We start from the raw sequence: 55,508 nt of genomic DNA, 5'->3' as shown, positions 1-55,508 counted from the left end.
CTCGGCGAGGAACAGGGCGGCTTCGGCGTCCACGAAGGCGGCGGCGCTGCGGTGGCTGACGGCGACGCCCTTGGGCTTGCCGGTGGAGCCGGAGGTGAAGATGATCCACGCGTCGTGTTCGGGGCCGGGGCGGGAGGCGGGGGCGCGGGCGCCGGACTCCGGGGCGCTGCCGGAGTGGATGCGCTGTCCGCCGCCGAGGACGGCGCGGACCCGGGCCTCGCCGAAGACGAGGTCGGCGCGTTCGTCCGGGTCCTCGGCGTCGACGGGTACGTAGGCGGCGCCGGCGGCGAGGACGGCGAGGACGGCCACGTACAGCTCGTTGGTCCCGGACGGCACGCGGACGCCGACCCGGTCGCCGAGTCCTACCCCGGCGGCAGCGAGGGCCCGGCGCCGGCGCTCGACCTCGACGGCCAGTGCCCGGTAGGTCAACCGGGTGGTTCCGTCGTCGAGGGCGAGCTCGTCGGGGTGGGCCCGTACGGTCGCCTCGAAGATGTCGACGAGGGTGCGGGTGGGGGCGGCGGGCCCGGCGGTGAAGCGGGCGGACTTGCCGGACTCCTCCAGCGTCTCCCCGTCGTCGAGCAGAGTGAGTTCACCGTGCTCAGGTGTGACTGCCATCGGCCCTCGCGTCTCGTTCCCGGCAGCATCCGGGTCGCCGGCGGAGCCCGGGTCTGCCCAGGTTGTTCCGGCCCAGCGCCAAACAACCCACCAGTCTAGTGCGCCATCAAGGATTTTCTTGTTGAAGGCTTGCGCGTGGCCGGGAAGAGACGGTAATGGCGTCGCGAAATGTGGGTGAATTCCGACGGTCGGGCCGCTCCGGGAGGCGGCACGTGGGGCGAGGGGCAGGGGCAGGGCTGGACCGTATCGGCGGCCGCGCTACGCGCAGTCCCGGCACAGGCCCCGGTAGGTGACCTCGACACCGGACACCGCGAAGCCGAAACGCTCGTCCACCGGGAGGCCTGCGAGCGGGTCGTCCGTCGGGTGGACGTCGCGGATGAGTCCGCAGGCGGAGCACACCAGATGCTGGTGCGGGTGGTGCGCGTTGGGGTCGTAGCGCTTGGCCCGGCCGTCGGTCGTCACCTCCGCGACCTCGCCGAGGGCCACCAGCTCGCCCAAGGCGTTGTAGACGGTCGCCCGGGAGATCTCCGGCAACCGCTGCGCCGCGCGGGCGTGCACCTCGTCCGCCGTGAGGTGCACGTGGTCACCGTCGAGGACCTCCGCGACCACGCGCCGCTGCGACGTCATCCGCCAACCACGCCCGCGCAAACGCTCCAGCAGGTCACTCATATCGGCCCACCTATTCAGTTTCGACGGGGTGCCCCGAAGTTTATCGGCGGACATCCGGGATCCGATCGAATGTGGACCTGGTGTCCTTCTTGACTTGGATTCCGTCCATCGTAGGATCGGTTTCGTAGATAGCCAAGAGACAGGAAGACTCCAGAGCGGCAGGTGACACATACGTGACGGATCACCGCCGAGGAGCTGCCCGGTGCCGGCACGCGCGCACCGGCCGCCGGCGTCCCGCTTCTCGCAACCGTCCGGGACGGTGACCCCTCGGCCGTCGAGGCGATCGACGAGGCCGAGCCCATGCACGTGGGGCCCCGCGCCCCGGCTGTTCCATCGCATTCAGTCGCATTCAGTTCCTGAACACCGTGATCCGCCTGGTACGGAAGGATTCCCATGTCTGAGAACCATGATGCAATCGTCACGGACGCCAAGTCGGAGGGTGGGGAGGGCTGTCCGGTAGCCCATGGACGAGCCCCGCACCCGACTCAAGGCGGCGGAAACCGCCAGTGGTGGCCCGAACGGCTCAACCTGAAGATCCTCGCCAAGAACCCCGCCGTCGCGAACCCCCTCGGCGAGGAGTTCGACTACGCCGCGGCGTTCAAGACCCTCGATCTTCCCGCGGTCAAGCGGGACATCGCGGACGTGCTGACCACCTCCCAGGACTGGTGGCCCGCCGACTTCGGCCACTACGGCCCGTTCATGATCCGTATGGCTTGGCACAGTGCGGGCACCTACCGGATCAGCGACGGCCGCGGCGGTGCCGGGGCCGGCCAGCAGCGCTTCGCGCCCCTCAACAGCTGGCCGGACAACGGCAACCTGGACAAGGCCCGCCGTCTGCTGTGGCCGGTCAAGCAGAAGTACGGCCGGAGCCTCTCGTGGGCCGACCTCATGATCCTCACCGGCAACGTGGCCCTGGAGTCGATGGGCTTCGAGACCTTCGGCTTCGGCGGAGGCCGTCCCGACGTGTGGGAGCCCGACGAGGACGTCTACTGGGGCCCCGAGACCACCTGGCTCGACGACGAGCGCTACTCCGGCGACCGCGAGTTGGAGAACCCGCTCGGCGCGGTCCAGATGGGCCTCATCTACGTCAATCCCGAGGGCCCGAACGGCAACCCCGACCCGATCGCCGCGGCGCGCGACATCCGAGAAACGTTCCGCCGGATGGCGATGAACGACGAGGAGACGGTGGCCCTGATCGCGGGCGGCCACACCTTCGGCAAGACCCACGGCGCGGGCCCGGCGGAGAGCGTCGGCGCCGACCCCGAGGCCGCCCCGCTGGAGGCGCAGGGGCTGGGCTGGAGCAATTCCTTCGGCACCGGCAAGGGTGGCGACGCGATCACCAGCGGTCTCGAGGGCATCTGGACCAACACCCCGATCACCTGGGACAACACCTTCTTCGAGATCCTGTTCGGCTATGAGTGGGAGCTGTTCAGGAGCCCCGCCGGCGCGCACCAGTGGCGGCCGAAGGACGGCGCCGGCGCGGGTACCGTGCCCGACGCCCACGACCCGTCCAGGACGCACGCCCCGACGATGCTGACGACCGACCTCTCGCTGCGGTTCGACCCGGCCTACGAGCAGATCTCCCGACGCTTCCTCGCGCACCCCGCCGAGTTCGCCGACGCGTTCGCGCGCGCGTGGTTCAAGCTGACCCACCGCGACATGGGCCCGGTCGTGCGCTACCTCGGACCGGAGGTCCCGACCGAGACGCTGCTGTGGCAGGACCCGCTCCCCGCGGTGACCCACGAGCTCGTCGACGCCGCCGATGTCGCCGCGCTCAAGCAGCAGGTCCTCGCCTCGGACCTGACGGTGTCCCAGCTCGTCTCCGTCGCGTGGGCCTCGGCCTCGTCCTTCCGTGGCAGCGACAAGCGGGGCGGCGCCAACGGCGGCCGGATCCGCCTCCAGCCGCAGAGCGGGTGGGAGGTCAACGACCCGGACCAGCTGGCCGCGGTGCTGCGTACCCTGACCGGGATCCAGGAATCCTTCAACTCCGCCCAGAGCGGCGGCAAGCGGATCTCGCTCGCGGACCTGATCGTGCTGGCCGGCACGGCCGCCGTCGAACAGGCCGCCGAGGACGGCGGGTTCGCCGTCCAGGTCCCCTTCACCGCGGGCCGCGCGGACGCGACGCAGGAACAGACGGACGTGGAGTCGTTCGCCGCGCTGGAGCCGGTCGCCGACGGGTTCCGCAACTACCTCGGGAAGGGCAACCGGTTGCCGGCCGAGTACCTGCTGCTCGACCGGGCGAACCTGCTGACCCTCAGCGCCCCCGAGATGACGGTCCTGGTCGGTGGCCTGCGCGTGCTGGGCGCGAACCACCAGCAGACCGCGCTCGGTGTCTTCACCGCGACCCCCGGGTCCCTCACCAACGACTTCTTCGTCAACCTGCTCGACCTGGGTACGACGTGGTCGGCGACGTCCGAGGACGCGAACGCGTTCGAGGGCCGCGACGCCTCCACCGGCCGGGTCAAGTGGACGGGCACCCGTGCCGACCTCGTCTTCGGGTCGAACTCGGAGCTGCGCGCGCTCGCGGAGGTCTACGCGAGCGACGACGCGAAGGAGAAGTTCGTGAAGGACTTCGTCGCGGCGTGGGACAAGGTGATGAACCTGGACCGGTTCGACCTCGCCTGATCGTGAGGTCCGGGCCGACCCCACCGGCCGGCCCGGACCTCCCCGACGTCCCGCACCACGCCTACGGCTCGGCGCGGACGCGGCCCACGACGAGCCGGACCGCGCTGATCGTCAGGTCGGGATCGTGCACCTGGACGTAGTGGTCGCTCCCGGTGGCCAGGAACTGCGGGGTCTGGGTCCCCAGCTCGACCAGCTTCTGCTGGACCTGGGGCCAGGCCCGCTCCAGGGTGTCCAGGAGGTCCTTCGAGGTTCCGGACGGAGCGGCGAACGGTTCCGTCTTGCTGAGTACGGCCATGGGGACCGCGGGCAGGGGCGGCGCGGCGCTGACGGCGTCGATCGCGCCGTCGATGTCCACCCTCTCGAAGTCGGGTCGCGCGTCGAAGGGCGTGCCGGGCCTGTCGAGCAGCGTGCGGTACGCGGCCCAGCGGGTGCCGAAGAGGGCTCGGATGTCCGTACCGAAGGCGTCGACGAAGACCAGCCCCGCCGTCTTACGGGGGTGCCGTTGGGCGTACAGCCGGGTGATCATCCCGCCGAAGGAGTGGCCGACCAGCACGTACGGGCCCGGCAGGCGGGCGGATGTCAGCAACGTGTCGAGATCGTCGGCCATCGCGGTGAGGGCGCGGGTGCCGTCGACCGGCGTGCTGCGGGTGGTGAGCGTGGGCGGGTCGACGTACCGGACGGTACCGGGCCGGTCGTAGCGGCAGACCCGGGTGAACGCCGCGACGCCGGGGAACACCGCCGGGGCTTTCGGTACGGGCGGCCGGGTGTCGGTGATGGTCCAGGTGTCGGAGGAGTCGTGCAGTCCTGACTCCAGGATGACGGTGGGGCTGCCGCTGCCCTTGCAGCTCAGATAGATCTTCCGGCCGCCGCCCACCTCGACCTGGCCGGAGAAGTCGCCGGTCGCCGGTACGGAGGAGGGCGCGGGCGGTGCGCCGCGCGGGGCCGAGGGGCCGCCGCACCCGGGAACGGCGGCCAGGAGCGCCGCCGCCAGGAGGACGGGCAGCAGCGGAATTCGGTGTCGCATCGGCTCTCCGGGTCCCTCGTCGGCGCCCCTCCCCCGATCATCCGGCACGAGGGGCCGCGGGCCCGGCATTGCCGGGCCGGGAGTCGCGGCCCCTCGGCTCCCGGGTCGCTACATGCCGGCACCGGAGGCGACCTGGGCCATCTCCCGCTCCACCGCCGCGATTTCCTCCTGACGGTCCATGAGCACCAGCTGCTCCCGGTAGCGGTTCAGGGCCTTGACGAGCAGGAGGCCCCTGGCCGGCTCCATGGCGTGCATGCGGCGTGCGGCGGCGACGGCCTCGGCCCGCAGGGCCAGGGCGGTCTCGGGCAGATGGGCGAAGTCCTGGCGGCTGTATTCGTACAACGCCTCGGCCAGCAGCGGCAGATACGCCAGTGGACTCACCTGGACGAGCACGCGGTAGGCGGCGACCTCCTGCCGGGCGGGCAGGGTCTGGGATCCCAGGAGGGCAACTCGGGCTCGGAGTACCGCGTCGTGGCTGGCGTGCGCTGAGTAGGTCATGACGGTGATTCTGAAAGCCGCACACGGGCCCGAACAAGGGCAATCCGCTGTGCCCTTGGTCCTACGAAAACGGCCTCTGACCTGTCATGATTGATACGTGTTCACCCCTGTGACCCGGGGAGCGGGTCAGCAGCCGAAGAACGACAGGCGGACCTGACGTCGGGGGTTGTCCCGGTTGGTGTCCACGAGGGTGACGGACTGCCAGGTTCCGAGTTCCAGGAGTCCGTCGATCACGGGCAGTGTCGCGTGGGGTGGGACGATCGCGGGCAGTACGTGATCCCGGCCGTGGCCGGGGGAACCGTGGCGGTGTCGCCATCGGTCGTCGGCCGGCAGCAGGGACGCCAGGGCCTTCAGAAGGTCGTCGTCGCTGCCCGCACCCGTCTCGATGACGGCGAGCCCGGCGGTCGCGTGCGGTGTGAAGATGTTGAGCAGTCCACTCCGGCCCCGCGCCACCTCCCCGAGGAACGAAGCGCAGGCGTCGGTCAGGTCATGGACGGTCTCCCGGTCCCCGGTCGTCACGTCGATGGTGCGTGAAACAAAGATGTCGGCCATGACCGCATCCTTGCGCCCGGGCCCCCCGTGGGCACGCACCCTCGGCCGGTGTCGGCCGACGCGGACCGCCGCCTCGCCCTGGCCCGCCCGACACCGACACCGGTACCGGCGCCTGATGAGCCGGTCAGTCGACACCCAGCAGACGGCGGCGGTCCTCTGGGGCGGCGGCGAACTCGGCTCGGGTCGCCCGGTGGACGATGCTCCCCTTCCGCATGACGGCGACGTGCTCGGCCACGGAGAGGGCGAGCCCGAGGTTCTGTTCCACCAGGACGACCGTCATGCCCTCCGCGCTCACCTCCCGGACCGCCTCCCCCACCTGGGACACGATCGCGGGGGCCAGGCCGTCGGACGGCTCGTCCAGGAGCAGCAGGCGCGGATTGCCCAGCAGGGCCCGGGCGATCGCGAGCATCTGTTGTTCCCCTCCGGAGAGCTCGTCGCCGCGGTGCCCGAGCCGCTCCCCCAGTCTGGGCAGCAGCTCGAGGATCCGCGCCCGGGTCCACGGCCCCCGCGCGGGGCGGCGCCGTGCGGCGATCGCGAGGTGCTCCGCCACGGTGAGCGGGGCGAACACGCGGCGTCCCTGGGGTACGACGCCCACTCCGGCCCGGGCGATGACGTCGACGCGGGCCCCGGCGATCTCCCGGCCGTCGAGGGTGACGCTGCCCTCGTAGGGCCGTACGAATCCCATGACGGTCGAGATGAGGGTGGTCTTCCCGACCCCGTTGCGCCCGAGGACGGCGATGATCCCGCCCTCCTCCGCGTCGAGGTCGACGCCGCTGAGGACCATGCCCCCGGCGTAGCCGGAGCGCAGGCCGCGCACGTGGAGGAACGGTTTCACGAGGCGACCTCCGTGGTGCCCAGGTAGGCCCGCTGGACCTCGGCGGAGGCTCGCACGTGGTCCGGGGTGCCGGTGATGAGGTGTCGGCCGAGGTGCAGGACGGTGACGGTGTCGGCGAGTTCGAAGACCATGTCGAGGTCGTGTTCGACGAGGAGTACGGTCACCTCCGCCGGCAGGGCGGCGATGAGCTCCGTGAGCCGCGCGGTCTCCGCCGGCGACATGCCGGCCGCGGGTTCGTCCAGGAGCAGCAGGCGGGGTTCGGTGGCCAGTGCGACGGCGACCTCCAGTTGCCGCCGTTCGCCGTGCGAGAGGGCGCCCGCCATCAGGTCGTGCCGGTCGGGCAGGCCCACTCGGTCCAGCAGCGAACGTGCCCGGTCGATCTCCGCGGCCCGGGCGCTCACCTTGCGCCATCCGCCGAGCCCCGTACCGGTCCGCAGCAGTGCGGCGAGCAGGACGTTCTCCAGCACGGTCTCCCGGAGGAAGAGGCTGGAGTGCTGGAAGGTCGCGGCCGTTCCGAGTCCGACCCGGCGGTGTACGGGCAGCCGGGTCACGTCCTGCCCGTCCAGGAGGATGGTTCCGCCGCTGACGGGCCGGGTTCCGGAGATGAGGCCGAACAGCGTGGATTTTCCGGCGCCGTTGGGCCCGATGATCGCGTGTCGCGCGCCGGGGCGCACGGTGAGGGACACCTCGTCGACGGCGGTGAAGGACCCGAAGCGCCGTGACACCGAGCGGAGTTCCAGTAGGTCGAGATCGTTCACGCCGTCCTCTTCCGGTTCGGCCGGTGCGGGAGCCGTACGCCGGCCAGTCCGCGGGGCAGGGTGTACACGGCGACGACGAAGAGCAGCCCGAGCAGCAACGGCCCGCGTCCGGCGACGGCTTCGAGGTTCCCGAGGTAGTCGCGGGTCAGCCAGATGAGCGCGGCCGCGACGCAGGCCCCCCACATCGAGCCCGCGCCGCCGATGACGACGGCCAGCAGGGCGAGGGCGGCGATCTCGAATCCGGCGTCGCCGGGTGAGACGAAGCGCTGCACCGAGACCCACAGCGACCCGGCGGCGCCGGCCAGTGCGGCGGCGCCGCAGTAGACGGTGAGGGCGTACCGCCGGGTGGGGTAGCCGATCGCCTTCATGCGGGGTTCGTTGTCGCGGATTCCGCGCAGGGCGAGGGCGAAGGGGGTCGAGCCCAGGCGGGTGACGACCACGAGGAGCAGCAGGAAGACGGCCAGTACGTAGAAGTGGACCAGCCCGTCGAGTTCCAGGGCGGGCAGGCCGGGCAGCGGTACGACGGGCGGGATCCCGGACAGCCCGTCGGTGCCGCCCGTCACCGGTTTCCAGTTGACGGCGGCGCTGTGGACGATCTCGCCGATGGCCAGCGTCAGCATGAGGAACACCACGCCGCGGGCCCGGACGGCGAGCCACCCGGTGGGTACGGCCACCAGCGCGGAGGCGCCCGCGGCGAGGAGGAGTTGGAGCGGTCCGACATCGGTGAGGTGCCGCGCGACGATCGCCGCGGTGTAGGCGCCGACGCCGAAGTACGCGGACTGGCCGAGGGTGGGCAGCCCGGTCAATCCGGTGAGCAGGTTCACGCTCAGCGCGAGCAGGGCGAACACCAGGATCCGCGACAGGGTGGCGACGGCGTACGAGCCGAGCAGGAAGGGGGCCAGGGCGAGCCCGAGGAGTACGAGGGCCCCCACCGCCCGGGGTGTGCCGGGTGTGCTCATGCGCGCACCGCCGAGGGGATGAGGCCCTGCGGGCGGACCACGAGCACGAGCAGCATGGTGCCGAAGAGGAGGAAGGGCGCGTACTGCGGGAGCAGCGCCACCCCGAGGGTCTGGACCTGGCCGACGAGCAGGGCCCCGGCGAGGGCGCCGCGCACGGATCCGAGGCCGCCGACGACCACGACGACGAGGGAGAGGACGAGGACGCTCTCGTCGACGCCCGGCCCGGGGCCCAGGATCGGCGCGCCCAGGACACCCCCGACCGTGGCCAGGGCGGCGCCGAGCGCGAAGACTCCGTAGAGGACCTTGCGGATGTCGACGCCCTGGGCGCGGACCATGTCCCGGTCGGCGACGGTGGCCCGGACGAGTGCTCCGAGCGAGCTGCGCTCGAAGAGGAGGTGGACGAGGACCGCGAGGCAGGCCGCGACGGCGATGAACACGAGCCGGTACACCGGATAGGTGTGGCCGAGCAGGTCCACCGTCCCGCGCAGCGGGTTCGGCGGGTCCGTGGGCAGTACCTCCCCGCCGAAGGCCGCCGCGAGGAGGTCGGCCACGATGAAGGTGATGCCCAGGGTGAGCACGGCCTGGTCCAGGTGCCCGCGCCGGGCCAGCGGCTGGGTGAGCAGGGTCAGTACCGCTCCCCCGAGGGCGCCCACCAGAGCGCCGGCCGCGAGGGCCAGGAGCAGGCCCGGGAGGGTTCCGTCGGAGAGGGTGTAGGCGGTGTAGGCCCCGGCGAGGTAGAGCGTGCCGTGTGCCAGGTTGAGGACGTCCATCATGCCGAAGACCAGGGAGAGGCCGACGGCGATCGTGAACAGCAGCAGTCCGAAGGCGATCCCGTCGACGACGCCGACGAGGTTGCCGTCCAGCCAACCGGCCATGTCAGCCGCCCAGTCGGCCGAGGTCGCCGGCGACGGTGTTGGCGCCCTGCTTCACCTCGCGCAGGTACCAGGGCTGGATCGGTGTGCCGCCGCTGTTGAACCGCCAGGTGCCGCGCGGGCTGTCGATGTCCCCCACCGTGGCGAGGGCGGCGTTCACCGTCTCCGAGGTGACGCTGCCGCCGGCCGCCCCGATCGCCTTGTCGAGTACCTGCGCCGCGTCCCATGAGGCCATCGCGTAGGTGGTCGGGTCCGTGCCGTGGGCGGCCCGGTAGGCGGGTGCGAACTGCCGGTTGGCGGGGTTGTCCAGGTCGGCGCTGTAGTTGAGGGAGGTGAGGATGCCGTCGGCAGCGTCCCCCTGCCCCTTGAGCACGCCGCCCTCGGTGAGGAAGCCGGGTGCGTAGAGCGGGATCTTTCCTGCCAGTCCGAAGTCGCGGTACTGCTTCACGAAGTCGACGGCCGCGCCGCCGGCGTAGAAGCAGAAGACCGCCTTCGCACCGGAGTTCTGGATCTGGGAGAGGTAGGGCTGGAAGTTCTTGGTGCCCGGGAAGGGGGTGTAGACCTCCTCCCCCGCGATCGTGCCGCCGGCGGGCAGGAAGGTGGACTTGAAGCCTTCGATCTCGTCCTTGCCCGCCTGGTAGCCCGCGGCGATGAGGAAGACCGGGCCCCCGGCCCGCTCGGCGACGTGTTCGCCGGCCGCCTTGCCCGGTTCGTCGTTGACGTACGAGGTGCGCCAGATGTACTTGGTGCCGGTCAGGGTCGTGGGCGAGGCGTTCGAGCCGACGAGCGGGATCCGACTGCTCTCGAACAGGTCCTTGACCCCGTTGACGGTGGCCGAGCTCACCACTCCGCTGACCGCCAGGACCCGGTCCTGTTTGACGAGCTTCTCCGCCGCCGCCTTCCCCGAGTCCGCCGTCTCGCCCTCGTCCGCGACCACGATCTGCACCTCGCGGCCGCCGAGCCTGCCGCCGTGCTGTCGGACGTAGAGCTCGAAGCCCTGCTTCATGTCGTCGCCGAGTGCCTTGTAGGTCCCGGACCGTGGGACGAGGAGCCCGATCTTCACGGGCCCGCTCCGCTTGTTGTCGTCACCCGTGCCGAGGCTCGCTCCGCCGCATCCCGTGGCCAGCAAGAGGCCTGTGGTGACGGTGATCAGAGCCAGGGGGCGAAACCGACCTGCCATGGAGACTCCGTACGTTGTCAACCGGTCCTCTCGGACCGGATGTTGCTCCTGAGGTGACACGTGTCTATCGCGTAATTGCGACGCTCGTCAAGACTTCGCAAGATACCTGCCGGAGAGCCGTCGAGTCTCTTGACCCGCCCGTCACGTATGCCGTAGCACTAGCCCTCGTCAATTTCACGCCATACTGCCTCGGTGGGCGAAGCCACGATCCGTCAGGGAGTGAAGCACCATGACCGACGATCCATCACGGCGCAGAATCCTCAGGAACACCGGGGTGCTGACCGGCGCCGCACTGCTCTCCGGCGTCCCCGGCGGACCGGCCGGCACGGCGCACGCCGCGCCCTCGGCGGGCGGGTCCTCACCCGTCGTCGAGCTGCCCGCGGGCCGGTTGCGCGGGGCCGTCGAGGGCGGGCTCACCGTGTTCAAGGGCGTGCCCTACGCGGCGCCCCCGGTCGGCCCCCTGCGGTGGCGCCCCGCCCAGCCGCATCCCGGCTGGGCGGGAACGCGCGACGCGACCGCCTTCGGGCCGAGCGCCCCGCAGCTCTACCGGGAGGGCGGCGACCCGGTGCTGGGCAACCACGGCGCTCCCCCGTTCAGCGAGGACTGTCTCACGCTCAACGTATGGACGCCCGGGGCCGACGACGCCGGGCGACCGGTGCTGGTCTGGATCCACGGCGGCGGCTTCATCTCGGGATCGGGCTCCCTGCCCCAGTACTCCGGCGAGACCTTCGCCCGGGACGGCGACCTGGTCGTGGTGACCCTCAACTACCGCCTCGGACCACTGGGTTACCTCTACTTCGGTGAGGAAGGAGCCGACGGGAACTTCTGGTTCACCGACCAGCTCGCCGCGCTGCGCTGGGTACGGGACAACATCGCCGCGTTCGGCGGCGACCCGGACCGGATCACCCTCGCCGGACAGTCCGGCGGGGCGCTGTCGGTCGCGGCCCTCGCCGGGGCCCGCCCCACCGGCCGCCCGCTGTTCCGGCGCGCCATCCTGCAGAGCCCGCCGCTCGGCCTGCATATCCCCACCCGCGCGGAGTCACTGGAGCGCAGCGCCACCTACCTCGACATCCTCGGCGCCAAGAACGTGGCGGAACTACGGGCGCTCCCCTGGCCCCAGCTGATCGGCGCCACGATCGAGATGTTCCGGCGGACCGGACGCTGGGGATACTGGTCGACCCCGTTCCTGCCGGTGCTCGACGGGGTGACGCTGACCCGCGGCCCGGCCGACCTGCTCCTGACCGGCCCAGGGGCGGACATCGACCTGCTGATCGGGTGGACCAGGGAGGAGGCCGCCTTCGCCTTCGCCCTGAGCGAGCCGTACGCCGCCGCCACGAAGGAGCAGGTGCTCGCCCGAGCGCGGGACACCTTCGGGGCCCGGGCGGCGGAGGCCTACACGGCGTACGAGGAAGCCCGGCCGGTCGACGTACTCATGGACCTGATCGGCGACGATCTGTTCCGCATGCCCGGCATCGACCTGGCCGAGCGGCGGGCGGCCCGCGGTCGGCCGGCCTGGGCCTACCAGTTCGACCTGCCGACGCCCGCGTACGGCGGCCAACTGGGGGCGGCGCACTGTCTGGAGCTGCCGTTCGTGTTCCACAACTTCGACAAGTGGGCGCAGGCGCCGTTCCTGGCGGGGCTGAACCCCCGGATCCGTGACGGGCTCGCCGGAGCCGTGCACGCGTCCTGGATCTCCTTCGTCCGCAGCGGCGACCCCAACCACGGCCCGATGCCCGACTGGCCCCGCTACGAACGCGGTTCCCGGACCACGATGCGCCTGGACTCGGTCACCGCCGCCGTCGACGACCTCGCCGGGTACTGGCGGCGCCTGCGCCGTCCGACGGCGAACCGGGCCGTCTCCTAGGGAACTCGTGCGACCTCAGGCCTCGGCCAGGCCTGTGACCTCCCGCACGTGGCGCAGGCTGGGCGGGGCGAGCACCTCGTTCAGCTGCTGGAAGATCTGCCGCGCGGCGACCGCGTTCCAGTCCGCGGGGAGCAGTTCGGCGGGCAGTCCGGGGTCGAGGTAGGGGAGGCGGCGCCACTGGGTGAGCATCGGGACGTAGTGGCGGAAGGCCTCGGCGCCGTCGATGGCGGGCTGCTCGGCCAGGCTCGCGGCGACGGGGCCGTAGGCCTCGGTGAAGCCCGCGTACTGCTCCTCGATCGCCGGGAAGTCCCACCAGGAGCTGACCGTGGCGGGCAGGTCGCTGAAGGCCGCGTACTCGGCGGCGAACAGGTGCACGTACTCGCTGAGCCCGAGCCGGACGAGCATGTCGCGGGCGTCCGGGAGGAGGCGGCCGGGCGCCAGCCACACGCCCGGGGCGATGTTCCCGAAGCCCAGCCAGGTCAGCCGGGTGCGCAGCTGGTAGCGGTAGGAGCGCTCGGACTCCGGTACGGAGAAGACGGCCATGGCCCAGCCGTCGCTCAGCTTCGCCGGTTCCAGGCTGCCGAAGATGCGCCGGTCGCCCTCGTCGAAGACGGGCTGCGCCCCCGGGCTGAGTCGGTAGCCGGTGGCGCCGCGGCGTTCAGGTTCGAGGACGCCCTTCTTCTTGAGCCGGGAGATCGCCGAGCGCGCCGCCGGGCCGTCCACGTCCAGTTCGGACATCAGGGTGATCAGGTCGGCGACCGAGATCCAGCCGCCGAGGCGTCGCAGGAACGCCCCGTAGACCGTGTTGATCAACGAGCTGGGCCTGAGGGGACTGTCCGCCATGATCGCCTTCCGTCGTATGCGGTGGCGATCCTATCGACCTGGGCGAACGCGCCGCCGCCCAGGTCACGGTCCCCGGCGGCGGGCTCAGAGACGGGCGGCCCGCTTCAGGAGCCCGAGGTCGACGAACTTGAAGTCGGTGTCGGTACGGGCCTCGCCGTCGGCTCCGGTGGTCGCCGGGGTGTTGTGGCCGTCCTGGACGACCAGCAGGCCGTTCGGGAACCTCTTGCCCAGCGGTGCGGTCGTGACGGCGGCGCCGTCGCACTCCTGCGAGCCGTCCGGCGAGCCGGGCTTCGTACCGTCACCGATGCGGAAGCCGCCGACGTACGCGTTGCCGTGCTCGCGGTCGAAGACGGCGAAGGTGTCGTCGCCCTGGCTGGACGCGAGCAGGTAGCCGCGGCGGCCGGGCTGCTTCGGGTCGCGCCAGATGGTGAGGCCCTCGACGTCGGCGGAGACGTGCCGGCCGCCGAAGCCGGGGTCGGCGCCCGCGTCGCACTCCTCCGTCTCGGGGTTCCAGGTGCCGGGCACGCCGAACGAGCGGACCTTCTCGACGAGGCGGGCGGGGGACCGCAGGTCGGCGTCGAGCTTCCAGATGCCGACGTCTTCCTGACCGGCGTAGAGGTCACCGGTGTCGGGATCGACGACCATGCCCTCGACCTGGGGCCGCTCGCCCGGTTCGCCGCACGGCGTCCAGGTCGTGCCGTTCGGCAGGGTGAAGGAGGCGGGCAGCGAGGTGGTGCGGACGGTGCGGTAGCCGACCTTGCCCCGGGCGTTCGGCAGCAGTTCGGCCAGCGCGAGGTCGGTGGCGTGGCGCTGGCTGGTGACCGCGTACGAGCGGCCGCTGCGGCGGTCGGTGTAGGCGGCCAGGCCGTAGGCGGTCCGCTGGTCGTTGACCTCGTCCTGACCGGTGGAGAAGACCTGCGGGGCGGCCGTCTCGTCGGTGACGTCGACCAGCGGGGCGGTGGGCCGCTTCGGGTCGATGCGGTAGACGCGCAGCTGGTCGCGGCCGCGGTCGGAGACGACGGCCACGTCGTGCCGGCCGTCCGGGAAGCGGAGTCCGGAGATCAGGTCGACGTTGTTGAAGCGTCCGGGCTTGTCGCCCTCCCTCGGCGGCGCGGGCGCGGGCAGGGACTGCACCTGGCGTCCGTCCAGGTCGTAGACGCGCAGGCCGCCCTCCTTGGCGGTGGCGATGACCAGGCTGGCGTCGGGGTTCCGGGCGTTGCGCCAGATCGCCGGGTCGTCGGCGTTCGCGTTGCCGCCGGCCTCGTCGTCGAAGAGGGAGGGCGTCTCGACGGAGGCCGTCACCTGCGGCAGCGACGGTGTCGTGCCGCCGTGGTCCGCGTGGGCGTGCGCCGGTCCGGCGATCGCCCCCAGGGCCACCATGGCGGCCGCGGCCACGACCGGGGTCCGCCTGCTCGGGATCACGCGCATCTTGCCTCCTGTGGGGTGTACGGGGTGCGGCCGGCCGGGTGGTGCGCCGGGGGCCTCCGGCGTCCCGCGACGGGCCGCCCCCACCGTGGGCCACGTTCGGGTGACGACCATGGAGCAGGCATGACGTGCGCATGACTGAATGGTGAAATCCGGCGGCCCCGGGGCCTTCCCAGGGGCTTTCTTAGCGGAACGTTAGATCTGCGTGGCGGACCTTGTCCGGGTACAACGGTCGCCGCATGCTCTGGACACTCCCCCATCGCCGGGGCAGTTCTGCCGTCCCTCATCAGGGACTTCCCTCTGGAGCCGCCATGTCCTCGTCCGCCGTCATGCCCGCGTCGCCGCCCGGGGACGAGCGCAGGAAGCGCCGTCTGGCCCTGGTCGGCGGCTCGCTCGGCAATCTCGTCGAGTGGTACGACTGGTTCGTCTACGCCAGCTTCGCGATCTACTTCGCCGATTCCTTCTTCCCCGGCGACAACCCGACCACCCAGCTGATGAACACGGCCGGGATCTTCGCCGTCGGCTTCCTGATGCGTCCCGTCGGCGGGTGGATCCTGGGGCGCGCCGCCGACCGGCACGGGCGCAAGAGCGCGCTCACCCTGACCGTCACCATGATGTCGGTGGCCGCCCTGCTGATCGCCGTCGCCCCGACCTACGGGCAGGCCGGGTACTTCGGCGCCCTGGTGCTGCTGCTCGCACGGCTGCTCCAGGGGATGAGCATCGGCGGCGAGTACGCGGCCAGCGCCACCTACCTGACCGAGGCGTCGGCCCGCAACCGGCGGGGGCTGGGCTCGTCCTTCCAGTACGTGTCGATGACCTGCGGCCAGCTGCTCGGACTGGGCATCCTGATCACCCTCCAGCACACCCTGACCACGGCCCAGTTGGAGAGCTGGGGCTGGCGGATCCCGTTCCTCGTCGGGGCGTTGTTCGCGGTGATCGTCTTCTGGCTGCGGCGCCGGCTGCAGGAGACCGACGCCTTCAAGGAGGAGGCGGCGTCGGCGCCGGGCGAGGACGCCCACGACGACAGCACGCGCGGCACGCTGAAGGCCCTGTGGCACTACCGGCGGCAGGCCGGGCTGGTCATGGCCCTCACCCTCGGCGGCACCGTGGCCTACTACACCTACACCACCTACCTCACCAAGTACCTGGTCGGCAGCGCGGGCATGGAGAAGACCACCGCCACGCTCGTCAGCTTCACCGCGTTGACCCTCTTCGCCGTGCTGCAGCCCTTCGCCGGCATGCTGTCCGACCGGATCGGCCGCCGGCCGCTGCTGATCACCTTCGCCGTGGGCTGCACCGTCGGCACGTACCCGATCATGACCGCCCTCGGATCGGCGTCCTCGTACTGGTCCGCGCTCGGGCTGTCCCTGCTGGCCCTGGTCGTCGTCACCGGCTACACGTCCATCAACGCGGCGGTGAAGGCCGAGCTGTTCCCGACCCGGGTGCGCGCCCTGGGCGTGGCGCTGCCGTACGCGATCGCCAACGCCCTCTTCGGCGGCACGGCGGAGTACGTGGCGCTGTGGTTCAAGAACAGCGGGCACGAGAAGATGTTCTTCTGGTACGTCTCCGGGTGCGCGCTGATCTCCCTCGTCACCTACGTGCTCATGCCGGACACCCGCAACGCCGCCCTGAGCCGTGCCGAGGCCGAGGCCGACGGTGAGGCCGAGACCGAAGGTGAGGCCGAACGGGAACGGCCGGCGGCGGCTTCCGCCGAGGCGGCCCGCTGATCGTCCGAGCTCGTGGCCCGGTGGCCCGTGGCCCGGTCCGGCGGCTCCCGTAAGCTGCTGCGCCGGGCCACGGGGATCCGGATCCGGTGGCTCCGTAAGAGCGGCTCCGGTACGTCGGGGCTCCGGTCACAGGTCGCGAGGGACTGTCTATGCACGCGCTTCTCGTCGAGGACGACGACCGCATGGCCCAAGCCCTCGGCACGGCGCTCGCCCAGCGCGGGCACACCGTCCGCCGGGTCGGGCGCGCCCTGGACGCCCTGCGGCACGTCCGCGAGGCCGAGTTCGTCCTGCTCGACCTGGGCCTCCCCGACCTCGACGGGCTGGAGCTGCTGCGGCGGCTGCGTACCGTCTGCGACGCGCCGCTGATCGTGGTGACGGCGCGCTGCGAGGAGCGCGACATCGTGCAGGGGCTGCGGGCGGGGGCCGACGACTACGTGGTCAAGCCGTTCCGGATGGCCGAGCTGATGGCCCGGATCGACTCCGTACGGCGCCGGACCGATCCGCACCCCGGACGTACGGCCCCCTCGGAACCGGTCGCGGCCGGTTCCCGGCCCGTGCGCACCGGCGACGTCGAGGTGGATCTCGCCGGTCGCACCGTCACGGTGGCGGGAGCCGAAGTACGGCTCACCCGACGCGAGTTCGACGTACTCGCCTTTCTCGCCGCGCGCCCGGACGAGGTGCATGCGCGCGCGGTGATCCTGGACCGGATCTGGGGCGACGTCTTCCTCGCGGCCTCCCGCTCCCTGGACGTCCATGTGGCGGGCATCCGCGCGAAGACCGGCCGCGCGGGCCTGGTCCGTACCGTCCGGGGCTTCGGCTACCAGCTCGGCTTCCCGGCCTCGGCCGATGCCCCCGTCCCGGACGCGCGGGACGCCCGGGACCTGCGGGACGCCCGGGACCTGCGGGACGCCCCGGACCTGCGGGACGACGAGCGGTGAGGCGCCGGCTGTTGGCGGTGCTGATGGTGCTCATGGGGGCGGCGGCGCTGCTGCTCTGCGTCCCCCTGGCCGATGCCTACGCGCGCGGGCGCACCGAGCACCTGCTCCTGCAACGGCGCTCGGAGGCCGTACGGTTCGCCGACCTCGCCGACCGGATGCGTAGCGCCGCCGACCGGGCGGAGCTGTCCGCCGAGATCGGCCGCTACGCCCAGCTGTACGGAGCGGGGGTGGTCGTGGTCGACTCCGCGGGGGCGACGGTGGCCCGGGCCGGGGCCGGTCCGGCGGCGGGGGCCGCCACGAACGCGGCCACCGACGACGATTCCCCGCGAGGAGGATCCTCCGACGGGGCGGACGCCCGTCGCCGTGCCCTCACCGGCCGCTCGACCGACCGGCTGCCCACCCTGCACCCCTGGGGGCCGCGCACCGTCGTGCTGGCCGAGCCGGTGGGCCGGGACGAGCGGGTGAGCGGGGCGGTCCTGATGGCCGTGCCCACCGAGGCCGCCCGCCGCGACGTGACGGTCCGCTGGTCCCTCATCGCCGCCGGGGCGTTCGCCGCCTTCGCGGCAGCCGCTCTGGTCGCGGCCGGGATCACGCGCTGGCTGATGCGCCCGGTACTGGACCTGGACCGGGCGGTCGAGCGACTGACCGCCGGCAGCCTGCAGGCCCGGGCCGTGTCCGACACCGGTCCGCCGGAACTGCGCCATCTGCGGAAGCACTTCAACACGATGGCGGAGGCGATGGCCGACTCCATCGGCCGCCAGCGAGACTTCGTCGCCGATGCCTCCCATCAGCTGCGCAACCCGCTGGCCACCCTGGTTCTGCAGCTGGAGAACGTCGAGCCGCACATCGCCCCCGGGCCCGGCCTGGCCGAGCACGGCCGCGCCCTGGACGAGGCGGAGCGCCTGGAGGAGCTGCTCGACGGCCTGCTGGCGCTGGCCCGGGTGGAGTCGGGGACGGCGGAACTGAGCGACGAGGACGTGTCGCGGGCGGTACGGGAGCGGGTGGCGGCCTGGACACCGGTCTTCCGCGCCGCGGGGGTGGACCTGGTGACCGCCGACCTCACCGAGGGCCTGCGGGCCCGCGCCCTGCCCGACGCGGCGGGCCGGGTCCTCGACGCGCTCCTCGACAACGCCGTCAAGTTCGTCCCGCGCGGCGGCCGCGTCGAGGTGCGCGCCGGGCGGGCGGCCGACGGAAGCACCGCCGACTCCGCCGGTTCCGTCGTCGTACGGGTCACGGACGACGGTCCGGGCGTGCCGGAAGAGCAACTGCCGCTGCTGCTCCGCCGCTTCGCGCGTTCCCCGGAGCACCAGAACGTCCCCGGCAGCGGCCTGGGCCTGGCCATCGCCGACGAGATCGCCCGGATCAGCGGCGGCCGGCTCGACGTCGGCGGCCACGACCCGCACGGCCTGGTGGTGGAGCTCCGGCTCCCGGCCTCGGCCCAGGCGCCTGCCTAGGCCTCGGCCCAGGCCGTCTCTAGCCGTACACCGACCGGTAGTGGGCGACCGCGCCCGGATGCAGGGGCACCTCACCGGTGGAGATGGCGAACCGCGGCTCCAGCCGGGCCCCCGCCGTCACCTCCCGCAGCAGGTCGCGCCACCGCTCGAACACCACCTGGAGCAGGTCACGTACGGCGCCCTGCGGTACGTCGGCCCGCGCCAGGAGGTAGTTGCCGACCCCGATGGTGCCCACCGGCTCCGTCAGCCCGTACACCCCGGCGGGCAGGGTGACCGCCGTGTAGACGGGGCCGTAGCGCTCCCGGAGCGCGCCGACGTGGGCGTCGAGCGGCAGGAACCGCAGCGGCAGCTCGCGGGCCAGGTCCGCCAGGGCCGGGGTGGGCACCCCTCCGGACCAGAACAGCGCGTCGACCGAGCCCTCGCGCAGGGCGCTCACCGAGGGTGCGAGACCCAGTTGCCGCTCGTCCGCCGCGGCTTCCGACGCGGGGGCGCCGCTGAGCCCGGCCGCCCGCAGGACCCGTTCCGCCACCACCTGTACCCCCGAGCCCGCCGCGCCTGCCGCGACCGGGCGCCCGGCGAGATCGCCCACCGAGCGCACCGGCCCGTCCGCGGGGACGAGCAGGTGCGTGTAGTTCACGTAGACCCTGGCCAGGGCCGTCGCGGCGGTCGGCCTGGGGAACGGCTCCCGCCCGAGCACCGCGTCCTCGGCGGCGTCCGCCATGGCCAGGGCCAGCTCGACGGAGCCGTCGTCCAGCTTGCGCAGGTTGTCCACGCTGGCCGCGGTGCTCACCGGGACGATCTCGATCCGGCGACCGCTCGCCGCGACGGCCTGTGCGAGGGCCTGCCCGAACGCGTTGTACGGCCCGCCCTCGGGTCCCGTGGCGAGCCGTAGCCGCCGTACCGGTCCGGAATCCCCCGAGCAGCCGGTCGGCACTCCCGCAAGGACCCCGAGGCCGAGGCCCATCACCCGCCGTCTGGTCACTTCTGCGCTGGTCACGGCGGAAGCCTAAGGGCTGTCCCGTAAATGATCTCCGAGACGCTGCGGGCATGGCCGGCCGCGGTGCGGCCTGCTCTCCTATCCGGCGAGGGCGAGGTTGTGCATCCGGGCGATGCCGAGCATGGCGTGGTGGACGCCGTCGCCTTTGAGGCGGCAGTCGCGGAGGATCTTCCAGGTCTTCATGCGGGCGAAGGCGTGCTCGACGCGGGCCCGGACCTGCTTGTGGGACTTGTTGTGTTCCTCTTTCCAGTCTGGGAATCCGGCCTGGCCGCGCTCGCGGCGGTGCGGGATGACGAGTCCGGTGCCCGGGTAGCCGCCGTCGGCGATCGTCATGGTCTTGCCGACGGCGGCCTTGGCACCGGACTCCTCCCATGCCTTGCAGTCGTTGCGGTTTCCGGCGAGTGGCCAGCCGGCCGCGACGACCAGGCGGGTGTCGGCATCGATGACGACCTGGTGGTTGGTGGAGTACCGGTAGTTCTTCGACCGCTCGGCGATGGCGTGGTCGCGGGTGGGGACCAGGGTGCCGTCCACGATGAGCACGGTGTCCTTGGCGAACCTCTTGCGGGGCTGAAGCGCGAGCATCGGCCCGAGGTGGTCAATGATGCGGTCCGCCGCCGACTTGGACACCCCGAACAGCGGGGCGAGCTGCCGCATGGTCAGGTTCGTGCGCCAGTAGGCCGTGACCAGCAGGGCCCGGTCCTCCAGCGGAAGGCTCCACGGCCGGCCCCTGCGGACGGCGTCCGCACCCTGGCGCCGCAGAACGGTCACCAACTTCCCGAACTGCCTCGGGCTCAGCCCGCTGAACGGGGCTATCCAAGACGGCTCCGACACCGTGATCACACCAGCCACGGCGAGATCGTCTCATCTTGATCACGCTGCGGGGCCAGCCTCTGACGGGACATATCTCGGTCGCCCGGACGGATTCAGCATGAGAGCCTCACGCCCGTGGCTACTGAAACCGAGGTGGGAGAGCAGTTGCACCAGCGCGGCTGGCGGACGGCGTTCACGGTCACTGAAAAGGTGAACGCATGGGCTGCCCTGGTGAGCGTCATCGAGCGCGGCTACGGCGACGACGTCTACGAGTACACCAATGACCTCTACTGCCGAAACTGGCTGCACGAGGCGTGGCTCCTGCTGGTGTCGGCGTACCCCCGAATGTGCTCACGCCGGTACAGGTGAACGTGCTCAGTTGAGGTCAGTCGTGGACACGAGGAAGGATTCGACCGCGAGGTTGAAGGGTCCCGTGCTCTCGAGGTTGACCATGTGGGCCGCCGAGGCGAACCGTTGGTGCCTGGCATCGGGAACGGCTCGGGTGATGGCCTGAGCGTTTGACGAAATGTCACTGCTGTCGAGTTCTCCGTCGAGAACCAGGGTGGGCACGCCGATGGAGGCCAGCCGGTCCGCCGCACCGACTTCTCTCGGCATCCCCGCCCCCAACCCGCGTGCGTGCCGCACGACATTGGCGGACGCCGACGCATGCATCCGCTCGCGCAGCGTGCGGCTGACCTGGGACGGTTCACGGTACGGCCCGTCCACCCACATCCGGAGAAAGTGCTCCACGAACCGCTGCGCTCCGCCGTCCGGGTCACCGATCACGGCCATCTGCTGTGCGGTGTGGTGCGCGACGTAGGGGTCGGCGAAGGGCCGACCGCTCACCCCGGGCGAGGCAAGGACCAGTGCCGACACAGACTCCGGATGAGCTATCGCCGTATCGACGGCGGTCCGCGCCCCGAGGGAAAGCCCTACGAGCACGGCGCACGGGACATCGAGATGGGTGAGCAGAGCGTGCAGATCGTCATGGTTGGCGTAGTCCCCAGCCACTGTGGAGGAACGCCCGTGGCCGCGGGCATCATAGCGGATGACGCGGTACCCCAGGCTCGCGAGCCACGAGAACTGCTCGTTCCACATGTTCAGGTCGAGCATGCCGCCGTGGAGCAGTACGACGGGGGGCCTTCGCCGGCCGACTCGCAAAAGAGCTCGCCCGCCTCGACGGGTACGGTGGTGGCTGTGACCGCGTGTGTCCGCGCATGCGTCATCGTGGGTCGTCTCCTCGATCCGTGGGGTGCGGCGGGGCATCCTGCGAAAGGTCCTTGAACTCCTCGCCAAGGCGACGGAGCACGTGAAGAGCCGTCGTGACGTCACCGGCGGTCAGATCGGACAGCCGGCGCCGCAGTTCGGTTCCTTCGGCTTCCTGGATGCCCCTGATGATGGTTTCCCCTTTCGGGGTGAGCCGGATCAAGCGCGAGCGCCGGTGCTCCGGGTTCGGGGCGCTCTCGGCCAGCCCCAGGGCTGTCGCATCGTTCACCAGACGCTGGACCGGCTGCCGGTCCAGCCCCAGCAGGCGGGCCAGTTGAGGAACCGTTCGGGGGCCGCCCCTGCGCAGTTCGTCCATCACCGCATGCTGACCAGCTGTCATCCCCGTGCCCATCAGCTCCCGCTCCACGGCACGCACGACCGTGCGGTGCAGCGGCCACAGGCTGCGGATCACTTCGTACAGCAGAGGCCCCAACGGGGGCTCATCCTTCGTACGCTCATCGACACTCATGATGTCATCATGACATCTTCTATGTCTATATAGCCATAGGTTCAGAGCAGCAGAGCCTGAGCACGTTCACTCGTACGCGACTGGGCAGATTGAGCCGTACGCCGACAGCTGGACGAACACGTCGTCCAGCTCTGGACCCCGCAGATCAAAGCTCTGGACGACCAGTACAAGGCCGTGACTATCGACGACGACGGTCAAGCACTCGATCAGTTCCACAGACTGCCCGGCCCCGACCTGTGGTGGTGGCGGCGCCACCCCCGCATCCTCACCGGAGACCTCGGGCGATCACTTCGCTCGGCCGGTGCCATCGGCGCTGACCCGGACACGGCATGACCCTCAGCCTCGTGGGATTGCGGGACAGCGCTTAGGTCGGATGTCAAGCCACGGGATTCCGGGTCGTGACGTGTTCCTTCCTGCCCATTTCCCTGGAAGGGGGATGGACAGGGAAGAACTGGAGAAACTCATGCGTATCGCGACGATCATTGCCGCCGCCGCCATCGCGGCATTCGCCAGCATCATCTACATCCGACATCTCTCGAAAATCGGCTGCCGAGATCGATACATTCTCCCGACGTTCCTCAACCACGGAATCGTTCCATTCTGGATCGAAATATTCTACGGGTTCGTGTTGGGCGTGAACCTGGTCGTGCTCAACAATGTGCTGCCGCTGTGGGCGAGTCTCGCCGTCTTCCTGGCAGCGGTAGTGCCCGCCACGGAACTGGCACGCCACCGCCATGACCGCCGTGTCGAAAACCTCACCACCTCGGCAGGTCGGGAAGAAACTCTTAGGCCCGACCGGCCCGGTGCCGACACGCCACGCGTGCGGCCGGAGTGAAGGCGCTGTGATCGATGCATTAGCGTCGGAAAGCCCCGGAGAGCGACTTCCCCGGGACGGTTCTGGGGAGGGACCGATGACGGTGACGGCATTCGACACCTCCGAGCGTCGCGCGTGGGCCGCACAGGCCGATGCCTACGCGGGCAGCTTCGGCAAACTCTGCGCGTACCCGGTGCCCGTGCTGCTCGACGCCGCCGGGGTCGAGGCGGGCACGCGTGTGCTCGACGTGGGAACGGGTACGGGGACCGCGGCCGCGTGCGAGCGCGGAGCGAGGGTGACGGCGGTGGACGCCGAACCGGCCGTGGCGGAGTCATGCCCCCGCCGCCGCGGACCGCCCGTGCGCTCCACCTCCCCCGGTAGCGTCGCCGCCATGCGCTACCACCACGTCGACGTCTTCACCGACCGCCCCTACAGCGGCAACAGCCTCGCGGTGTTCCCCGAAGCCGATCCGCTGACCGGTGCCCAGATGCGGGCGATCACTCAAGAACTGCGGCACTTCGAGTCCGTCTTCCTCGTCCGCGACGACTCGCCCGGGCGGCCACGCACGTGGCGGGCGCGCGTCTTCGACCTCGCGGGGGAGCTGGACTTCGCCGGGCACCCCCTCCTCGGCGCCGCCGCGGTGCTGCACGACCTGCACGGCGCCGCGGACCACGAGGCCTGGACCCTGTGCCTGACCGGCCGTCAGGTGGAGGTCACCACCGAACGCCGGGGACCGGGTCGGTACGCGAGCCTCCTCGACCAGGGCGCGGCCGCCTTCCTCGGCCGCCCCGACCCCGAGGGCCTGGCCGGCCTCTTCGCCCTCGATCCGGCCGACCTGGACCCCGATCTGCCCCCGGAGGTGGTCTCCACGGGCCTGCGCTACCTGGTGCTCCCCGTACGCGGCGACGCGCTCGCCCGCGCCCGCGTCACGCAGCCGCTCGACGCGCCCTTGGCCCGCGTCGGCGCCGAGTTCGCCTACCTGCTGGATGCCGCGGCCATGGAGGGCCGGCACTGGAACAACGACGGACTCCTGGAGGACGTAGCCACCGGGAGCGGTGCGGGCTGTGCCGCCGCCTATCTGCGCAGCCACGGCCGGATCGGCTCCGGGGAGCGCGGCCTGCTGCGCCAGGGGCGCTTCACCGGGCGACCCAGCACGATGACCGTCAGCGCCGACGGCCACGGCCGGGACATCCGCCCGGTACGCGTCGGAGGCGGCGTCGCGCTCGTCGGGGAGGGACACCTGCGCGAGCTCCCGCCCTCCTAGGGGGCGGGCGGCTCACCGCGCGATCGGGGGCACGCGGACCTACGCTGATGGTGTTGCCCGGGTCCTCGGACGGCAGGAGACCATGCCGTGAAGCCAACCCACCTCCGGCTACGCCGGGCCTGCGCGGCCGCCGCCGCAACAGGAGTGCTCATCGCCCCGGCGGCCGCCGGCTCCGCGTCGGAGGCGTCCGCTCCCGAACGGTCCGTTCCGTTCTCCGCGGCCGCGGCTCCCACGCCCACCCCGACCCCGGCCCCCACCCCTTCCTCGGACGCCGATACCGGCTTCACGCCCCTCACACCGGCCGTCGCGGCGCAACTCGACGCGGCCGTGCGCCGGGTCATGCGCGAGGCGCAGGTGCCGGGTGTGACGGTCGGGTTGTGGGCCCCCGGCAAGGGGAGCTACCTGCGGTCCTTCGGCGTGGCGGACAAGGCGACCGGCGCGCCGATGACTCCCGACCTCCACGTGCGCATCGGCAGTGAGACCAAGACGTTCACCGTCACCGCCCTCCTCCAGCTCGTCGACCAGGGCAAGGTGGGTCTGGACGACCCCATCGGAAAGTACGTCACAGGGGTTCCGAACGGTGACCGCATCACCCTGCGGGAACTGGCGGGCATGCGCAGCGGGCTCTTCAACTACAGCCTGGACGAGAGCTTCGTCAAGAAGTTCGAGGCCGATCCGGAACAGTCCTTCACACCGCAGCAGTTGCTCGACGTCTCGTTCGAGCACCCCGTGCTGTTCGAGCCGGGTGCGGAGTTCGACTACAGCAACACCAACCTGATCCTGCTCGGCCTGGTCGTGGAGAAGATCACCGGCCGGCCGCTCCACGACGTGATCGCCAAGGACGTCCTGGGACCGGCCGGGCTGCGCAGCACCGTCTTCCCGACGAGCCCGGCCCTGCCCACGCCCTACGCGCACGGCTACACCGACCAGACGGCCTCGGGCAAGGTCGAGGACTCGACCCACTGGAATCCGTCCTGGGCCTGGGCCGCCGGAGAGATGGTCTCCGACGTCCAGAACCTGCGCAGTTGGGCCCGTACCCTCGCCACCGGCACGCTGCTGAAGCCGGCGACGCAGGCCGAACGACTGAAGACGACCCCGATGGACATCCCGGGCGCGGGCTACGGACTCGGCATTTTCGACGTCCAGGGCTGGATCGGCCACAACGGCTCGATCCCCGGGTACGAGGTGCTGCCCGTCTACCTGCCTTCGGCCCAGGCGACGATGGTCATCGTCCTGAACACCGACAGCCAGTACAAGGGTCAGGAGCCCAGCACGCTCTTCGGCGAGGCGGTCACCAGCATCGTCACCCCTGATCACGTGTATCCCGGCCACAAACCGGTCGCACCCAAGGCAGGCTGACGGCGGGGGGCAGCCGTGAGCGTGGTCGTCGGTACGTGGAACCTGGAGAACCTCTGCCGCCCCCTGCCCCCGGGTGGCCCTCCCTCGAACCGCTGCGCCGCCAAGGACGAGGCCGCCTACGAGGCGAAGCTGCAGGGCCTCGCGGCCACCATCGACCGTCTCGCGCCCGATCTCCTCGGCGTCCAGGAGGTGGGCAGCCACGAGGCGCTGACCGATCTGGTCGACAGGCTCGACGGCGACTGGCACATCGCCCTGTCCACCCACCCCGACCGGCGCGGCATCCGGGCCGGTTTCCTCAGCCGTCGGCCGCTCACCGTGGTCGAGGACCGCACGGCCTTCCCGGACCATCTCCCGCCCGTCCAGGTCGAGGACGACGGAACCATGACCCGGAGGATGGGGCGCGGTGGCCTGGTCGTCCGGTGGACCCCCGCGCCCGGCCACACCGTGGGAGTGGCCGTCTGCCACCTCAAGTCGAAGCTGCTGACCTTCCCCGGTAACCGTCACAGCACGGACGACGAGCGACTGCGGGCCCGCTACGCCGCGTACGCCCTGTACCGCCGCGCCGCCGAGGCCGTCACCATGCGCTTCGTGGCCGACCAGCTGCTGCGGGGCGACGGCCTCACGCACGAGGTGATCGTGATGGGCGACCTCAACGACGAGTTCAAGGCGGCCACCACGCAGATCCTGTACGGCCCGCCCGGCTCGCAGATCGGCCGGTGGCTTCCAGGACACCGACCTCGACGACCCGCGGCGCCTGTGGAACCTCGCACCGCGCATCCTGGAACAGGGCGGTTTCTCCCGCGTCTTCGAGGGCCAGAAGGAGCTCATCGATCACATCCTGCTGAGCCAGGCCCTGCTGCCCCGTCTGGAGCGGGTCTTCACCGGCCCGGAGCAGCTGCCGACGGTGGACGGCGCGCACCCGGCCGCACCGCACGACAGCCCCTCCGACCACGCGCCGGTCCTCGCCGTGCTCGACTACTGACGCCGTGCTCGACCACCGACCGACTCCGCCTTCCCCACGGTTCCCGGTCGGCCCGCCCGTCGCGCGCACCGACCGGAAAAGCCCGTACAGCAAGCGGTGGCTGATGGTCCTTCAGCGTCGACTCGCGGCCGGAATCGGCTGGGAGGAATTCCGGTCGGCCGACCGATTTCATACCGGCGGACATTCCGGAAACGGCCGGTGAAACACAGCTGCCCGGCCGCCACCAAGGCCCGGATCCAGCCCGTTCAAAAGATGCCCGGGTCAACTGTGTTGTCCGCCAGATGAGTTACTACCCAGAAGACATGGAACGTCGCTCAGAGTTCGGGTAGCTTTCTGTCACGTCGCCGCCACACCCGGGGCACAGGGCCCCATGGGACTAGCGGCACAAAGGACCCGACCCCTGTTGACGACAGCAACCGAAGTCTTCACAGTCCGGCCGTACACCCCGCATTGCCAGGTGATCAGCACCGAAGGCGATCATGCCGTCATAGGTATTTCCCCGGGGAACAGTTACTTCTCGGCCCAACGTGTCAATGACCTTGCCCACTGGGGCCTGCGCAACTTCGAGCAGGTCGATCTCATCTACACCGACATGCACGTGGCCGAGATGTACGAGGCTCTCGGCTACGGCGAGGACGAAGCACGGCGGAAGGCGGTGAAGAACCTGCGCGGCGTCCGCGCCAAGGTCAACAACGCCGCCGCGGAGGCCGATCCCACCGGCACCCGTCTCCGTGCCCGCCCGATGTCCTCCCTCACCGACATCCCCGCCTATCGGGCGCTCCACCGGCACCTGACCAACCTGCTGGACACGGACCCTGAGTTCCGCAAGACCAGCAACTCACTGGTCGACGCGTTCCTCTCGTCCAAGGTGCTGAACGGGAAGGCCGCCACCACGCGACAGCGTGACGTGTGCCTGGAGTACGTCTGCGCGGAAATGCCGCTCTTCCTCGACACGCCGGCCATTCTCGGCGTGCCGTCCTCCCTCAATTGCTACCACCAGCTCCTGCCCATGGCGGAACTGCTCTACTCACGCGGCTCGGGACTGCGCGCCTCGCGCAACCAGGGTCACGCCATCATCACCCCCGCCGAAGGAGCTTCCGATGCCCACTGACACCCTGCTCGACTTCCCCTTCTCGGCGCGCGGCGATCAGCTCCCGCCCGAGATCGAGGATCTGCGCGGCGAGCCGGTGAAGCGGGTGCGCACGATAGCCGGCGACGAAGCCTGGCTCGTCTCCTCCTATCCGCTGGCCAAGCAGGTCCTCGAGGACCCCCGGTTCAGCCTGAAGGACACTTCGGCCCCCGGGGTGCCCCGCCAGTACGCGCTGACGATCCCGCCCGAGGTCGTCAACAACATGGGCAACATCACCGGCGCGGGACTGCGCAAGGCCGTGCTCAAGGCGATCAACCCCAAGACCGACGGGCTCACCGACTGGATGCGCGCCCAGGCCACCAGCCTGGTCGACGGCCTCCTGAGCCACGGGGCGCCGGTCGACCTGCGCGGCCAGTTCACCAACCCGTACGCCGAGAACCTGCACTGCCGCATCCTCGGCGTTCCCGAGTCCGACGCGCCGCGCCTCGCGGCCAGCCTCGACATCGCGTTCATGAACTCGGCCTGCCCGGTGACCGGCGCCAAGCTCAACTGGGACCGCGACATCGCCTACATGGTGGAGCGGCTCGACGACCCCACCACCACCGGCCTGATCGCCGAGCTCGCCGCTCTGCGCAACGACCCCGACTACGACCACCTGACGGACGAGATGCTCGCCACCGTGGGCGTCACGCTGTTCGGCGCGGGGGTCATCTCCACCATGGGCTTCCTGACCATGGCGATCGTCTCCCTCCTCCAGAACCCCGAGATGTGGGAGCGGCTGCGCAAGGAGCCGGAGAAGATCCCGGCCGCTGTGGACGAACTCCTGCGCATCAACCTGTCGATCGCCGACGGCCTGCCCCGGCTCGCGCTGGAGGACCTCACCCTCGGCGACGTCGAGGTGAAGAAGGGCGAGCTCATGCTCGTCCTGGTCGAGGCCGCCAACACCGACCCCGACGTGTACCCCGACCCGCACGTCGCGGACATCGACCGGCCGAACGCCGGCACGCACCTCTCCTTCGGCGGCGGACAGCACTACTGCCCGGCCACCGCTCTCGGCAAGCGGCACACCGAGATCGCCATCGAGGTGCTCCTGGAGAAGATGCCCGACCTCGCTCTCGCCGTGCCGGTCGACCAGCTCGTGTGGCGTACCCGCTTCATGAAGCGCATCCCGGAGCGCCTGCCCGTGCTCTGGTAGATCGTGTCGGCGCGGGGGGACGACGCGCCTGCCCGATGATGGCCCCGGCCGGGGGGAATCCGGCCGGGGCCATCGCCCTGCCCGCCCCCTGGGCCGCCGCGCGCCCGGGCGTCGTAGGGCTCGCTACGTCAGGAACGCCGCGGTGGTCGCCACGAACCGGTCGGCGTCGTCGAGCCAGGGGTAGTGACCCGCGCCGGGTTGTACGACGAGTGTGGCGCCCGGGAGCAGCTCGGCGAACGCGGCCACCGACCGAGGGGGGCTGTTCAGGTCGAACTCCCCCGCGAGCAGCAGCACGGGGTTCTGCCAGGTGGCGAGCGCGGCCCGGGTGGCCCGCGGGTCGAAGGCGCCGTCGGCCGCGAAGAGGGTGACGGCTTCCGCGTTGTCCGGCCGGGCCGCTGCCTGGTGCTGCCGGGCCGCGGCGTCCCAACGTCCGTGGAAGAAGGGGCTGATGGCCTCCCGGTCGCTGCCGGTGCCGGCGCCAGCGGTGATCGCCTCCAGCGCCGCGAACGCCTCCGGGAACCAGGGCTCGTCCGTCCGTAGCCGCGCGAGTTCCCGCCGGCTCTCCCCCGTGATCTCCACGCCGACGGCCCGGGTGCCGGGGGTGATCAGGGCGAGCCTGCGGACCCGGTCCGGGTACCGGGCCACGTACCGCGCGGCGAGGTTCGCGCCGGCCGAGTGGGCGAGCAGGTCGATCCGGGCGAGGCCGAGGTGCTCACGCAGGGCCTCGACGTCCTCGACGAGGCGGTCGCAGCGGTAGGAGGAGGTGTCCTCGGGGACCGCGGACCGGCCGGTGCCGCGCAGGTCCAGGACGATCAGCCGGCGGTGCGCGGACAGACCGCCGAGGTCACCGAGGTAGGCGGAGTCCGCCGGGCCGCCGGCATCGGCCTGTCCTCCAGCGGAGGTTGCAGCAACCGGAACAACGCCACGTGCACCTCGCTGGAACAGGTCAACGCCGCCACCATCAGCGACGTCAGCACCCTGCGCAACGCGAGCCACTGCGCCCTCACCATCACGGGCGGCACCGAGGTGGGGCACGCCTCGGGCACCTACAGCCACTGGAACGGCTACAAGATCGACTTCAGCCCGACCAGTTGCGCCAGCGCCTACGTCACCAACAGCTTCACCCGGATCGCCGACCGCGGCGACGGCGCCGCCCGCTACCGGTCCGCCGCGGGCAACGTCTACGCGCGGGAGAGCAACCACTGGGACGTCACCTTCTGCGGCGGCAGCGCGGCCTGCACCTCCGCGGCCGGCTCCTGAGCACCGCACGACCGCCGAGCGGCAGGGCCGGACCCGGCGCGCTCCCGCCGGACCCGGCGCGCTCCCGCCGGGCCCGGCCGGGCCTCACCGTCGGCCTCACCGTCGGTACTCCCCCAGCACCTCCCTGATCACGTGCCGGGCGTTGGCCGCCATCGCCGGGTTCGTCGTGCGGTAGTAGGGCAGCGCGTTCAGCGCCTGGGAGAGCGTCCTCCCCCGGCCGCGGCGCCAGGTCGCGTCGTCCACGCCGAGCTCCGCGCGGAAGACCGCCCTCGCATCGGCCGGCAACAGGTTCCACGCCGGGAACAGATCGCAGGCCGGATCCCCCACCCCCATGCACCCGAAGTCGATGACCGAGCTCAGCCTGCCCCCGGCCACCAGCAGGTTGCCCGGCGTCAGATCGGCGTGCAGCCACACCGGCGGCCCGTCCGGGTCCGGGGCCCGCAGCGCGTCCTCCCATACGGCGGCCACGGCATCGCAGTCGATGCCCTCCTCCGGGATCCGGCGCAGTTGCTCGATCGCCGCCCGGGTCGGCGGGTCGAGGAGGGTGAGCGACCCTCCGCGGTAGGCCTTCGGCGCCCCCGGCAGGGTGACGCTCCGCATCGCCGCCACGAACCCGGCCAGGTCGCGGGCCAGCGCCACGGGCTCGCGCAGCGCCCCGGCCTCGGGGTTCGCCCCCGCCAGCCACCTCAGCACCGACCACGACCACGGATACCCCTCGGCGGGCTTCCCGGCCCCGAGGATTTCCGGGACGGGCGTGGGCAGTCGGGGTGCCAGGCGGGGCAGCCACTCCCACTCCATCGCCACGTCCTCGGCCCCGCCCGCCAGCATCGGCAGCCGTATGACCATGTCGTCACCCAGCCGGTACATCACGTTGACCGTGCCGGGCGACGGCAGGCGCACCACGGGCAGGTCGGCCCACCGGGGGAACTGCCCGGCGATCAGCCGGCGTACGAGCTCCTCGTCGACGGGGTGCGCGTCGGGATGCATCTGTGCAGTGCTCATGGACCGCCATCCGATCGCCGACCGCCCACCAGGTCAAACCCTTTTGCCGGAGCGCCCGCGCGGCACCGTTGCCCGATCGGGGTCGTGATCGTTTGCGTGACCGACAGGACATGCGGGCAGTCATCGACGGACGGGCGAGTGGTCGGGGTGCGAGTCACGAGAAGGACCCTTCTGCAGGCGGCTTCCACCGGCGCCCTGACGGCGCTGCTCGGCCGCGCCTCCGAGGCGTCGGCCACGCCTGGTGGAGTCACCCCGGGCAACGCCGCGGGGGACCTGGTCCGGCTGCGCTTCACCCGGGCGACCAACGGCGCGGCCACCGCCTCCGCCACCGGGGACCGGGTCGTCGCCGAGGTGCAGGGCGTCCTCTGGTCGCTGCCCCCGAACGGTTCCCCGGCGACGCCGCTGACCCCGCCCGACCTCGAACCCGGCCGTCCGGCGCTCTCCCCCGACGGCCGCCAGGTGGCGATGAGCGCCTACCGCGGCGGCACCTTCCACATCTGGGTGATGAACGCGGACGGCTCCGGCCTGCGCCCGCTCACCGACGGCCCGTTCGACCACCGCGCGCCCGCCTGGTCGCCCGACGGCCGCAGCCTCGCCTTCTGTTCCGAGCGCGGCGGCGATCCGGTGGCCGGGAGTCCGTACCGGATCTGGACCGTCCCCGTCACCGGCGGCCGCCCGCGCCGGCTGACGGGACTGCCCGGGCAGGACGGTACCGGCCAGGACGGCGAGTGGGAGGACTTCGACCCGGTCTGGTCGCCGGACGGCGCGCGCGTGCTGTTCGTACGCGGCACACCCGCCGGGGAAACCCTGACCGCCCGGACCATCGCCTCCGTGGCCGCGGAACCCGCCGCCGGGGACCCGGTCCGGGTCGAACACACCGTCACCGACGGCCGGCTGCTGGCTCCCGCGCTCTCCCCGGCCGGACGTACCGCCTGGCTGTCCGCGGCTCCCGGTCCCCGCAAGGCCGAGAACCTCTCCCTCATCGTCGACGGCCGGCCGGTCCCCCTCGACGGCGACCTCGCCCCCGCTCCCCCGCGTTGGATCGGCGACGACCGGCTGCTGATCACCCTCGACGGCCGGTTCCGGGTGATCCGCCCGCACCGGGACGGCGGCGCCGCCGGCCGCGAGATCCCCCTCGACGCCACCCTCGAGGTGCCCCGGCCCCGTTACCGGGTCAAGGAGTACGTCCTGGAGGCCGAGCGGAGTCTTCCGGTCCGGGGCATCCACCTGCCCGCGCTCTCCCCCGACGGCCGCAGCGTCGCCTTCGCCGCGCTGAACGCCCTGTGGGTCGTTCCCGTCACCGGCGGCGCACTCCGCAAGGTCGTCCAGGCCCCCGTCACGGCGTACGTCCAGGGTCCGGTGTGGAGCCCGGACGGCCGTGCGCTGGTCTACACCGACGACCGCGACGGCCTGAACAGCGTGCGCCGCCGGGAACTCGACACCGGCCGGGAGGCCGTCCTCGCTCCCGGCGGCCGCGTCTACGGGGTGCTGTCGCCGGACGGCACCAAGCTCGCCGCCCTCGACCTCGCCGGCCGACTCCTCGTCCGCGACCTCGCGACCGGGACCGAGACCCTTCTGATCGCGGCCCTCGGCGGCGGCGGTCTGCCCGGCCCGCCCAGCTGGTCGCCCGACGGCCGCCACCTCGCCCTGTGCGACCGCAACCGGCTCAGCCGGCGCTTCCGCGAGGGCTACAACCTCATCCGGATCGTCGACGCCGGCACCGGGGCGGCCCGCCTGCACGCGCTCGCCCCGCACGCCTCGCTCGCGGACCGCTACGCCTCCGGCCCGGTCTGGTCGCCCGACGGCCGCTTCCTGGCCTGCGTCGGCGAGTCCGCCCTCTGGCTGCTGCCCGTCGCCCCCGACGGCACCCCGACCGGACCGGCCCGCCGCCTGACCGACGAACCCGCCGACCATCCTTCGTGGTCCGCCGATTCCCGCACCCTGCTCTACCAGTCCTGTGCCCGGCTTCGCCTGCTCGCCCTCGACGCTGCCGGCGCACCGGCCGGAGCGCCCCGGACCGTGCCCGTCTCCCTGACCTACCGGCGCCCCGCACCCGTCGACACCGTCGTGCACGCGGGACTGCTGTGGGACGCCACCGGCTCCGCGCCCCGCGCCGACGTCGACGTCCTGATCGGTGGCGGCCGGATCACCGCCGTCGAACCGCACCGGCCGGGCCGCCGCGCGACCCGCACCGTGGACGCCTCCGACGGTACGGTCCTGCCGGGCCTGTGGGACGCCCACGTCCATCCGTATCCCTACACCTACGGGGCGCGGCAGGGCGCGCTGCACCTCGCCTACGGGGTCACCACCGTGGTCTCGCTCGGCGGTTCCGCCTATGAACAGGCCCGGCTCCGCGAGGACATCCGGGCCGGACGGCTCGCCTCCCCCCGCCTGCTGGCGGGCGGGGAGCTCCTCGACGGCTCGCGGGTCGCCTACAGCATGGGGCGCGCCCATCGCACGCGTGCGGGGTTCGCGCGCTCGCTGGCCCGGGCGGCGGCGCTGGACTGGGACTTCGTCAAGACGTACGTACGGGCGCCGTACCCGTACATGGCCGAGGCCGCGCGGTTCGCGCACGAGCGGCTCGGTGTCCTGGCCGGCTCCCATCTGTGCGCCCCCGGCATTCGGTCCGGCCAGGACCTGACCACGCATCTGGTGGCGACCGAGCGTGCCGAGTACGGGCACGGCGCGACCCCGCGGGGGCACACGTACCAGGACACCCTGGAGGTCTACACGCACGGCGGTTTCGACCTGATCGCCACCCCCTTCACGGCGCTCCCGCTGATCGGCGCCGACCCGGCGCTCGCCGACGATGTCCGGGTGACGTCCCTGATGCCTCCGTGGGACGTGGCGGCCGTGCGGGCCGCGGCAGCCGCGCCGCCGAGTACGGAGCAGAGCCTCGCCCTGGAGCGGGAGGTCGGCGTCTACCGGAGTGTCATCGCGGGCGGCGGGCGCCTGGCGCTCGGCACCGACGCACCGCTCACCCCGGTCGGCCTCCATCTCCACCTGGCCCTGCGGGCCCTGCACCGGTACGGCCTGTCCCCGGCGGAGGCCCTGACGACGGTGACCGTGACCCCGGCCCGGATGTTCGGCGTCGCGGACCGGCTCGGCACGGTCGAGCCCGGCCGGATCGCCGACCTCACCCTGATCGGGGGCGACCCCTTCACCGATTTCGACGACCTGGTGCGCGTCCGGGCCACGGTCCGCGGCGGGACGCTCCGAGAACGCCCCGCCCTGGAGCGGGCCTTCACCCCGGCGGCCCCGGAGTCCGAGGACTGGCGAACCGTGCTGGACCAGATGCTGCGCGACGGCTGCTGCACCCCGCACGGCTAGGACGTTTCACCCGTCGATGCACAGACATACACACTGCCGTCCAGGGCCATCATGCCGAAGCCCGGGTGGCCCGAGTACACACCGAGGAATGCGGATGCCGCGCCTCGGCCCATGATGTCCCAACGCTCCAGGAGCCGGACGCGAGTCCAGAGCGCCGGTGGGTGGTAGCCGTGCAGGCGCTCCAGGAAGGCGCGGTGCGAACGGGTGCCCTGGGGAAGCCGCAGGAGGAACTCGCGCCGATCATCGAACGGCGCCCCATCCAAGAACGAAGGGCATCGTACCCACCGGAACAGCGTTGGGTACGGCCTCCAGACCAGCCCGCCGTAGTGGCTGGTACACCTTCCGGTCACGTTCCTCGATGCCCATCGGCCCACGTTCCATCAGACCCACCCCCTGGCCCTGGAAGGAAGCCGCCCGGGAAGTGCGCTCCCGTCTGCTGCCGACCCGTTCCGGCCGGGACCGGCCGCGCGCGATCAAGAAGCCGATGCGGTGGCCGATCCTGAGAACCCGAAGCGGCCGCACCAAGGTGAAGACACATCGCGGCACAGGCAGACCTGTGCAAGCAAAGGCCGGCAAGGTCAGGATTGCGCGGTCCGGAACGTGAGATACCGGCTGATGGCTTCGTGACTGTCTGGGGTGAAGCACCACTCCAGCAGGGCCGACCGCAGCTCCGGCTCGGTCAGCCAACTGTGCCAGGCGACCTCGTCGGGATCGGGGACCAAGGCATCCGCATCCGACACCACGACCTCGTGCACGCCGAGCCAGTGAGGGCTCAAACCGCTGTGGTTGAGGAACGTGAACAGCAGGCGCGGCAGCGCACGAATACCCAGCTCTTCGGTCAACTCCCTCGCGGCGGCCTGTTCATAGGACTCGCCGACATGAGCGGCGCCACCAACCTCGACCTCATGGAGCCCGGGGAAGCGCCACAACTGCTCCGACCGGCGGTGGACGAGGATCCGCCCACGCTCATCACGGCACACCGTCACAGCGACCCGGTGCGGCCAACCCTCCCGGACGGCCTGCCGGCGACTGACTACTACCCCCAGCACACGATCTTGATCGTCGACGCGCTCCACCAGTTCATCCACGACGCACACCCTGGCAGAGCCCACCGACAACGCCGCTTCCCGGCGCCACCGGGAGGGCGTCCCGAGCCCCTCGCTCCGTCCGGAGTCCTCGGAGTGTCCCCACACCGACCTGATCCAGTGGGCCACGTCCTTGTCAGTGGCGGCGCATACAGTCGCCGCATGACGGTGAACGACCGGACGGTGGCGGCGGGGGCCGGCCGCGCCGCCCTCGACCATCTGCTGCGGCTGATCACGGAATCCGCGTGGGGCGACGACCTCGTCCTGCGCGGCAGCATGGTCATGCCCGCGTGGGTCGGCGACCGGGCCCGGCCGCCGGGTGACCTCGACTTCGTCGTGATGCCGCCGTCGCCGGTCCCCGTCGACCCGCGCCATCCCCATCCGTACGTCCCCGGGTACGGCACCGTGCAGCAGTGGCCGGAAGCCGCCGACGGTGCGGCCCGCTACGAGATATGGACGGACGGGGAGGCGGAGTTCGAGACGCGCGGGCTGCGCGCGTACGTCCCGCCGGAGGGTCTGGTCTGGCAACCGGAGCCGGAGCCGGCGGATTTCCCGCCGTACGAAGACCTGCTGGAGCGGATCCGCGCCAGTCCGCGGGCCGCCGCGGGCGTCCTGTTGGACGCGGACGGGGCGCGCCGGGACGGTACCTGGGCCTACACGTACACGGACGGTGAGTTCGGGCCCCCGGGGATCAGGATCCTGATCCCGTGGCGGGCGGACTCCGGGCCGGTGGGGATGGCGCAGCTGGACTTCTCCCGCGACGAGCGGCTGCCCGAGGCGCCCGTCCGGACGGCCGTGCCGCGCGGCGACGGCGGGGTCACGGTGGTCCGGACGGCGAGCCTCGGGCTCTCCCTGGCCTGGAAGTTGCGGTGGCTGGTGGCGGACGCCGAGGCCGAGGCCGGTCCGCGGTGCAAGGACCTGTACGACGCCGTGCTGCTGGCCGAGGCGGGCCGGGAGCGGCCCTTCCCGGCGCCGCCGCGCCTGGCCGGCGTACGGGTGGACGAGCGGGCGTGGCAGCGCTTCCGCGCGGCCCATCCCGGGGTGGGTGGGTCGGCCGCCGCCTGGCTCGCCCGACTCCGCACCGCGCTCGCCCCGCACGTCCCGGCCTGAGGGCGGTCAGGCTCCGGCGGCGCTCAGGCTTCGGCGGCGGCGATCCGCAGGCGGCGCAGTCCGACGGCGGAGAGTTCGAGCAGTTCGCCACGGGTGAGGTCGTGGTGCGTCGGGCGGAATCCGGCGAGGGCGCCGAGGCGGGTACCCGTGGTGGGGTTCCAGATCTCGAGCCCGGACTCCGAGGAGGAATGGAGGAGCCCGTCCGCGGCGAAGAACCGGCCCTGGGGCCCGCCGAAGGCCGCGATCTCGGGGGGCTCCTCGGTGGCGCCGGCTCCGCCCGGCCCTCGGCGGCCGAGGTCGAAGACGCGGGCCCCGGGCAGCAGTTCCCGCTCGTCGTCGCCCAGACCCGCCAGGACGAGGCGGTCCTCGTCGAGCCAGACGAGCGGGCGGTCCCAGTAGTACGCACAGGCCGGCAGACCGGCCCAGCCGATGTCCCCGCTCCAGGCGCGCTCGCCTTCGGTGAGCCACTGGTCCAGGTTCCATACGACGGGCCGGCCGAGGGGGTGCCACACCCAGGCGTCCGAGGCGATCCTGGTGCCCGCCGGGCTGGGATGCAGGGCGCCGTGGAAGTGATCCGACCAGGCCGGGGAGTCGCCGTCCGCCGCCGGCATGCGGGCGACCTGGGCGCCCGTGGCGGCGTCCGTGGCCTCGACGAGGTTCCACTCGCTGCGGTGGAGGACGACGACGCGTCCGGCGTGTTCGGTGAACGCGAGAGAGAAGGCCACCGTGTCGCTCTGGTACCCGTCGTTCTCCAGCGGGACGGTGACGCGGCCGGTGGACAGGTCGAGGACCTCCCCCGTGCGGCCGTAGTCGATGACGACGGCCGCGAACGCGCCGTCGCGCGAGGCGTGCAGCCGGAGGGTCTGTACGCGGTCGTCCCAGGGCTCGACGTCGGCCGGCACGGTGACCGTGGTGCGGGCGACATCGGTGCAGCGGCCCGAGTCGGTGTCCCGGCGCAGGATCCGTCCGTCGTCGCACAGCAGGACGATCCCGCGGTCGGTGGGGGCGATGTCCCGCACCGTCCCGGTCTCTTCGGGCAGCGCGATCGTCTCGACCGTGCCGTGAACGGGGATCGGCGCGTCGTCGCCGCCGCGGGTGAGCGACATGTCGGGGACTCTCCTCGAAGGCCGCGCCAAAGGGTTCGGCCGGCCGTGCTCAGGGCTGGTCGTACCAGGCGAAGGCGGCGATCCGCCAGCCGTCCGCGGTGCGGACGAACTGGATGGTCTTGGTCCCCGCCCCCTCGAACGGCTTGCCGTCCAGGGTCCCGGACTTGCGGTACTCGCCGAACCGCGACGCGATGTCGCCCACGATCTCGGTCCGTTCGGAGGTCTCCCACTCGGAGAAATCGACCAGACGCCCGCCGGCGGCGAGCAGCAGGCGGCGCGGCTCGATGAACTGGTCCACCGTGTAGACCGTGAACTGCGGTCCGGTCATGGTGATCACTCCGCCCGGCAGGACCAGCCGCCGGATCCGGTCCAGATCGGCGGCCTTGCCACCGCGGTTGTCGAATGCGCCGAAGAACTCGGCGGTCACCACATCTATTTCGGCCTTGGACGACATGGCGCGACAGTAACACCGAGGACCGCCCGGGGATCGCCCCGACCGTCGGATCAGGTCGCGAGCGCTGTCGTGATCACCAGGGGTGGGGAGGCCCGCTCGGCCGACCACGCGCGGCCGGCCGCGAAGTCCGCGTCGGCCACGGTCAGTGCCTCGTCGACGGTGGGACGGTGCTGGACGACGTCCCGGAATCCCGCGCGTTCCAGCAGCGGCGGGAGGAATCCGACGGGCCACGCGTGGTTGCGTACGTCCTGCCAGGAGCCGTCCGTGCGCCGCAGCCGCACGGTCAGCTCGTCGCCCGGCGCGTACACCTCGCCCGGGTCGCCGATCCGCAGCGAGGCGTACTCCGTGCCGCCGCAGGCGGGATCGGTGACCAGCAGGACGAACGGGGCGCCCGGCCGCAGGAGTCGGCGGATCTCGCTGAACACCGCGAGCACGGCCGCCTCGGTCGGCAGCGAGGCCAGGACGTGGTTGCACATCACCGCGTCCGCGCAGGCGTCCGGCAGGGCGGTCACGCAGCCGTCCTCGACCAGGTGGTAAGCGGCCACGGCGGTCGTCGAGCCGCGGGCCGCCGCCAGCATCTCCCGGGAGGTGTCCACCCCCAGCACCCGCGTCCCCAGCCGCCTGGCCGCCTCGTCGGCGACCTTGCCCGGGCCGCATCCGTAGTCCACGAGGACCTCGCCGGCGCCGATCCGGTGGGCCAGGGCCCGGAAGACGAACGGATACCCGAGCAACCAGTCCGTGGCCGCCTCCACCGCCGCGAATGCCCGCGCCCCGTCACGTCCGGACCAGGCGGTACCGTCCTCGGCACCACCCTGCCCGGGTCCTTCCGGCCTGTCGCTCACCACCCCACTATCGACCCACCGCGACGGTACGGCGGTGGAACGACACGGGGCGCCTCCATGCGCGGTGACGGACCGCACGCTGTGACGCCGAGGGGCGGACGGCTACAGGTCGATCCAGTAGCGCCGCTTGGGGCCGATCAGGGTGTCGCGGACGTCCTCCAGCAGGCCGCCGTTGCCCTCGATGGTGCGGATCGACGCCTCGTTGTCCGGGTCGCAGGTCAGCAGGACCCGGTCCATGCCCAGGACGCGCGCCTCGTGCAGGACCGCCCCCAGGGCCAAGGTGGCCAGGCCCCGGCGACGTGCCGAGGGCCTGACGCTGTAGCCGATGTGGCCGCCCGCGTCGAGAAGGAAGCCGTTCAGGTAGTGCCGGAGGTCGATCGCGCCCAGGTACGTGTCGCCCTCGGCGATCCACCAGTACGTCGCGTGGACCCGGCCGTGGTCGACCGGCAGGGTGCGGTCCGAGCAGCGGCGCAGTCGCTCCACCCAGGCCGCGAAGCCCTCCGGGGTGTCCACCTCGTCGTCGGAGCCGAGCCCGCCGCCGTCCATGTGGGCGTCGGGTCCCCATTCCCGCTGCGCGGCGAGCCAGGACGTGTGCAGGTGAGGGCTGGGGCTTATGAGCTCGGGCATACCTCGGACGATAACAGTCGGCCGGACCGGTCCGCGGTCGCCGGCGGGAGGGCGCCGTGCCCGGCCTACCGCGGTGCCTGGGCCGAGCCGGTCGGGAGGGTCCGGGCGCGGGCGATGACCAGGGCGACGTCGTCGTGGTCGTCCGTGCGGCGCAGGGAGTCCAGGAGACGGTCGCAGGTCTCCTCCAGCGGGCGTCCGGTGTCGGCGAGCAGGGTCAGCAGGAGGTCGAGGCGTTCGTCGATGGGCTGGTCCCGGGTCTCGACCAGTCCGTCGGTGTAGAGGACGAGCTGGTCTCCGGGGTCCATGGCGATGGCCGTGGACTCGAAGGGGATGCCACCCACGCCGAGCGGGGCGCCGGTGGGCAGGTCCAGGAGCCTGGGCTGCCGGCCGGCGCGGATGAGGACCGGGGGCAGGTGTCCGGCGAGGGCGACCCGGCACTCGGCGGCGTGCGGGTCGTAGACGACGTAGACGCACGTGGCGATGGTCTCCTCCAGTGCGGCGGTGGTGTGGTCCAGCTGGTGGAGCACCTGGGGCGGGTCGAGCGCGAGTTCGGCGAGGGTGCGGGTGGCCGTACGCAGCTGTCCCATGCTGGCGGCGGCGTTGATGCCGCTGCCCATGACGTCCCCGACCACGAGGACGGTGGTGTCGTCCGGTCCGGCGATGGCGTCGAACCAGTCGCCCCCGATCTCGCTGCTGGCCGCGGCCGGCCGGTAGCGGTAGGCCACCTCCAGGCCCGGTGTGGGCGGCGGGTGGTGGGGCAGGAGGTGGTGCTGGAGGGCGAGGGCGGTGTGGTGCGCGTTGCGGTACCAGCGGGCGTTGTCGATGCACACGGCGGCGCGGGCGGCGAGTTCGCCCGCGAGCACGATGTCGTCGTCGTTGAACGGCAGCGGGTTGCGGGTGCGTTTGAGGTCGAGGGCGCCCAGCACCTCGCCGCGGGCGATCAGCGGCACGGCCAGGTAGGAGCGCAGGCCGGCGCGGCTCAGGAGGTCGGCGGCGGTGCTGTCGCGGGCGATGCGCGAGATGTCCTGGGCCTGCACGTGGGCGACGAGGACGGGGTGGCCGGTCGTCACGGACTGGGTGACCAGCCGGTCCGCGGCGTAGCGGGCGATGTCGCCGGGCGGGTCTGCGGCGCGTACGGCGTCGCTGGGGTAGGCGGCCGCGAGGGCCAGGGCGCGGAACACCGCGGGCTCGTGGGCGGAGGACCGCAAGGTCGGCCGGCCTTCGAGGACGGAGTCGAGGATGTCGACGGCGGCGATGTCGGCGAGCTCGGGGACGACGACGTCGGCGAGCTCGCGGGCGGTCTGGTCGAGGTCGAGGGTGGTGCCGATGCGGACGGTGGCGTCCGCGATGAGCGCGAGCCGGCGGCGACTGCGGGCGATCTCGATGGCCGCCCGGTGACTCTGGGTGACGTCCACCACGGAGGTGGCGAGGCCCAGGACCCGGCCGGTGGCGTCCTCCAGTCGGTAGTACGACACCGACCAGGCGTGTTCGGTGCGGTCTCCGCCGTGGGTGCGGCCGGCTGTGAACTGTTCGAGCAGCGGCGTTCCGGTGGCCAGGACCTGGCGCATCGCCGATTCGGCGGCCTCCGCGTCGTCGAGGAAGGCCAGCGCCTCGCGGACGCCCCGGCCGATGTGCTGCTCGGCGGGCAGCCCGTTGATCCGCTCCAGGGTCGGGTTGACGAGCACGTACCGCAGCTCGGTGTCCAGGACGGCGAGGCCGATCGGGGACTGGGCCACCAGGCGCGCGGACAGGGCGAGGTCGCGCTCCAGCTGGCGCAGCCGGGTGCGGTCGGTCGCGATGCCCAGGGCGAACATGTCCCCGTGCTCGTCGAGCAGCCGCATGTTGCGGAATTCGACCAGGCGCGTGGTGCCGTCCCTGCGGCGTACCGGGAAGGCGCCCGCCCAGTCGCCCGCGCCGCCCATGACGCGGGCGAACAGCTCCGTGACCAGGCCTACGTGCTCCTTGGCGGCCAGCAGCCGGGCAGCGGGTTGGCCCAGCGCCTCCGCGGCCGTCCAGCCGAACAGCTGCTCGGCCTGCGGGCTCCACAGGGCGACCCGCCCTTCGGAGTCGAGGACGACCGCCGCGACGTTCAGGACGTCGAGCAATCCGCTCGGCGGGGTGACCCCGGACATGCCGGGCCTGAGCCCACCGGTCCCCGACCCGTCGATCGCTCCCATCGGCGACGCTCCTTCCGGCATCGTCGGCCCGGCGCCGCCCGCCGCCACCCGCCGTGGGGCGGTTCGAGGCGTACGGCTTCCTCTCATCGTGCCCCCGAACCCGCCCGGCAGCGTCCGGAGCGTCCGCGCCGGGACGGCGACGCGCCCGCCACGTGCTCGCACGCACGGAACGACGGGCCCCGCAACCCTGACCTTCGGCGGGGTCCGGAGCAGCCGTTCGGCCGGGGCGGACGGGCCCCGGCGTTCCTACGGTCGCCCCCATGGAATCGAACACCCGATATGGATGGGCCCGACGGCTGCCGCTCGCCGCCGCGACAGCAGGGGCGGGCGCCGCGGCCGTCATCTGGGCGGCGCCCGGCGGCGTGCTGGGCACGAACGAACCGGCGCACGTCACACGGGGCGTCTCGGCGTCGGCCTACCGGTCGCTCGCCCGGAGTGTGGCGGACGACTGGCCGGCCTGGGCCGGGACGGCGCTGGAGGCGGCGAGCGAAGGCACCGTGCTGCTCCTGGGCCTGCTGCTGCTCCGGACGGGCCTGTCCGCCCTGCGGCGCCGTGACGTGCCGGGTCTGGCCGGGACGGCCGTCGCGGTCGCCGGGACCGTGACCGCCTACGCGCTCAGCGAGGCACTGAAGCTCCTGGTCGACGAGGAACGGCCGTGCCGGGCCGTGGCCGGGGCTCTGGCGGTCGCGCCGTGTCCCGCGCCGGGTGACTGGTCGTTCCCGAGCAATCACGCCGCCCTGGCCGCCGCGCTGGCGGTCGGGGTGACCCTCCTACGCCCCCGGCTCGCGGCCCTGGCGCTGCCGGTGGCCGCGGCCGCCGCCCTGCTGCGGGTCCTGGTGGGCGTGCACTATCCGCACGACGTCCTGGCGGGCGCGGCGCTCGGGGCGAGCGCCGTGGTGACCGTACGGATCCTCCTGCTGCCCGTGGTCGCACGCGCGGGGTCAGCGCTCCTCTTCCGGCGCCCGGTCCCCGGACGGCGCCGGGACCGCTCCGGCCTCGTGGGCCACCACCGCCGCGGCGGCCCGGTTGTCGACGCCGAGGCGGGCGAGGATCGAGCTGACGTGGGCCTTCACCGTCCCTTCGGCCAGGTGCAGGCGGCGCGCGATCTGCCCGTTGGACAGTCCGCCGCCGAGGAGGCCCAGGACGTCGCGTTCGCGCGGGGTCAGGGCGTCGACGCGGGCCCGGGCGGCAAAGCGGCGGCCCGCCCGGGCGCCCGCGCCGTCGGCCGCGAGATGGGCGACGACGCGGGCGGCGACCTTCGGTGACAGGTAGGCGGCGCCGTCGGCGACCGCCCGCACACCGGCTTGCAGTTCCTCCGGATCGCCGGACTTGACGAGGAAGCCGGTGGCGCCCTCGCCGAGCGCGCGCAGGATGTAGTCGTCCTCGCCGAAGGTCGTCAGCATCACGACTCCCGTCGCCGGTACGGTCCTTCGTATCTCGGCGGCGGCCGTGATGCCGTCCGTCCCCGGCATCCGGATGTCCAGGACGGCCACGTCCGGGCGGTGGCGCTGCGCGAGCCGTACCGCCTCGTGGCCGTCGGCGGCCTCGGCGACGACGGTGATGCCGGGATCGGCGGCCAGGACGGCGCGGACGCCCGCGCGGATCATCGGCTCGTCGTCGGCGATCAGGATCCGGATCATCGGACGTCCTTCCCGGTGAAGGTGTCGGTGGAGACGAGCCGGCCGGCCCGGAAGCAGAGCCGGTAGATGTCCCCCGAGCGGTCGTCGAAGGGGTCGGCGGTCTGTACGTAGTACTCGCAGGCGGCACCGGCCGGTCCGGGGGCGGGGACGGCCGGCCGGCGGGTCGTCTGCCGTGGCGGCAGGTACGGCGCCACCTCGGCGCGGGTCTGCCCGACACCGATCCGGGCGTGGTCCTGCGGGGCGAGGACCGACCGCCGGGCCGTCACGGTGTCCCAACCCCGCACCCCGAGGATGAGCACGGCCGCGGTGCACAGCGGCACCAGCACGGCTGCGGTGGCGGTGCGGCGCAGTCGGCGGCGCGCGCTGCGGTGCTCCGGAGGCAGTACGTCGGTGGGGCGGGCCGGGCCGGTGGGGCTCGGTGGGGCCGCGCCGGGCCGGTGCGGGAGTTCGGCACGGACGGCGAAGCCGTCGCCGTCGGGGCCCGCGGTGAAGGTGCCGCCGGCCAGCCGGACCCGTTCGTCCAGGCCGATGAGACCGAGTCGGTCGGTCTCGCCGGGGACGCCGGGGACGCCGGGGACGCCGGGGACGCCGGGGACGCCGGGGACGCCGGGGACGCCGGGGACGCCTGCGGAGGCTGCCGGGCGGACCGGGCCGTTGGTCACGGCGACCACGGTCCGACCCGCCCTGTCCGCCGCGCCCGCCGCGTCCGCCCTGTCCGCCCCGTCCGCCGAGTCCGCCGAGTCCGCCGTGTGCCGGACGCGGACGATGGCTCGGGAGTCGGGCGCGTGCTTGGCGACGTTCGTCAGCGCCTCCTGGACGACCCGGTACGCCGCCCGGTCGACGGCCCGCCGCGGCGCACCGGCCGCCGGTGGTGCGCCCTCCACCCGCAGCCGGACGTCGAGTCCCGCTCCCACTGCCCGGTCCACCAGGCCCTCGATCCCGCCGAACCCGGTCGCCGATCCGCTCCCCGGACCGGGTTGCGGGTCCGACGGTTCGCGTAGGACGCCGATCACCTCGCCGAGTCGCTCCACGGCGGCGCCCGCCCTGGACCGGATGTCCCGCGCGGCGGTGCGGTGGGCCTCGGGGAGGCCGGTCGCCAGCTGCAACGCTCCCGCCGACAGGGCGATCAGGCTGAGTTCGTGGCCGAGAAGATCGTGCATGTCCTGTGCGATCCTGGTCCGTTCGCGCAGGCGGGCCTGCTCGGCGAGCAGCCGCTGTTCCCGCTCCAGCCGCGCGGCCCGCTCCCACCCGGCGCGCACCAGTTCGCGGTACTGGCGCAGGAACCGGCCGGCGAACCACGGCAGCATCGCCGTGCAGAGCAGCGTCAGGACGAACCGGGTCGCCCACCCGAGCCACTCGGGCACCAGGAGCAGGGTCGACACGGCCGCCACGAGCAGCACGGCCAAGGCCACCGCCGCGTTCCGGCCCGGCCCCGGCCCGCGGCCGGCGACGTACGCGCAGAGCGCCGCCGGGATCCCCCACCACAGGTCGGTCACGCTCGCGCCGACGGCGGCGACCACTGCGCTGAACAGCCCTGCGGACACGACCGGTTGCGGCACCGAAGGCTTGATGATCACTGATCTCACGCACCCGACCCTACGGAACTCCCACGGCCCGGCGGCACTGCCGAAAGTCCACTTTCGGCCCCCGCGAGAGCCCGGACCCGTCAGAGTGCGCCCGCGTCGGGGGCGAAGTGGATGATCTCACCCGGTCCCCTGGGGCGGCCGCTGTCGGCGGGTCGCGCGCCGTTCAGGGCGAAGACCCCGCCGAGCACGTCGCCCAGAATCAGGCCGCCACAGTGCAGCACCACCGCGCCCCGCTACGAGCGCGCCGTGACCTGCGACTGCGGGAGCGACGCCCCGGCGAGGGCGGGATCGACCGGCGGCACCTCGACCGGAAGGGCCGCCGCGTCGATGTCCGCGCTCAGTTCGGGCCAGGCGGGACGGTCGACGTCGATCAGTTCGTTCGGCGTGCGCATCCGCGCACCGTCGCACCCGTCCGCCACGTCCCGGCGGGCAGGTCCGCAGGTGGATCCGCCGACGGGGCAGGCCGCGCCTCGGCGTACGGGTCGGCCGTACCGGCGCCGGGGTCCCGACCGCGTACGCTCGGCGGATGGCGAAATACTTCGATGTTCACCCCGAGAATCCCCAGCGGCGCACGATCGACAGCGTGGTCGACATGATCCGCGGTGGGAAGCTCGTCGCGTACCCGACCGACTCCTGCTACGCGCTGGGCTGCCAGCTGGGCAATCGCGACGGCATCAGCCGGATCCGGTCGATCCGTCACCTGGACGACCGTCACCACTTCACCCTGGTGTGTCAGAACTTCGCGCAGCTGGGCCGGTTCGTCCAGATCGACAATGACGTGTTCCGTGCCATCAAGGCGGCGACCCCCGGCAGTTACACCTTCATCCTCCCCGCGACCTCGGAGGTGCCGCGCCAACTGCTGCACCCGAAGAAGAAGACGGTCGGAGTCCGCATCCCCGACCACGTCGTCACGCAGGCGCTGCTCGCCGAGCTGGGCGAGCCGCTGCTCTCCAGCACCCTGCTGCTGCCCGACGAGCCCGAGCCGATGACGCAGGGCTGGGAGATCAAGGAGCGGCTCGACCACGAGGTGGACGCCGTGCTGGACTCGGGTGACTGCGGTACGGAGCCGACCACCGTGATCGACTTCTCCGGCGGTGAGGCCGAGATCGTACGCCGGGGCGCGGGCGACACCACCCGGTTCGAGTAGGCACCCCTTGGCCCCCGTTCACGGCGTGGACTCCGGTTTCACGTCCGGGTAGATGCCCAGGTACCGGTACGCACCGGACTCGACCCGGTAGAGGTGGCCGGTGCGGGCTCTGTTCAGGACGTGCGTGTTGGAGTCGAAGGACAGCGGCTTGGCCAGGCCCTCGTGGGCCGTCCGGAAGATCCGGCGGGTCACGCCCGCCCGGTCCCGGCCCTCCTCCCCCAGCCCGGTCAGGGCCGCGGCCAGCAGGCCCACGGCGTCGTAGGCCTCGGTGGCCCAGCGGGCGGGCGCTTCCCCGTACGCGGCGCGGTGGGCGGCGACGAACTCGGCGGCCGCGGGGACGGCCGTCGGGTCGGTGAACAGGGAGCTGAACAGCCAGCCCTCGGCGTCCGGACCGGCGTCCGTGAGGAACGCCGGTTCCATCGCGTGCTGGATGCCCATCCGCCGACCCTGGAACCCGCCCTCGGTCAGAGCGCGGGCCATCCGGGCCGCGCGCTGCGGTGAGGTGCCGGCGTAGACGACACCCTCGGCCCCGGCCTCGATCAGCCCGCGTACGACGCCGGCGAAGTCGGACCCGCCTTCCGGGATCCGGTGGACGCTGAGCGTGCCCTCCTTCGGCGGGTTCTGCTGCAGGGAGCGGACGAGCAGGAAGGCGGGCTCGCCGCCCTCGGCGTCCTCCACCAGGCCCGTGCGGCGGATGGGGCGGATCCGGGTGAAGTAGTCGATCACCGGGAGGGCGAGCTGGTCGCCGGCCGGGCGGGTGGCGACCATCGTGCGCCAGTTCTCCCGGGTGGCGGCGTTCTCGGGACTGTCGACGGACACCAGCAGCAGGACGAGTTCGGCCGCGTCGCAGCGCACGGCCAGCTCGGGCACCGCCGCGTCCCAGGTGGGGCCGACGAGCGCGACCACCGCGGGGTCGGCGGCCAACTCCTTGACGACCTGCGCGGCGCGCGTGGCGTCCCCGCCGTCGTCGGCGACGCGCAAGGCCAACCGGAACGCGGCGTCCGGCCGGCTGTTGTGCCGCTCCACCGCCAGTTTCATGCCGCGCTCGTGGGCCTGGCCGGTCTGCTTGCCGGGCCCGGTCATGTCGGCCTGGAGGGCGAGGGTGTGGGTGGCGAGTTCGCGGGCGGGCGGCGCGGTCGTGCCGCGGGCCCGGCCGCGGGTGGTGAACCAGGCGACGGGCGCGCCGATGACGGCCAGGCCGGCGCCGGCCCCGAGCAGTCTTCTGCGGGTGAGCCCCCGTACGGCCGCCTCCGGCGCGTCGATCCGGGTAGGTTCCGGGGCGGGCAGGTCCAGGGCCCGGGTGGAACGCTCGGCGATGAGGCGGGGCAGCGGGGGCGGCAGCCAGTCCTCGCCGTCCGGGCTCGGCAAGCCGTCGCCGAGTACGAGGCGCAGCGCGTCCGGGGTCGGCCGGGCCGCCGGGTCCTTCGCCAGGCAGGCCAGCACGGTGTCGAGCAACTCCACCGGAAGTTGGGAGAGTTCGGGCTCGTCGTGCACCGTGCGGTAGACCACGGCGGCCGCGTGCCCGCCGCCGAAGGGGCCGTGCCCGGTGGCCGCGTACGCCAGGACGCAGCCGAGGGAGAAGATGTCGCTGGGGGCGCCGGCTGTGACGCCGTCCGTGCGGGCCTGCTCCGGTGCCAGGTAGCCCGGGGTGCCGAGGACGGCGTCCACGGCGGTCAGCGTGACCGCGCCTTCGGCTCGCGCGATCCCGAAGTCGATCAGCCGGGGCCCGTCCGGGGCGAGCAGGATGTTGCCCGGCTTGACGTCACGGTGGACCAGCCCGGCGGCGTGCACCTGGGCCAGGGCCTCGGCGAGCCGCGCGCCCAGGGTCCGCACCGCCCGGACGGGCAGCGGACCGTACCCTCCCACGGCCTCGGACAGGGAGGGGCCGGGGACGTAGGGGGTGGCCAGCCAGGGCTCGCGCGCCTGCGGGTCGGCGGCGACGACCGGGACCACCCAGCGCCCGGTCAGCTGCCCGGCGGCCTCCACCTCGCGCCGGAACCGGGCTCGGAAGTCCGGGTTCGCGGCGTGGTCGGCGCGGATGACCTTGACGGCGACCAGGGTGCCGGCGGCGGACCGGGCGAGGTACACGGTGCCCATGCCGCCCGAACCGAGCCGCCCCAGCAGCCGGTTGCCGCCGATCGCGGCCGGATCGGCGGGGGTGAGGGGGCGCATCCGGGGTTATCCCGCCGCGGGTTGGAGGGCCGGGCCGACGTAGCGCATCCGGCCCCCTTCCACCGTGTGCGTGAAGTAGGTGTTGCCCTTGACATGCCCTCCATCGTCGAAGGTGTACGCCTTGGTCAGGCCTTGGAAGGTGCCCTGGCCGAGCGCGGTCAGCAGCGCGGCACGGGTCGGGCGCCGACCGCCCGCCGCGGTGGCGGCCAGCCGGTCGATGATCAGGCGGGTGGCGTCGAAGGCCTCCGCGGTCCAGATGTCGGGGGCCGACCCGTACGCCGCCCGGTGGGCGCGGGTCACCTCCGCGACCTCGGGGGCCTCCGGCCCGGTGTACGGCGTGAAGAACTGCCAGCCCTCGGCGGCCGGACCGGCCGCGCCGAGGAACTCGGGGCCGGCGATGGTGTAGTCGGCAGCCCGGGGGCCCTTGAAACCGGCGGCGGCCAGCAGCCCGGCGACCTCGGCCCCGCCGGCCGGGGTACCGGTGTAGAAGAAACCGTCGACGCCGTGCGCGAGCAGGTCGGTGATGACGGGGGCCAGGTCGGTGGTTCCGCGGGGGACGACGCGACCGTAGTAGGTGGCCTCGGGGGCGAAGTAGCCGATGGTGCGGCTCACGAGCTGGGCGGCCTGCCAGGTGTCCGTGTCCCCGCCGCGATCGTTGAGGATGCCCAACCGCCGGACGCCCTGCTTCCCGGCGAGCTGCAGGTTGACCACGGCGGCCTGGGCCGAGGAGATCGGGCAGCTCTGGAAGAAACTGCGCCGGTCGGTGATGCTGAAGGTGGTCGCCAGGGCGGACACGGTCACGAGGGGTACGGAGGCCTCGCCGTAGAGTTCGAGGCACGGGATGACGGAGTCGTTGCCGGTGGGGCCGACCACGGCGAACAGGTCCCGGTCGGCGATGAGTCCGGTGGCGGCGGCCGCCGATCGGTCCGCCTTCCCGGCGTCGTCGGCGGTGACGACGGTGAGCGTGAAGGGCTTGTCCTTGCGGGAGTTGAAGGCGTCGACGGCGAGGCGCACCCCACGCTCCTGGGCCTGTCCGGCGGCCTTCTGCGGGCCGGAGAGATCGGCGTGCACACCGATCACCCACTGTCGCGGGGCGTCCCCGGCGGAGCTCCTGGGCTCGTCCTGATCGCGCAGCGCCAGCCAGGCGGCGAGGCCGCCGCCGGCCGCGAGCACGGCGCCGCCGGAGGCGAGGGCGAGGAACCTTCTGCGGGAGGGCGCCGGCGCGGCCGTGCCGGGCGCGGGGGCGGCGTCCGGGTCGGCGACGGTCTCGTCGATGCCCGGCAGGGCGAGCAGCGCGGCGGCGCGTTCGGCGATGGTGGCGACGACCGGGTCGGGCAGCCAGTCGGTGCCCTCCCCCGGCGTGTCCTCGGTCAGTGCCGCGTCCAACTCGCTCGCGCCGGGGCGGATGTCGGGGTGTTTGGCGACGCAGGTGCGCAGCAGTGCGGTGAGTTCGGGGTCCGCGAGGACCTCGGGGCCGAAGTCGGGCTCGTCGTGGACCGTGCGGTAGAGCACCGCGTCCACGGTGCCGGTTCCGAAGGGCAGCCGTCCGGTGGCGGCGTACGCGAGGAGGCAGCCGAGCGAGAAGACGTCGCCGGCCGGTTCGGCGGGGCGGCCCTCGGCCTGCTCGGGCGAGAGGAAGCCGGGGGTGCCGAGTACCGCGTCGGCGGAGGTCAGGGCGGTGTGCTCGCCGCCGCGGGCGATCCCGAAGTCGATGAGCCGGGGCCGGTCCATGCCGAGGAGGACGTTGCCGGGCTTCACATCGCGGTGTACGAGGCCCTGCTCGTGCATCACTCCGAGAGCCTTGGCCAGGGCCTTGCCGAGGATGCGTACGGCGCGCAGCGGGAGCGGGCCGTGGGCGGCCACTGCCTCGGCGAGGGAGGGTCCGGCGACGAAGGAGGTGGCGAGCCACGGTTCGGAGGCGTCCGGGTCGGCGCCGGTGACGCGGACGGCCCACGGGCTGTCCACCTCGGCGGCGATCTCGGCCTCGCGGCGGAACCGGGCCCGGAAGTCGGCCTCTTCGGCGTACTCCGCGCGGATCACCTTGACCGCGGCGAGCGCGCCGTCGTCGGTCCGGCCGAGGTAGACGACGCCCATGCCGCCGGCGCCGAGGCGCCCGAGGAGCCGGTGGCCGCCGATCCGGGACGGGTCCGAGGGCTGGAGCGGCTCCATCAGCCCGCCGCCTTTCCGAGCTCCTGCTTGGCCTGGATCATCATCACGCTGGTGCCCTGGGCCACGAAGGCGGTCAGGTCGTCATGCGCGACGCCTTGCCCGGCCTTGGCGGAGATGGCCATGGTGACGGGTCCGAACTGGGCTTGGGACCAGATGTAGGGGTAGGGCCCACCGTCCTGCGCGTCGACGTAGTCGCCGGACTCGGAGAAGGCGTCCTCGGTCCAGCCGTTCATCTGCTCGCCGAGGTAGAGGACGCCGCCCCACAGGCGCTTCAGCTCCTCGCCCTCCCGCAGCTTCTGGTCCGGGCACCGCAGCACCTCTTCCATGGCGCGGGCGGTCTCCCAACCGGATTCCTCACGGTTGTGGTGGATGGTGACCGTGGCGTTGATCCGCACGCGGCCGCGGCCGTCCTTGGCCGGGATGTGGAAGTGGCGGGTGCTGGTGGCGAGTACGTCGTCCGGCAGGCCCTCGGTCTGCCAGACGCAGGCCTCGTCGAGCACGGGCCAGCGGCCGGGATCGCTCTCGAACGGGGTGCTGCGCACGACCTGGGGCCCGAGGTTTTGCTCGGCGATGATGATGCGGCCGAGGAGGTCGCGGGCTTCGGCGGCCGTCTTCGGCTGCTTGGACTCGTCGAGCGGGGGCATCGGGATGGCGGTGGAAGCACCGGGCCGGGCGGCCGGGGTGCTCCCGCCCGTACCGCTCGTGCCTGAGCCGCCCGTGCTCGACGGTGTGGCCGACGTGCCCGGGGTGCCGCTCGACGCGGCGCCCTTCGGCGTACCGTCGTCCGCGCACCCCGCGATGAGGAACAAGCCCGCCATCGCGCAGCCCCAGGCGCGCAGGCCGGCCTTCCCTCTGCTCTGTCCTACCAGTCCCTCCACGGCACGGATGGTACCCCGCCGTGGAGGCGCTTAACTGGCTTACGGCAAAGGTGGGTTGACGCCACTCGTCGGCTCACTGCAGGCGGTCGAGGGTCCAGGCGGACTCGTGGCGGGTGAAGCCGATGTGCGGGTAGTAGTCGACCGCGGCCGGCGCGGCGAGCAGGATCAGCTTCGCCTCGGGCGCCTCTTCCCGTGTCACGCGGATGAGTTCGCGGCCCACACCCTGCCCCTGGTAGGCGACGTCGACGGCGAGATCGCCCAGGTAGGTCGAGTACGCGCCGTCGGTGATCGAGCGGGCGATGCCGATGAGCCGGCCGTCCTCGGCACGGGCGACGACGACGAGGTTGGCTCCGGCCAGCATCCGGGTGAAGCGCTCGACGTCGTGCACGGGACGGCGCTCGGCGAGGGTGGACGCACGGTAGACGCCGAGGACCTCGTCGACGTCCAGGTCGGCGCCGATGACACGCTCACACTTCCACATATCGGTGCAACTCCTCGTTCGGTTCTCCGAGTCGGCCACCCGGACTCGGGCGGTCCTCGCGGAGCCCACCCTCACATGTAATAGGCATAATCGCACAATGATTATTACATGACGATGCAGGCCAAAGACAAACCGGTCCACCGGTATGTAACGCACCGCAACCGGGCATGCTCGAGGAGGCTTCCACACATGGGAAGGGGCCGCTCGTGCTCACTCAGGTTCTCAACTGGCTCCGACGACTCACAGGACGCTCCACCGGTACCCCCGACGACGGGGCCACGCCGCTGAGCGCCCGGGCCCCGATCTTCACCGCGAACTTCCAGTCGACCTCCCAATGGGTGGCCGGCCGGTCCTGGGCCTATCCGAACGGCGGCCCCACCAACACCGGTGACAACAAGCTCGACTACCTGGTGGCCGACCCCTCCTACAGCCGGACCGGCACCTTCCGCGCCACCCGCCGCCCGGACGGCAAGTGGAACGCCGGCCTGCTGACCACCGAGGGCAGCGAAGAGGCGTTCATGGTGCGGGCCGGTGACGTGCTGGAGTCCCGGGTCCGGCTGCCCGCCGAGATCGGGGCCTGGCCGGCGATCTGGACCTGGCGGGACGGCGGCAACGAGATCGACATCTTCGAGTACCACCCCGACAACCCCGACCTGCTCGAACTCTCCAACCACGTCAAGGGCGGCTCGCGCTACCACCGGGACTCCTCCATCGCCCCCGGCGCCTGGGTGGACCTCAAGGTCGAGTTCGGGACGCGCTCGGTGGTGTGGTGGGTCAACGGCACCCGGGTCTTCGCCGACCGCCGGGGCGTCGGGCGCAACTGGCGTGCGTACCTCATCGTCAACCTGTCCGTGTGCGCCGGCCGCTACCACCCGGCGCCCGCCCCGGGCGTCTCGCAGATGTCCTACGAGGTGGAGTACCTACGCGTCCACCGTCTTTGAGGACTGTCCCATAACTGCTGGTCACGGTGAGCCGCTGACGCCGACGGACGTCAGCCGAAGAGGAGGTCCACTTCTCTGACGAACCAGAGGTCGAGCGTGTAGTGCTCAGTCGTGGAGCACTGTTTCCATGCCGCTCCGATCTGTTCCGCGCCCCATTGCTCATCGACAGCCCGCCGGAGGCACGTGTCGTAGTAGGCGGCCGTGGCGTCTCGTCCGCTCCATGCCGCGTGCCCCTCGTAGACACCGGGGCGCGGCAGGTCCATCATGCCCGCCGGCCCGAAGGTGAACTGGTTGACGACGAGTTGGCCTGTCTCCGATTCCAGGGTGACAGGGACCGTGCCCTCAGCCCCCTCCAGGGGTTTCTGAGGGGTTTCCCAGACCCTGATGGTGACCTGCACTTCGATGTCGGGCTGAAGGCTGTGCAGGTAGAGGTGGTAGCCGTTTCCGGCGACCACCTGGGTCCTTGACCGCTGCAACGCCTCGTCGTCGCCGAGGTAGGCGTCAGAGTCGTAGACCTCCACGATCCCGCGGTCCGGTCGGGCGGTGGTGCTGTATTCGGTGATGAGGGACACGGGAGCTCCGTCACTGCTCAGGGAGTTGTTGTGCACGTCGTCAGCGCCACCACCCACCGCAGGGGGCACGGGTGGTAGGGGCCGGCCTTCGGGCCGGGCCCTGTGTGCCGCGTCTACGGGAAGCTGCGACCCGCCGGCCGCAGCGGCCGGCTCCGGGCGCCGTCACTGAAGGTGTCACGCGAGGCGCGGAGGCCCATCGGCATCGTGTCGCTCCACGGGATGGACGGCCCTCACTCACTTCAGGAGTGGCGCCGGCGTGCCGTTCTTACGCGCGCGGCCCCGCGATCTTGTACTCCACCGGCAGCTCGAGCAGGCCACGGGCACGCAGGGACGGTCGCCACCGGGGTTCGGGCTCGGCCGGAGTCAGACTGCTGAACCGCTCAAGGAGTGCGGCCAGCGCGATCTCGACCTCGGCCCGGGCCAGCGGTGCGCCCAGGCAGTAGTGGATGCCGTGGCCCAGCGCCAGGTGCCCGGAGGCGTCGCGGTCCACGTCGAGCCGCTCGGGGTGGGAGAAGCGGGCGGGATCACGGTTGGCCGCGGACAGCGACAGCAGGACGGTTTCCCCGGCAGGGACGGATACCCCTCCGATCGTCACGTCCTCGGTGGGGAAGCGGCGGATCGCCAGAAGCGCCGGCCCCTCGTAGCGCGCCAGTTCCTCCACTGCCTCGGGGAGCTTCGACGGGTCCCTACGCAGGCGTGCCAGAAGCTCGGGATGACCCAGGAGTGCGTGTACGGCATTTCCGATGAGCTGGACGGTGTTCTCGTATCCGGCGCCGAGGATGAGGAAGGCGAGCGAGGTCAGTTCGTCCTCGCTGAGCCGGTCGCCGTCGCTGTCGCGAACCTCGATCAGGTCGGAGAGCAGGTCGTCGGCAGGGTGCCGACGCTTGTGCGCGATGAGCTCGGTGAAGAAGGCGAGCATGGCGCCGATCGCCTGCTTGGCGGCCTGTGGGCGGCTGGGGTCCGGTGCGATCAGCTCGTCGGTCCAGGCGCGGAAGTCCTTGCGATGGTCGTCCGGGATCCCGAGGAGGTCACAGATGACGGTGATCGGCAGTGGGGCGGCGTATGCGGCGATGAGGTCGGTTCGGCCCTCTGTGCCGAGCACGTCCAACAGCCCGTCCGCGGTCCGCCGGATCGGGGCGCGCAGCGCGTCCACGCGCCGGGGTGTGAAGGCGCGGCTGACGAGCTTGCGTATGCGGGTGTGGTCGGGAGGATCCATGTTCAAGAGGTTGGCGTCCAGGGCCGGCGGCAGGGACAGGCCACGGTACGAGCCTTCTGCGGCGTTGGTCTTGTCGAGGGAGAGCCGTGGATCCGCAAGGGCCGAGCGTACGTCGTCGTACCGGGTGACAAGCCATGCCGGTTCGCCGGTGGGTCCTGCGATGCGCTGTACCGGCGCAGTGTCGCGCAGGTGCTGGTAGGCCTCGTGCGGGTGCTTCATGAGGTCGCCCTGTAGATCCATGAGCTCACCCTAGTTCGTAGCTTCGGCCGGGCAACGGCCCCGCCGAAGCCGGAACATGAGCCCAGGAGGGGCGGCCTCGAGAGCCCGACAGGACTGTCAGTTACCGCTTGACGCGTTTCTCGGACGGCGAGGGCCGACATCCGAATGGCCCGAGCGGCGCGCTGGAGGTCCAGCGGTCTCCGGTGACGGAGAGATCCGCTCTGTTCGTTCTCAGGGTGAGGGCCGAGCGCTTCACCTGGCGGAATTCGCGGGCTGAAGCACTCATGCGGACCCATCCGACGCCGCGAGCTCTCCTGGTGGCGGTCCCGTCGGCCGAGCTCGGTCGGTGTGAGCGGGGTGCGAGTCGGGGAGGGTGTTGGCCGGCCAGAGGCTGTCGGGGAAGGCCGCGT

At 72.3% G+C, this 55,508-nt stretch carries 52 protein-coding genes and 3 pseudogenes (2 of these 55 cut by a window edge); 20 read left to right on the top strand and 35 right to left on the bottom strand.

Going from position 1 to position 55,508, the window contains the following annotated elements; genetic code table 11:
• Together AB8A24_RS03165 and AB8A24_RS03160 are read right to left on the bottom strand one after the other, a co-directional pair.
• Positions 1 to 615, bottom strand: partial view of a Pls/PosA family non-ribosomal peptide synthetase gene (locus tag AB8A24_RS03165; protein WP_369474583.1) — the beginning only. It extends 3,297 nt beyond the left edge of the window; only the first 615 of its 3,912 coding nucleotides appear in the window; it begins with the start codon at positions 613 to 615; the stop codon falls past the left edge of the window.
• A 258-nt stretch (positions 616 to 873) separates the two neighbouring features.
• Positions 874 to 1,284 (bottom strand): Fur family transcriptional regulator, encoded by a 411-nt coding sequence (locus AB8A24_RS03160; protein WP_369474582.1) that lies wholly within the window; start codon positions 1,282 to 1,284, stop codon positions 874 to 876.
• A gap of 180 nt (positions 1,285 to 1,464) precedes the next feature.
• Between AB8A24_RS03160 and AB8A24_RS03155 the strand changes: the two are divergent.
• Both AB8A24_RS03155 and katG read left to right on the top strand, forming a co-directional pair.
• Positions 1,465 to 1,569: pseudogene (locus AB8A24_RS03155) on the top strand (transcriptional repressor); the annotation flags it as partial.
• Positions 1,570 to 1,677: 108 nt separating this feature from the next.
• On the top strand, positions 1,678 to 3,909 hold the full coding sequence (gene katG, locus AB8A24_RS03150) for a catalase/peroxidase HPI (protein ID WP_369474580.1): 2,232 nt from the start codon (positions 1,678 to 1,680) through the stop codon (positions 3,907 to 3,909).
• A gap of 61 nt (positions 3,910 to 3,970) precedes the next feature.
• On the opposite strand, the gene AB8A24_RS03145 is transcribed toward katG, so the two are convergent.
• From AB8A24_RS03145 to AB8A24_RS03110, 8 genes are all read right to left on the bottom strand, one after another.
• Complete coding sequence (locus AB8A24_RS03145; RefSeq protein WP_369474578.1) at positions 3,971 to 4,933, bottom strand: alpha/beta fold hydrolase; 963 nt, start codon at positions 4,931 to 4,933, stop codon at positions 3,971 to 3,973.
• Positions 4,934 to 5,041: 108 nt separating this feature from the next.
• Positions 5,042 to 5,431 carry a hypothetical protein gene (locus tag AB8A24_RS03140; RefSeq protein ID WP_328959908.1) on the bottom strand — a complete coding sequence of 130 codons (390 nt, stop codon included), beginning with the start codon at positions 5,429 to 5,431 and terminating at the stop codon, positions 5,042 to 5,044.
• A 126-nt stretch (positions 5,432 to 5,557) separates the two neighbouring features.
• Positions 5,558 to 5,983 (bottom strand): secondary thiamine-phosphate synthase enzyme YjbQ, encoded by a 426-nt coding sequence (locus AB8A24_RS03135; protein ID WP_030721915.1) that lies wholly within the window; start codon positions 5,981 to 5,983, stop codon positions 5,558 to 5,560.
• A 124-nt stretch (positions 5,984 to 6,107) separates the two neighbouring features.
• A complete protein-coding gene (locus tag AB8A24_RS03130) occupies positions 6,108 to 6,767 on the bottom strand; it encodes an ABC transporter ATP-binding protein (protein WP_369474627.1) in 660 nt (219 codons plus the stop codon).
• Positions 6,768 to 6,814: 47 nt separating this feature from the next.
• Complete coding sequence (locus AB8A24_RS03125; RefSeq protein WP_369474576.1) at positions 6,815 to 7,576, bottom strand: ABC transporter ATP-binding protein; 762 nt, start codon at positions 7,574 to 7,576, stop codon at positions 6,815 to 6,817.
• A complete protein-coding gene (locus tag AB8A24_RS03120; protein ID WP_328959911.1) occupies positions 7,573 to 8,535 on the bottom strand; it encodes a branched-chain amino acid ABC transporter permease in 963 nt (320 codons plus the stop codon). The genes AB8A24_RS03125 and AB8A24_RS03120 overlap by 4 nt, the downstream gene beginning before the upstream one ends.
• Entirely contained in the window at positions 8,532 to 9,410 is an 879-nt protein-coding gene (locus AB8A24_RS03115; RefSeq protein ID WP_328959912.1) for a branched-chain amino acid ABC transporter permease, read from the bottom strand. Before AB8A24_RS03115 ends, AB8A24_RS03120 begins: the two co-directional genes overlap by 4 nt.
• 1 nt (position 9,411) lies before the next feature.
• Positions 9,412 to 10,587 (bottom strand): ABC transporter substrate-binding protein, encoded by a 1,176-nt coding sequence (locus tag AB8A24_RS03110; RefSeq protein ID WP_369474574.1) that lies wholly within the window; start codon positions 10,585 to 10,587, stop codon positions 9,412 to 9,414.
• Between the two features lie 229 nt (positions 10,588 to 10,816).
• Between AB8A24_RS03110 and AB8A24_RS03105 the strand changes: the two genes are divergently transcribed.
• Positions 10,817 to 12,451 (top strand): carboxylesterase/lipase family protein, encoded by a 1,635-nt coding sequence (locus AB8A24_RS03105; RefSeq protein ID WP_369474570.1) that lies wholly within the window; start codon positions 10,817 to 10,819, stop codon positions 12,449 to 12,451.
• A 15-nt stretch (positions 12,452 to 12,466) separates the two neighbouring features.
• Here AB8A24_RS03105 and AB8A24_RS03100 read toward each other — a convergent pair whose 3' ends face one another.
• Both AB8A24_RS03100 and AB8A24_RS03095 read right to left on the bottom strand, forming a co-directional pair.
• The gene (locus AB8A24_RS03100) at positions 12,467 to 13,294 is read right to left on the bottom strand and encodes a PaaX family transcriptional regulator C-terminal domain-containing protein (RefSeq protein WP_369474568.1); all 828 of its coding nucleotides are present in this window, start codon (positions 13,292 to 13,294) and stop codon (positions 12,467 to 12,469) included.
• A gap of 84 nt (positions 13,295 to 13,378) precedes the next feature.
• Complete coding sequence (locus AB8A24_RS03095) at positions 13,379 to 14,722, bottom strand: phytase (protein WP_369474567.1); 1,344 nt, start codon at positions 14,720 to 14,722, stop codon at positions 13,379 to 13,381.
• Between the two features lie 326 nt (positions 14,723 to 15,048).
• On the opposite strand from AB8A24_RS03095, the gene AB8A24_RS03090 reads away from it, so the two are divergent.
• The 3 genes from AB8A24_RS03090 to AB8A24_RS03080 all read left to right on the top strand — a co-directional run bounded on the left by AB8A24_RS03090 (position 15,049) and on the right by AB8A24_RS03080 (position 18,838).
• Positions 15,049 to 16,446, top strand: coding sequence for an MFS transporter (locus AB8A24_RS03090; protein WP_369474625.1), 1,398 nt, complete (start codon positions 15,049 to 15,051; stop codon positions 16,444 to 16,446).
• Between the two features lie 149 nt (positions 16,447 to 16,595).
• Positions 16,596 to 17,384: a response regulator transcription factor gene (locus AB8A24_RS03085; protein WP_369474565.1), complete on the top strand. Its 789-nt coding sequence runs from the start codon at positions 16,596 to 16,598 to the stop codon at positions 17,382 to 17,384.
• Positions 17,381 to 18,838 (top strand): ATP-binding protein, encoded by a 1,458-nt coding sequence (locus AB8A24_RS03080; protein ID WP_369474564.1) that lies wholly within the window; start codon positions 17,381 to 17,383, stop codon positions 18,836 to 18,838. The genes AB8A24_RS03085 and AB8A24_RS03080 overlap by 4 nt, the downstream gene beginning before the upstream one ends.
• Positions 18,839 to 18,857: 19 nt before the next feature.
• On the opposite strand, the gene AB8A24_RS03075 is transcribed toward AB8A24_RS03080, so the two are convergent.
• Together AB8A24_RS03075 and AB8A24_RS03070 are read right to left on the bottom strand one after the other, a co-directional pair.
• Positions 18,858 to 19,835, bottom strand: coding sequence for a TAXI family TRAP transporter solute-binding subunit (locus AB8A24_RS03075; RefSeq protein ID WP_369474563.1), 978 nt, complete (start codon positions 19,833 to 19,835; stop codon positions 18,858 to 18,860).
• Positions 19,836 to 19,913: 78 nt separating this feature from the next.
• Positions 19,914 to 20,684, bottom strand: a complete 771-nt coding sequence (locus AB8A24_RS03070) for a transposase (protein ID WP_369474562.1) — start codon at positions 20,682 to 20,684, stop codon at positions 19,914 to 19,916.
• A gap of 96 nt (positions 20,685 to 20,780) precedes the next feature.
• Between AB8A24_RS03070 and AB8A24_RS03065 the strand changes: the two genes are divergently transcribed.
• The gene (locus tag AB8A24_RS03065) at positions 20,781 to 21,014 is read left to right on the top strand and encodes a hypothetical protein (RefSeq protein WP_328959920.1); all 234 of its coding nucleotides are present in this window, start codon (positions 20,781 to 20,783) and stop codon (positions 21,012 to 21,014) included.
• Positions 21,015 to 21,020: 6 nt separating this feature from the next.
• Here AB8A24_RS03065 and AB8A24_RS03060 read toward each other — a convergent pair whose 3' ends face one another.
• Together AB8A24_RS03060 and AB8A24_RS03055 are read right to left on the bottom strand one after the other, a co-directional pair.
• Positions 21,021 to 21,758, bottom strand: a complete 738-nt coding sequence (locus AB8A24_RS03060; RefSeq protein WP_369474560.1) for an alpha/beta fold hydrolase — start codon at positions 21,756 to 21,758, stop codon at positions 21,021 to 21,023.
• 109 nt (positions 21,759 to 21,867) lie between these two features.
• Complete coding sequence (locus AB8A24_RS03055; RefSeq protein ID WP_328959922.1) at positions 21,868 to 22,380, bottom strand: MarR family transcriptional regulator; 513 nt, start codon at positions 22,378 to 22,380, stop codon at positions 21,868 to 21,870.
• Positions 22,381 to 22,816: 436 nt separating this feature from the next.
• On the opposite strand from AB8A24_RS03055, the gene AB8A24_RS03050 reads away from it, so the two are divergent.
• From AB8A24_RS03050 to AB8A24_RS03020, 7 genes and pseudogenes are all read left to right on the top strand, one after another.
• Positions 22,817 to 23,215 (top strand): hypothetical protein, encoded by a 399-nt coding sequence (locus tag AB8A24_RS03050; protein ID WP_369474559.1) that lies wholly within the window; start codon positions 22,817 to 22,819, stop codon positions 23,213 to 23,215.
• A gap of 82 nt (positions 23,216 to 23,297) precedes the next feature.
• Positions 23,298 to 23,519, top strand: a pseudogene (locus tag AB8A24_RS03045) (SAM-dependent methyltransferase); the annotation flags it as partial.
• Between the two features lie 66 nt (positions 23,520 to 23,585).
• Positions 23,586 to 24,458 (top strand): PhzF family phenazine biosynthesis protein, encoded by an 873-nt coding sequence (locus tag AB8A24_RS03040; RefSeq protein ID WP_369474623.1) that lies wholly within the window; start codon positions 23,586 to 23,588, stop codon positions 24,456 to 24,458.
• A gap of 87 nt (positions 24,459 to 24,545) precedes the next feature.
• Positions 24,546 to 25,817, top strand: a complete 1,272-nt coding sequence (locus AB8A24_RS03035) for a serine hydrolase domain-containing protein (protein ID WP_369474557.1) — start codon at positions 24,546 to 24,548, stop codon at positions 25,815 to 25,817.
• 15 nt (positions 25,818 to 25,832) lie between these two features.
• Positions 25,833 to 26,903 (top strand): endonuclease/exonuclease/phosphatase family protein, encoded by a 1,071-nt coding sequence (locus AB8A24_RS03030; RefSeq protein ID WP_369474555.1) that lies wholly within the window; start codon positions 25,833 to 25,835, stop codon positions 26,901 to 26,903.
• 266 nt (positions 26,904 to 27,169) lie between these two features.
• Complete coding sequence (locus AB8A24_RS03025) at positions 27,170 to 27,910, top strand: tRNA-dependent cyclodipeptide synthase (protein ID WP_266479700.1); 741 nt, start codon at positions 27,170 to 27,172, stop codon at positions 27,908 to 27,910.
• Positions 27,900 to 29,084, top strand: coding sequence for a cytochrome P450 (locus tag AB8A24_RS03020; RefSeq protein ID WP_369474553.1), 1,185 nt, complete (start codon positions 27,900 to 27,902; stop codon positions 29,082 to 29,084). The genes AB8A24_RS03025 and AB8A24_RS03020 overlap by 11 nt, the downstream gene beginning before the upstream one ends.
• A gap of 123 nt (positions 29,085 to 29,207) precedes the next feature.
• Here AB8A24_RS03020 and AB8A24_RS03015 read toward each other — a convergent pair whose 3' ends face one another.
• Positions 29,208 to 29,885: an alpha/beta fold hydrolase gene (locus AB8A24_RS03015; protein ID WP_369474621.1), complete on the bottom strand. Its 678-nt coding sequence runs from the start codon at positions 29,883 to 29,885 to the stop codon at positions 29,208 to 29,210.
• Between AB8A24_RS03015 and AB8A24_RS03010 the strand changes: the two genes are divergently transcribed.
• Positions 29,793 to 30,344 carry a hypothetical protein gene (locus tag AB8A24_RS03010; RefSeq protein ID WP_369474619.1) on the top strand — a complete coding sequence of 184 codons (552 nt, stop codon included), beginning with the start codon at positions 29,793 to 29,795 and terminating at the stop codon, positions 30,342 to 30,344. The two genes, AB8A24_RS03015 and AB8A24_RS03010, sit on opposite strands and share 93 nt — an antisense overlap.
• A 96-nt stretch (positions 30,345 to 30,440) precedes the next feature.
• On the opposite strand, the gene AB8A24_RS03005 is transcribed toward AB8A24_RS03010, so the two are convergent.
• Positions 30,441 to 31,346: an aminoglycoside phosphotransferase family protein gene (locus tag AB8A24_RS03005; protein ID WP_369474551.1), complete on the bottom strand. Its 906-nt coding sequence runs from the start codon at positions 31,344 to 31,346 to the stop codon at positions 30,441 to 30,443.
• Positions 31,347 to 31,493: 147 nt separating this feature from the next.
• Between AB8A24_RS03005 and AB8A24_RS03000 the strand changes: the two genes are divergently transcribed.
• The gene (locus tag AB8A24_RS03000) at positions 31,494 to 34,676 is read left to right on the top strand and encodes an amidohydrolase family protein (RefSeq protein WP_369474550.1); all 3,183 of its coding nucleotides are present in this window, start codon (positions 31,494 to 31,496) and stop codon (positions 34,674 to 34,676) included.
• 578 nt (positions 34,677 to 35,254) lie between these two features.
• Here the strand turns inward: AB8A24_RS03000 and AB8A24_RS02995 are convergent.
• A complete protein-coding gene (locus AB8A24_RS02995) occupies positions 35,255 to 35,764 on the bottom strand; it encodes an NUDIX domain-containing protein (RefSeq protein ID WP_328959930.1) in 510 nt (169 codons plus the stop codon).
• A gap of 159 nt (positions 35,765 to 35,923) precedes the next feature.
• Between AB8A24_RS02995 and AB8A24_RS02990 the strand changes: the two genes are divergently transcribed.
• Positions 35,924 to 36,871, top strand: coding sequence for a nucleotidyl transferase AbiEii/AbiGii toxin family protein (locus AB8A24_RS02990; protein ID WP_328959931.1), 948 nt, complete (start codon positions 35,924 to 35,926; stop codon positions 36,869 to 36,871).
• A gap of 23 nt (positions 36,872 to 36,894) precedes the next feature.
• Here the strand turns inward: AB8A24_RS02990 and AB8A24_RS02985 are convergent, their stop codons facing one another.
• The 5 genes from AB8A24_RS02985 to AB8A24_RS02965 all read right to left on the bottom strand — a co-directional run bounded on the left by AB8A24_RS02985 (position 36,895) and on the right by AB8A24_RS02965 (position 42,077).
• Positions 36,895 to 37,977 carry a hypothetical protein gene (locus tag AB8A24_RS02985; RefSeq protein ID WP_369474547.1) on the bottom strand — a complete coding sequence of 361 codons (1,083 nt, stop codon included), beginning with the start codon at positions 37,975 to 37,977 and terminating at the stop codon, positions 36,895 to 36,897.
• Positions 37,978 to 38,026: 49 nt separating this feature from the next.
• A complete protein-coding gene (locus AB8A24_RS02980; RefSeq protein WP_328959933.1) occupies positions 38,027 to 38,431 on the bottom strand; it encodes a DUF4440 domain-containing protein in 405 nt (134 codons plus the stop codon).
• Between the two features lie 50 nt (positions 38,432 to 38,481).
• Positions 38,482 to 39,273: a class I SAM-dependent methyltransferase gene (locus tag AB8A24_RS02975; RefSeq protein ID WP_369474545.1), complete on the bottom strand. Its 792-nt coding sequence runs from the start codon at positions 39,271 to 39,273 to the stop codon at positions 38,482 to 38,484.
• Between the two features lie 102 nt (positions 39,274 to 39,375).
• The gene (locus AB8A24_RS02970) at positions 39,376 to 39,900 is read right to left on the bottom strand and encodes a GNAT family N-acetyltransferase (protein ID WP_328959935.1); all 525 of its coding nucleotides are present in this window, start codon (positions 39,898 to 39,900) and stop codon (positions 39,376 to 39,378) included.
• 65 nt (positions 39,901 to 39,965) lie between these two features.
• Positions 39,966 to 42,077, bottom strand: coding sequence for a SpoIIE family protein phosphatase (locus AB8A24_RS02965; protein WP_328959936.1), 2,112 nt, complete (start codon positions 42,075 to 42,077; stop codon positions 39,966 to 39,968).
• 260 nt (positions 42,078 to 42,337) lie between these two features.
• Here AB8A24_RS02965 and AB8A24_RS02960 point away from each other — a divergent pair.
• A pseudogene (locus AB8A24_RS02960) lies at positions 42,338 to 42,967 on the top strand (phosphatase PAP2 family protein); the annotation flags it as partial.
• 51 nt (positions 42,968 to 43,018) lie between these two features.
• Here the strand turns inward: AB8A24_RS02960 and AB8A24_RS02955 are convergent.
• The 4 genes from AB8A24_RS02955 to AB8A24_RS02940 all read right to left on the bottom strand — a co-directional run bounded on the left by AB8A24_RS02955 (position 43,019) and on the right by AB8A24_RS02940 (position 45,695).
• Positions 43,019 to 43,717 (bottom strand): response regulator transcription factor, encoded by a 699-nt coding sequence (locus tag AB8A24_RS02955; protein ID WP_328959937.1) that lies wholly within the window; start codon positions 43,715 to 43,717, stop codon positions 43,019 to 43,021.
• Positions 43,714 to 45,303, bottom strand: a complete 1,590-nt coding sequence (locus AB8A24_RS02950) for a sensor histidine kinase (RefSeq protein ID WP_369474542.1) — start codon at positions 45,301 to 45,303, stop codon at positions 43,714 to 43,716. Before AB8A24_RS02950 ends, AB8A24_RS02955 begins: the two co-directional genes overlap by 4 nt.
• A gap of 80 nt (positions 45,304 to 45,383) precedes the next feature.
• Positions 45,384 to 45,527: a hypothetical protein gene (locus tag AB8A24_RS02945; protein WP_369474541.1), complete on the bottom strand. Its 144-nt coding sequence runs from the start codon at positions 45,525 to 45,527 to the stop codon at positions 45,384 to 45,386.
• Between the two features lie 9 nt (positions 45,528 to 45,536).
• On the bottom strand, positions 45,537 to 45,695 hold the full coding sequence (locus AB8A24_RS02940; protein ID WP_328959940.1) for a DUF2625 family protein: 159 nt from the start codon (positions 45,693 to 45,695) through the stop codon (positions 45,537 to 45,539).
• 134 nt (positions 45,696 to 45,829) lie between these two features.
• On the opposite strand from AB8A24_RS02940, the gene AB8A24_RS02935 reads away from it, so the two are divergent.
• Positions 45,830 to 46,450, top strand: coding sequence for an L-threonylcarbamoyladenylate synthase (locus AB8A24_RS02935; protein ID WP_328959941.1), 621 nt, complete (start codon positions 45,830 to 45,832; stop codon positions 46,448 to 46,450).
• Positions 46,451 to 46,468: 18 nt separating this feature from the next.
• Here AB8A24_RS02935 and AB8A24_RS02930 read toward each other — a convergent pair whose 3' ends face one another.
• From AB8A24_RS02930 to AB8A24_RS02915, 4 genes are all read right to left on the bottom strand, one after another.
• Positions 46,469 to 48,622: a bifunctional serine/threonine-protein kinase/ABC transporter substrate-binding protein gene (locus AB8A24_RS02930; RefSeq protein WP_328959942.1), complete on the bottom strand. Its 2,154-nt coding sequence runs from the start codon at positions 48,620 to 48,622 to the stop codon at positions 46,469 to 46,471.
• 6 nt (positions 48,623 to 48,628) lie between these two features.
• A complete protein-coding gene (locus AB8A24_RS02925) occupies positions 48,629 to 50,791 on the bottom strand; it encodes a bifunctional serine/threonine-protein kinase/ABC transporter substrate-binding protein (RefSeq protein WP_369474538.1) in 2,163 nt (720 codons plus the stop codon).
• A complete protein-coding gene (locus AB8A24_RS02920) occupies positions 50,791 to 51,669 on the bottom strand; it encodes a hypothetical protein (protein ID WP_369474536.1) in 879 nt (292 codons plus the stop codon). The genes AB8A24_RS02925 and AB8A24_RS02920 overlap by 1 nt, the downstream gene beginning before the upstream one ends.
• A 73-nt stretch (positions 51,670 to 51,742) precedes the next feature.
• On the bottom strand, positions 51,743 to 52,150 hold the full coding sequence (locus AB8A24_RS02915; protein ID WP_369474534.1) for a GNAT family N-acetyltransferase: 408 nt from the start codon (positions 52,148 to 52,150) through the stop codon (positions 51,743 to 51,745).
• Positions 52,151 to 52,434: 284 nt separating this feature from the next.
• Between AB8A24_RS02915 and AB8A24_RS02910 the strand changes: the two genes are divergently transcribed.
• A complete protein-coding gene (locus AB8A24_RS02910; protein ID WP_369474617.1) occupies positions 52,435 to 53,091 on the top strand; it encodes a beta-glucanase in 657 nt (218 codons plus the stop codon).
• 50 nt (positions 53,092 to 53,141) lie between these two features.
• Here the strand turns inward: AB8A24_RS02910 and AB8A24_RS02905 are convergent, their stop codons facing one another.
• The 3 genes from AB8A24_RS02905 to AB8A24_RS02895 all read right to left on the bottom strand — a co-directional run.
• The gene (locus tag AB8A24_RS02905) at positions 53,142 to 53,663 is read right to left on the bottom strand and encodes a hypothetical protein (RefSeq protein WP_369474532.1); all 522 of its coding nucleotides are present in this window, start codon (positions 53,661 to 53,663) and stop codon (positions 53,142 to 53,144) included.
• 265 nt (positions 53,664 to 53,928) lie between these two features.
• Positions 53,929 to 55,119, bottom strand: coding sequence for a cytochrome P450 (locus AB8A24_RS02900; RefSeq protein ID WP_369474530.1), 1,191 nt, complete (start codon positions 55,117 to 55,119; stop codon positions 53,929 to 53,931).
• A gap of 261 nt (positions 55,120 to 55,380) precedes the next feature.
• A protein-coding gene (locus AB8A24_RS02895; RefSeq protein WP_369474528.1) for an FAD-dependent oxidoreductase crosses the window boundary here: on the bottom strand, positions 55,381 to 55,508 show its 3' portion. The gene runs 1,105 nt beyond the window's last position; only the last 128 of its 1,233 coding nucleotides appear in the window; its start codon lies off the right edge, out of view; it ends in the stop codon at positions 55,381 to 55,383.

The sequence above is a fragment of the Streptomyces sp. BF23-19 genome (assembly GCF_041106355.1).
GTDB classification, from domain to species: Bacteria; Actinomycetota; Actinomycetes; order Streptomycetales; family Streptomycetaceae; genus Streptomyces; species Streptomyces virginiae_A.
This window is presented reverse-complemented; position numbering and strand designations above follow the sequence as displayed.

What these genes read in the sequence shown, in the direction of transcription:
- AB8A24_RS03160 (WP_369474582.1), bottom strand. Translation starts at nt 1,284, where the DNA reads ATGAGTGACCTGCTGGAGCGTTTGCGCGGGCGTGGTTGGCGGATGACG.
- katG (WP_369474580.1), top strand. Translation starts at nt 1,678, where the DNA reads ATGTCTGAGAACCATGATGCAATCGTCACGGACGCCAAGTCGGAGGGT.
- AB8A24_RS03145 (WP_369474578.1), bottom strand. Translation starts at nt 4,933, where the DNA reads ATGCGACACCGAATTCCGCTGCTGCCCGTCCTCCTGGCGGCGGCGCTC.
- AB8A24_RS03140 (WP_328959908.1), bottom strand. Translation starts at nt 5,431, where the DNA reads ATGACCTACTCAGCGCACGCCAGCCACGACGCGGTACTCCGAGCCCGA.
- AB8A24_RS03135 (WP_030721915.1), bottom strand. Translation starts at nt 5,983, where the DNA reads ATGGCCGACATCTTTGTTTCACGCACCATCGACGTGACGACCGGGGAC.
- AB8A24_RS03130 (WP_369474627.1), bottom strand. Translation starts at nt 6,767, where the DNA reads ATGGTCCTCAGCGGCGTCGACCTCGACGCGGAGGAGGGCGGGATCATC.
- AB8A24_RS03120 (WP_328959911.1), bottom strand. Translation starts at nt 8,535, where the DNA reads ATGAGCACACCCGGCACACCCCGGGCGGTGGGGGCCCTCGTACTCCTC.
- AB8A24_RS03115 (WP_328959912.1), bottom strand. Translation starts at nt 9,410, where the DNA reads ATGGCCGGTTGGCTGGACGGCAACCTCGTCGGCGTCGTCGACGGGATC.
- AB8A24_RS03110 (WP_369474574.1), bottom strand. Translation starts at nt 10,587, where the DNA reads ATGGCAGGTCGGTTTCGCCCCCTGGCTCTGATCACCGTCACCACAGGC.
- AB8A24_RS03105 (WP_369474570.1), top strand. Translation starts at nt 10,817, where the DNA reads ATGACCGACGATCCATCACGGCGCAGAATCCTCAGGAACACCGGGGTG.
- AB8A24_RS03100 (WP_369474568.1), bottom strand. Translation starts at nt 13,294, where the DNA reads ATGGCGGACAGTCCCCTCAGGCCCAGCTCGTTGATCAACACGGTCTAC.
- AB8A24_RS03095 (WP_369474567.1), bottom strand. Translation starts at nt 14,722, where the DNA reads ATGCGCGTGATCCCGAGCAGGCGGACCCCGGTCGTGGCCGCGGCCGCC.
- AB8A24_RS03090 (WP_369474625.1), top strand. Translation starts at nt 15,049, where the DNA reads ATGCCCGCGTCGCCGCCCGGGGACGAGCGCAGGAAGCGCCGTCTGGCC.
- AB8A24_RS03085 (WP_369474565.1), top strand. Translation starts at nt 16,596, where the DNA reads ATGCACGCGCTTCTCGTCGAGGACGACGACCGCATGGCCCAAGCCCTC.
- AB8A24_RS03060 (WP_369474560.1), bottom strand. Translation starts at nt 21,758, where the DNA reads ATGCTCGACCTGAACATGTGGAACGAGCAGTTCTCGTGGCTCGCGAGC.
- AB8A24_RS03055 (WP_328959922.1), bottom strand. Translation starts at nt 22,380, where the DNA reads ATGAGTGTCGATGAGCGTACGAAGGATGAGCCCCCGTTGGGGCCTCTG.
- AB8A24_RS03050 (WP_369474559.1), top strand. Translation starts at nt 22,817, where the DNA reads ATGGACAGGGAAGAACTGGAGAAACTCATGCGTATCGCGACGATCATT.
- AB8A24_RS03040 (WP_369474623.1), top strand. Translation starts at nt 23,586, where the DNA reads ATGCGCTACCACCACGTCGACGTCTTCACCGACCGCCCCTACAGCGGC.
- AB8A24_RS03025 (WP_266479700.1), top strand. Translation starts at nt 27,170, where the DNA reads ATGGGACTAGCGGCACAAAGGACCCGACCCCTGTTGACGACAGCAACC.
- AB8A24_RS03020 (WP_369474553.1), top strand. Translation starts at nt 27,900, where the DNA reads ATGCCCACTGACACCCTGCTCGACTTCCCCTTCTCGGCGCGCGGCGAT.
- AB8A24_RS03005 (WP_369474551.1), bottom strand. Translation starts at nt 31,346, where the DNA reads ATGAGCACTGCACAGATGCATCCCGACGCGCACCCCGTCGACGAGGAG.
- AB8A24_RS02990 (WP_328959931.1), top strand. Translation starts at nt 35,924, where the DNA reads ATGACGGTGAACGACCGGACGGTGGCGGCGGGGGCCGGCCGCGCCGCC.
- AB8A24_RS02985 (WP_369474547.1), bottom strand. Translation starts at nt 37,977, where the DNA reads ATGTCGCTCACCCGCGGCGGCGACGACGCGCCGATCCCCGTTCACGGC.
- AB8A24_RS02980 (WP_328959933.1), bottom strand. Translation starts at nt 38,431, where the DNA reads ATGTCGTCCAAGGCCGAAATAGATGTGGTGACCGCCGAGTTCTTCGGC.
- AB8A24_RS02970 (WP_328959935.1), bottom strand. Translation starts at nt 39,900, where the DNA reads ATGCCCGAGCTCATAAGCCCCAGCCCTCACCTGCACACGTCCTGGCTC.
- AB8A24_RS02965 (WP_328959936.1), bottom strand. Translation starts at nt 42,077, where the DNA reads ATGGGAGCGATCGACGGGTCGGGGACCGGTGGGCTCAGGCCCGGCATG.
- AB8A24_RS02955 (WP_328959937.1), bottom strand. Translation starts at nt 43,717, where the DNA reads ATGATCCGGATCCTGATCGCCGACGACGAGCCGATGATCCGCGCGGGC.
- AB8A24_RS02940 (WP_328959940.1), bottom strand. Translation starts at nt 45,695, where the DNA reads ATGCGCACGCCGAACGAACTGATCGACGTCGACCGTCCCGCCTGGCCC.
- AB8A24_RS02935 (WP_328959941.1), top strand. Translation starts at nt 45,830, where the DNA reads ATGGCGAAATACTTCGATGTTCACCCCGAGAATCCCCAGCGGCGCACG.
- AB8A24_RS02930 (WP_328959942.1), bottom strand. Translation starts at nt 48,622, where the DNA reads ATGCGCCCCCTCACCCCCGCCGATCCGGCCGCGATCGGCGGCAACCGG.
- AB8A24_RS02925 (WP_369474538.1), bottom strand. Translation starts at nt 50,791, where the DNA reads ATGGAGCCGCTCCAGCCCTCGGACCCGTCCCGGATCGGCGGCCACCGG.
- AB8A24_RS02915 (WP_369474534.1), bottom strand. Translation starts at nt 52,150, where the DNA reads ATGTGGAAGTGTGAGCGTGTCATCGGCGCCGACCTGGACGTCGACGAG.
- AB8A24_RS02900 (WP_369474530.1), bottom strand. Translation starts at nt 55,119, where the DNA reads ATGGATCTACAGGGCGACCTCATGAAGCACCCGCACGAGGCCTACCAG.